Raw genomic sequence first — 52,813 nt, 5'->3', positions numbered from 1 at the left:
GTTTAGTTTTCAAAGTTCACCTTGTCGCTCTGAGGCGACTTAAACATCTTAACATTTTCTATTAAATGTTGTCAATGTTTTTTTAAAAGTTTTTTTCGTTGTTGTTTCGTATTAACGTGACAACGTTTAATAATATACCACCTATAAAAACAAAATACAATAGGTAAATTTAAATTCTTTTTATTCTGATATTTATAATCAGATTCCAATAAATAAATGATGTCCCTATTCTTCTAAAAAGATACATCAAAACATAAAAAAGCTGGCTTAAAAGTACTCTTTTAGCCAGCTTTTCAACTTATTTATTTATGTCTCATTAACGGGAATAATAGAACGTCACGAATTGAAGGAGAGTTAGTTAATAACATAACTAATCTGTCTATACCAATTCCTAGACCTCCAGTTGGTGGCATACCATGCTCTAATGCTTCGATGTAATCATCATCCATCATATGAGCTTCGTCATTACCAAGTTCACGTTCTTTAAGCTGTGCTTCAAAACGTTCTTTTTGATCAATTGGATCGTTTAACTCTGTAAATGCATTAGCATGTTCACGTGCTACGATAAATAATTCAAAACGATCAGTAAAACGTGGATCTTCTGCGTTCTTTTTCGCTAGCGGTGAAATTTCAACTGGGTGGCCGTAAATGAAAGTTGGTTGAATTAACGTTTCTTCAACTTTTTGCTCAAAGAATTCGTTAATAATATGACCTACAGACATATTCGCATTAATTTCTACATTTTGTTCTTTAGCATATGCTCTTGCTTGTTCAACTGACATTTCAGGCCAGAAATCTACTCCACAAGCTTCTTTAATCGCGTCTACCATATGAAGTCTAGTCCATTTTGGCTCTAAGTTTACAGTGTACTCGCCATATGGAATAGTAGTAGTACCTAAAACTTCTTTAGCTATATGTGCAATTAGATTTTCAGTTAGCTCCATAATATCAGCATAGTCAGCATAAGCTTCATATAGCTCAATCATCGTAAATTCAGGGTTATGACGAGTAGAAATACCTTCATTACGGAATACACGACCGATTTCATAAACCTTTTCTAATCCACCAACGATTAATCGTTTTAAGTGTAGCTCAATAGCAATACGCATATATAATTCCATATCAAGCGCGTTATGATGTGTGATAAACGGTCTTGCAGAAGCTCCACCTGCAATTGCATGTAGCATAGGTGTTTCTACTTCTAAATAACCTTGGTCATCTAAATAGCGTCTCATAGATTGGATAATCTTGCTACGTGCAATAAAAGTCTGACGGCTATCCATATTCATTAAGTCTAAGTATCTTTGGCGGTAGCGTTGTTCAACGTCTTGTAGACCATGGAATTTATCAGGAAGTGGTAATAACGCTTTCGATAGGAAAGTATATTCTTTAACTTTAATAGATAATTCTCCTACATTTGTTTTAAATACCACACCAGAAACCCCAACAATATCACCTAAGTCAGTAATATCAAAGATTTCATATTGCTCTTCGCCTACAGCATCTTTACGTACATAGATTTGAACTTGTCCATTTAAATCTTGAACATGTGCAAATCCAGCTTTACCTTTTCCACGTTTAGTCATTACTCGACCTGCAAAAGATACAACAATTGCTTTTTCTTCTAATTCTTCTTTAGAAAATTGATCAAATTGTGCTAATAAATCATTTGATGAATGTGTGCGCACAAATTTTTTACCGAATGGATCGATACCTTTTCCTTCAAGTGTTTTTAATTTCTCCCTACGTATTAGGGCCTGATCATTTAATTCTTCGTGACTCATTTTCTCAACTCCACGCTATTTTAAGTATTTAAATACAATATGAATTTAATAGAAAAACTGCCAGTAATTCGATCTGGCAGTTTTGTTTACTATAACTTATTATATTTTGTCAAGCGAAACCTGTCAAACTTACAAAGCTTGGGCAGCTTCCATTTTTGTTTCAACTTCATTTACGTACGCCATTAATAGTTCAACCATTTGAGCACGAGTGCTAGCCTCGTTAATTTGGTTGCGTACTAATGCAGTACCTTTCAAGCCTTTTAAATACCAAGCTGCATGTTTTCTCATTTCCAATACAGCTACATGTTCATTTTTCAAATCAATTAATCGGTCTAAATGTAATAGACATACATCAATTTTTTCACGCGCGGCTGGTTCTGGCATTAATATACCAGATTCCAAATACTTAACTGTACGGTAAATCATCCATGGGTTTCCTAATGCAGCGCGACCGATCATTACACCATCGCAGCCAGTTTCATCTAACATACGTTTAGCATCCTGAGGAGTCTCTACATCACCATTACCGATTACAGGAATCGAAACCTGACTTTTAACCTCTTTAATCCAGCTCCAATCAGATTTTCCTTCGTACATTTGATAGCGTGTGCGACCATGAATGGCTACAGCTTTACCGCCCGCTGCTTCTACTGCTTTTGCATTGTCTACAACGTAAATGTGGTCGTCGTCCCAACCAAGACGCATTTTAACCGTAACTGGCTTACTTACATTCTGTGCTACAGCATAGACCATCTCATGAATCTTATCTGGGTCTAATAGCCATTTAGCTCCAGCGTCTACTTTTGTAATCTTTGGGACGGGACACCCCATGTTAATATCTATAATATCTGCATTCGTGTTTTCATCAACATACTTAGCAGCTTCAACTAGCGAAGACTTTTCGCCACCAAAAATTTGTAAGCTTAATGGCTTTTCTCGTTCATCCATATAAAGCATCTCTAACGTCCTTTTGTTATTGTTAAGAATTGCTTTATCACTTACCATTTCTGCGCATACTAAACCTGCACCAAACTCTTTTACAGTTAGACGAAAGGCTGAATTACAAACTCCGGCCATCGGCGCTAATACGACGGGATTTTTCATCTCGATGTCACCAATTTTAAGCACATCCCATCCTCCTTCTTACAATACTTTAACCATCTATATTGATAATTCCTCAACACTTACTTTTAACTGTTTTGCGCAATCATGCAAAAACTGTTCAGTTGGCATACGATTTCCTCGCTCTACTTCACCTAGTACCGAAACAGAAACGCCAAGATCTTTCGCAAAGCCTTCTTGGGTGTAACCTTTTAATTTTCTAAAAGCCCTAATCCGTCTCCCCCACTTTTCAGCTTCCATAATCGAACTCCTTTATCCTCTAAAAATTTAGTTTCAATCTCCAATGATTGGTTTATTTCGTTTAAAGGGATTAATACAAAGCTTCTTTCAAACATTCTAGGGTGCGGTATTCTTAGGTTCTCAACTTCTATATTCTCGTGATTAAAGAGTAAAATGTCAAGGTCTATAGTCCTAGGACCCCAACGCAATTCCCTTTTTCTACCAAGACTATTTTCGATTACTTGAGTAACATCAAGTAATTGTAGTGGAGTCAAATTGGTAGAAATTTTAATGACTAGATTTAAAAACGGATCTTGGTCTACGTAACCAACCGGGTCCGTTTCGTATATAGAAGATATTTGTTCTACTTGAATATCGGAATGCTCCACTAATTCCTTAATGGCCTTTGTAAGAAATCCTTCTCGATCGCCTATATTCGTTCCTAAACTTAAATACGACTCATTTTTCATATGCGACCTCTTGTTATCTCAACTGCTACGAAATCATAATGTCCTGGTATTGGCGGGTCTGGTTTTATCACTTTTACAGTACATTGTTGGATTAATTCGTATGTATTTAATATTTGTTTAGCAATTTCTTCAGCTACAGATTCAACCAAATCATAAGACTTACCTTGAACAACTTCCTCACATGTTTTAAATAAGTCTGCGTAACTTACTGAATACGCCAAATCATCTGTTTCTCCTGCTTTTTTTGTATCTAATTCGACAATTAAATCAACATTAAATCGTTGCCCCAATGTTTTCTCTTCTTTAAAGACACCATGGTATCCATAAAATTTCATACCAGTTACATAAATTTTATCCATTATTTACTCCAATCTTTAACATTGCATCCATCATTTTAGTCATACGAGAAATTGCTAGTACATCATGAACTCGTACAATTTCACATCCTTTCGTAATGCCTAAACAAACTGTTGCACCGGTTCCTTCCATCCGCTCATGCACATCCGTACCAAGAACTTCTCCAATAAACCTTTTTCGTGACGTACCAAGTAACACTGGATAATCCAATGCTTTGATTTGTTCCATCTGATTTAAAACTTCTAAATTTTGCTCAGCAGATTTCGCGAAACCGACACCAGGATCCAATATAATCATTTCATCCTTTACACCTGCGCGCTTTGCAATTTGAATACTTTCAACTAGATCACAGACAACATCACTCATCAAACTATAATAATTTTCGTCAGTTCGATTATGCATTAAGCAAATTGGAACATTGTATGCTGCCGCAACTTCTGCGATTTTAGGGTCTTTCTTCGCACCCCAAACATCATTAATGATTGTAGCTCCTGCTTCAACAGCTTGTTTAGCTACTTCAGATTTATATGTATCTATTGAAATCGGAACATTAATTTCCGTCGACAAAGCTTTAATAATAGGAACTACCCTTTTTAATTCTTCTTCCTCATCAACTATGGCAGCTCCAGGTCTTGTTGATTCTCCGCCAACATCAATAATTTTTGCTCCATCTGCAATTAATTTCTTTGCACGCTTTATCGCTAATTCAATTTCATTATATCGACCACCATCAGAAAAAGAGTCTGGTGTCATATTTAAAATACCCATCACAATCGTCTCATTCTGAATTGGTAATGAATAGTCTCCACAAATCAACGGTTTTGTTGCTCTTCTCAAGTTAGTTCACTTCTTTCCATTTCATTCATACTGAATAAAGAATTACGATAAGATTGATAATCTTTCTGCAAATCTCTAATGATACTACTTTCACTAACATTATAGAAACGCTCGCCAATTACTGTAACAGGAATAATTTCTTGAATCGAGTTTGAGATGAATATTTCATCCGCTTCGTTCAACTCTTGCTCTGTAAAATACCCTTCCTCAACTGAAACACCTTTTAATTTTGCCCAATGGATTACAAATTGCCTCGTTATACCATTCAATATTCCTGTATCAACATGTGGCGTGTATAGTTTATTTTGTTTAATAAAGAACAAATTTGAGACAATTCCTTCTGAAAGATAACCATCTTTATTTAAGAAAATTCCTTCTATGCTTGGTGAATTGCCGATTTCTTTTTTCCCAATAATATTATTTAAATAATGATGCGACTTTAAACGTTCTCTGCCCTCGGGAGAGTTTCGAGGGGTATTTAAAATTACCCCTTCCTTCTCCTCAATATTACTTTCATGCATCGGTTTAATAAAAATAATCGTATTTGGGTTTGTATAATTCCCCGTATATAGACCGATTTCTCCTGCTCCCGCTGAAACATTCAAACGGATATAAGCATCTTTTAATTCATTTAAATCCATTAACTTACTTAAAACTGATTGTATTTCCTCATCCGATTGATTCCATTCAATGCTTAAATTCGTTAGCGACTTCCTTAAGCGGTTTAAATGGTCAAACAATAAGAATGGATGTCCATTATAGATTCGAAATGTTTCAAATACACCTAGGCCATATAAAAAACCATGGTCATATGGAGAAATCTTTACTTCGTTGTCATTTAAGAATTCTCCATTATAATAAATTTTCATATTGTACTCCTAGAAGGTTTGTATGCATTTAGGAAGTTTCTAAGCATTTCTTTACCGAACTGCGACATAATTGATTCTGGATGAAACTGTACGCCTTCTATTGGTAATGACTTATGTTTTAAAGCCATAATCTCTCCTTCATTTGTCCATGCAGTTACTTCAAGCTCTTTAGGGAATGTCTCTTTCTTAACAATTAAAGAGTGGTATCTCGTCACATCAATCGGTGATGGTAAGTCACTAAATAACCCTAGACCTTCATGCGTAATCGCCGATGTTTTTCCGTGCATTAAGCGTTCAGCACGTACTACATCTCCTCCAAATACTTGAGCGATTGATTGGTGACCTAAACAAACACCTAAAATTGGTATTTTCCCAGCAAAGTGTTCAATTGCTTTTAAACTGATTCCAGCTTCATTCGGTGTACAAGGACCAGGTGAAATCATTAAGTAAGAAGGATTTAGCTCTTCAATTTCATCCAATGTAATTTCATCATTTCGCTTTACAAGTAACTCTTCTCCTAATTCACCTAGATATTGAACAAGATTATAGGTAAATGAATCATAGTTATCAATCATTAATATCATTTTACATTACCACCCAACTTAGCTTTTTCTTCACTTACTTTCTTAGCTGTCCATAAAGCTTGAGCTTTTTTTAGGCTTTCTAAATACTCGTGTTTCGGATTAGAATCGATTACGATACCAGCGCCTGCTTGTACATACGCTTGCTCGTCTTTTGTAATCATCGTTCGAATCGTAATATTTAGTTCCATATCACCAGTAAAGCCAATCCATCCAACTGACCCTGTATAAATACCGCGTTTAGTTGGTTCTAGTTCCTCGATGATTTCCATTGTGCGAATTTTAGGCGCCCCAGTAATTGTTCCGCCAGGGAATACCGCTTTTAATAAATCAAATGAATCTTTGTCCTTTTGCAATTTCCCTCTTACATTTGAAACAAGATGCATTACGTGTGAATATTTTTCAATAACTAATAATTCGTCTACTTCAACTGTTCCGTATTCACATACTCTACCTAAGTCATTACGCTCTAAATCAACTAGCATAATATGCTCAGCTTGTTCTTTTTCATTTGAACGTAATTCTTCCATTAACTGTTGCTCTTCTTCAATTGTATTACCACGTGATCTAGTACCCGCAATCGGCCTTGTCCAAACTTCTTGATCACGCTTTGCGACTAATAACTCAGGTGAGCAACTTACGATTTGAAAATCCTCAAAGTCTAAATACGACATATATGGTGATGGGTTAATCTCTCTAAGCTGTTCATAAATATAAAGAGGATCTGTAACCAATGTCTCAGACTGCAGTACAGATAAATTCACTTGGAATACATCCCCTGCACTGATATATTCTTTTACATTTCCAACTGCATCTGTAAATTTTTGTTCGGACATGTAAATTGTTTTTTCCACTTCCGTTTTCGAAGTTTGTTTAGTTATATCTATATTTTCCACTTCATTTATGAAGAATTCTTCAAGTGACTCTAAACGTCCCTGTGCTTTTTGTGCATTTTCCGATTCATCTAATACGATAAAATATAGTTCATTTTTTTGATGGTCAAAAATAATTACTTCATGAAAAATTAAAAGATAAACATCTGGTATGTTATATACATCTTCGGCTAACGATGGTAATTCCTCAATATAGTGATTACAATCATATGTGAAATAACCAATTGCCCCGCCTTGAAATGGTGGTAGGTCATCTCTTTTTTCCACTGTGTAATTAGATAAATACTTTTTAGCTAAGTCGATTGGATTTCCTGTATATTCGACTTTCCCTTTTTCTTCTTCTATCATTAATTTATTATTCTTACCGTATAACTTCGCAACAGGATTTGATGCCATGATTGAATATTGCCCATCTCGACCGCTTTCAAGTAGTACGGCATTCTTTTTCTCTTTAGCCGTTTCTACAAAGTGTTTAAAGAAAGGTGTTGTATAATTGATTACTTTTGAAAAGATTTCATAATTCACGTAAATATCCCCCTCTGATAGCGCTTCTTTTTTCATTTTACACAAAAAATAAGAACTATACATCAAAGCATTTTATGGAAAAACAAAAAATCCCTTGCACAAAGCAAAGGGATTTTAAAAAATGATCGTATTATTTATTCAAATTGAAATAAAGCTGTACTTAAATAACGTTCCCCATTACTCGGAATAATCGCAAGTACCTTTTTACCTTTTCCAAGTTTTTTAGCAGCTTGCAGCGCAGCACTAATTGCAGCACCTGATGATATTCCTACAAGTAACCCTTCTGCTTTTGCTACATTTCTAGCTGTCTCCATTGCATCATCATTATTAATTTGAATAATTTCATCATAAATTTCAGTATCAAGAGTTTCAGGAATAAATCCTGCTCCGATACCTTGAATTTTATGAGGACCTGGTTTACCTCCAGATAGTACAGGAGAATCTACAGGCTCAACAGCAATAATTTTAATGCCAGGATAAGCTTCTTTTAAAACAGATCCTGCACCAGAGATCGTTCCTCCAGTACCAACACCTGAAATAAACGCATCAAGCTGATCGCCCATTTGTTCAACGATTTCTGGACCAGTTGTTAAACGGTGAACTTCTGGGTTTGCAGCATTATTAAATTGTTGTGGAACGAAGTAGCCATTTTCTTTTGCTAGTTCGTCTGCTTTACGAATCGCTCCACCCATTCCTTCAGGTCCGGGGGTTAACACTAGTTCGGCACCGTAAGCACGTAAAAGATTTCTTCTTTCAATACTCATTGTTTCAGGCATTACTAGTATTGATTTATATCCTTTTGCAGCTGCTACCATCGCTAAACCAATTCCAGTGTTTCCACTAGTTGGTTCGATAATTGTATCGCCAGGTTTAATTAAACCCTTTTTCTCAGAATCCTCAATCATAGCAAGAGCAATACGATCTTTAACACTACTACCAGGATTCATAAACTCTAATTTTAAGTAAACATCCGCGCTGTTTTCATCTACTAATCTGTTAAGTTTAACGATTGGAGTTCTACCGATTAATTCGTATACTGAATTTGCAACTTTCATTTCATCCACTCCTAATTCCTAGTATATTGACCTGTTTAATATACATTATGTTAAAAACAAAAGAATCTGTCAATTACTTTCTTCTATACATAACTTGTATGAATATCATCATTAATTATGAAAAGAAAGTTCGACAAATTCTTCGTTCTTCACCTACAATTGGTTAATTAATCCTTGTAGTTGCTCGCCAGTGAAGTGATAAGGCTCATTACAAAAATGACACTTAACTTCTGCCTCTCCGTCCTCTTCTAGCATTAATTGTAATTCATGTTTTCCTACACTTAAAAGAGCACCTTCAATTCTTTCTCTTGAACATTGGCATTGGAATTTAACATCCATTGTCTCCAATACTTTAACTTCTTCCTTCCCTAATACTTCATATAGTATTTCTTCCGGAGAAAGCCCCTCTTCAATTAGTGTAGACACTGGTTTAATTGATTTTAATCGGTTTTCTATCTTTGTGATACATTCATCACTAGCACCTGGTAGGATTTGAATAATAAACCCACCACTTGCTAAAATTGTATGATCTGGATTTACTAATACACCTACACTTACAGATGAAGGAGTTTGTTCAGATACAGCAAAATAATAAGTAAAGTCTTCACCAAGTTCACCTGACACAATCGGCACTGCCCCTGTAAATGGCTCTCTCATACCAATATCTTTAGCAACAGAGATTGTACCTACAGTACCAACAGCTTTAGCAACGTCAATTTTTCCGTGTTTGTTACGTTCGGATTGAACATGAGGATTCAATACGAATCCACGTACTTCACCTTTTGCATTACTGTCAGCAAGAATATAGCCAAGGGGGCCATTCCCCTCAACCTTTAATGTTAATTTTTCCTCACCCTTTAACATTGCACCCATCATCGCGGCAGCCGTTAGGGTACGACCTAGTGCAGCCGAAGCATCTTTCCACGTATCATGACGCTCCTGAGCTTCTCTTACGATATTAGTTGATCTCACACTATATGCACGGACTTCACCGTTAAAAGCTAATGCTTTTACTAAATAATCCTTCATGATATACCCCTTTTTAAGAATTTCGTTTATATATTAAATGCAGACCTTTTAACGTTAGATACGGGTCCATTATATCAATAATATCTGATTCCTTAGATATTAATGATGCTAGGCCACCTGTCGCTATAACAGTAGGTTCTACTTTCGCTTGAGCTTTCATTCGTTTTACTATACCTTCAACTTGTCCTACGTAACCATAAAGAATTCCTACTTGCATTGCCTCTACAGTTGTACGTCCTACAATATTAGACGGTCTCGAAAGTTCAATACGAGGTAATTTTGAAGCCTTTGTATAAAGTGCCTCTGTTGAAATATTAATCCCTGGTGCTATGGCACCGCCGATATAATTTTTATTTTCATCTATATAACAATATGTAGTAGCCGTTCCAAAGTCTACAATGATAAGCGGACTTCCGTATTGCGCTATACCAGCAACCGCATTAACAATTCGGTCAGCTCCTACTTCTTTCGGATTATCATACTTTATGTTTAAACCTGTTTTTATACCAGGACCTACGATTAGTGGTTTTTGTTTGAAATACTTCGTAGCCATTCTCTCCAATGAAAACATAATTGGTGGAACAACTGATGAAATAATGACTGCATGAAACTCATCGAATTCGATCCCTGCATATTCAAGTAAGGAACCAATCATCATACCATACTCATCTTCTGTTTTATATCGGTTCGTTTCAATTCTCCAGTGATGTATTAACTCATCTTCTTGGTAAACACCTAAAACGGTATTTGTATTACCTACATCGATTACAAATAACATAATCCATCGTCTCTCCATTTCGAAAATTAAACTTTTTATATTTTTAGTTTCAAGTACATTTTTTATCACTATAAAAATAATGATAACACAAGTTGTTCGTAGTTTAAAAATAGATGACTCCTATTTCAGAGCTGGATTAATGAAAGCCTGAAATGAAATCGAAAGAGCTTTTATAACGCTATTAATACCGATAAACAAAAGAAAGAGTGTCTTGGAAGACACTCTTTACTATTATTCAGTGATTTTCGGTTCAGCTGGTTGATCATCTTTTTTAGAGATGTTGACCTTAATCTCATCATTTGAAGTTGGAGATGGAGGAAGTGTACCTTGGTTCCAAAGACTATTAATTCCTTTTGCATCTAATGTTTCAACTTCTAATAATGTGTTTGCAAGCAGATCCAGTTTATCGCGGTTTTCCTTGATAATATCCGTCGCTTTTGCATAACACTCTTTAATAATTGTTTGGATTTCCACATCGATTTCATAAGCAATCTTATCACTGTAATTTTGCTCATTGTTAAAGTCTCTACCAAGGAATACATTTCCACCTTGAGATTGACCAAATTGAAGTGGACCTAATTTATCACTCATACCAAACTCTGTAACCATTCGGCGAGCAATACCTGTCGCACGTTGGAAGTCGTTATGAGCTCCAGTGCTTACTTCACCAAATACTACTTCTTCAGCTACACGTCCACCAAGTAGACCTGCAATTTTATCAAGTAATTCTGGTTTCGTCATAAAGTATCGATCTTCTTTTGGAAGCATAACAGCATATCCGCCAGCTTGACCACGAGGTACGATTGTAACTTTGTGCACCACTTCAGCATCGTCTAATACTTGGCCTATAACCACGTGGCCAGCTTCATGGAATGCAACAATTTTACGCTCTTTTTCAGATATAACTTTATTTTTCTTAGCAGGACCAGCAATTACACGATCCGTTGCTTCATCAATATCAAGCATATCGATTTTCTTTTTATCACGACGAGCAGCTACTAATGCCGCTTCGTTTAATAAATTCTCTAAGTCTGCACCAGAGAATCCAGGTGTTCTTTGAGCAATAGCCTTCAAGTCTACCTCTGGAGACAATGGTTTATTTCTTGAATGAACTTTTAATACCGCTTCACGTCCGATTACATCAGGGCGATCAACAGTGATTTGTCGGTCAAAACGACCTGGACGTAATAACGCTGGGTCTAATACATCAGCACGGTTTGTTGCTGCGATGATAATAATACCTTCGTTAGCACCGAAACCATCCATTTCAACAAGTAATTGGTTTAATGTTTGTTCACGCTCATCGTGACCTCCACCTAAACCAGCACCACGTTGACGACCTACAGCATCGATTTCATCTATAAATATGATACATGGAGCGTTTTTCTTCGCATTTTCGAATAAATCACGAACACGAGAAGCACCAACCCCAACAAACATTTCAACGAAATCAGAACCACTGATTGAGAAGAATGGAACTCCAGCTTCCCCAGCAACAGCTCTTGCTAATAATGTTTTACCTGTTCCAGGAGGTCCTACTAAAAGTACCCCTTTAGGTATTCTTGCACCTAACTCAGCAAATTTACGAGGATCTTTTAAGAACTCTACAACTTCAACAAGTTCTTGTTTCTCTTCATCTGCACCTGCAACATCTTTAAATCGTACTTTCTTTTTCTCATCATTATAAAGACGAGCTTTGCTCTTCCCAAAGTTCATAACACGGCTTCCGCCACCTTGTGCTTGATTCATTAAGAAGAAGAATAGAATGAAAATAATAACAAATGGAATGAGTGAAGTGAAGATTTGCACCCATGCACTTGTCGTTTCAGCTGGATCCCAATTAGCCTTGATTTTATAGTCAGCAACCGCTTTGTTAACTATTTTTGTCGTTTCGTCACTAATTGGTACTTGAGTTTGGAAAGATTCGCCTTTTTTTACATCTGTAAAGTGACCTCTTACTATGTACACTCCATTTTTAGGTTGGATAGATGTTAAGCTGCTAACATCTCCACTTTGTAACTTAGTATAAAATGTATCGTAACTTACTTTCTTAACTTGAGATTCTGGCCCATTGAAATATGTAACAACACCGATCACAACTAAGAAGATTAATATGTAAAAGACTGTATTACGGAAAATTCGATTCAATTCCAAACCTCCTCTCTTTCGATTTAATTACTTTATATAGTAGCATAGTTATACTATGTAAACAAACGAATAAAACTTGACTTATTTCGTGTATACCTCAGGCTTTAAAACGCCAACATACGGCAGATTTCGATAACGTTCAATATAATCTAAACCATATCCTACTACGAAAGCATCAGGTACTTCGAAGCCAACTAAATCAGCCTCAATATTTGCTTTACGTCCACTTGGCTTATCTAATAAAGTTACGATTTTAACTGTATTAGCTTTTCGATGTTTAAATAGTTCAACTAAATAGTTTAAAGTAAGACCGCTATCAATAATATCTTCTAGAATGATGACATCTCTTCCTTCTACAGAAGTATTTAAATCTTTCACAATTTTAACTTCACCAGAAGAAACTGTGCTATGTCCATAACTAGAAACATCCATAAAATCAATTTCGATATATGTATCAATATGCTTGATCAGATCAGACATGAACGGAAGAGCTCCTTTTAAAACACCTACTACTAATGGAAAGCGTTCTTTGTACTCTTCTGTTAGTACTGCGCCTAATTCTATTACCTTTTGTTGAATTGCCTCTTCACTTACTAATACTTGTTGAATGTCTTGTTTCATCTTTTCCTCCTAGAAACTCTTAGAAACCACCTGTATTGCAATGAGTGACTCATCTGTCGAAAAATTTCTTTCATATACAGATTTTTTTACGAAAGGTACCCATAATATATTATTTTGACTATCCGTAATTATTGGCCATTCATCACGTAATGATTGTTTCATTTTTTCATCAATAAATATATCTTTTAACTTTTTTGACCCATTCATACCCTTTAATGACATTCGATCACCATTCTTTCGATTCCGAACAACGAGTGGAAAAGAAACATCCTTGGCAGAACAAATAAACGTGTCGTTTTTTGGTTCAAGACATTGATTGTTTAATTCAACTTTTATCGAAAAACCATTTGGTAGTTCATATACACCTGGCTCATTAATAGAAATAGTATAATACTTCACATTCACTTGCTCGAATGTAAATGTGCATTCATTGTATGAGCGTTTGACAAAAAGTCCTTCAGGTAAATGCTGTTCCCATGTGGATTTCTCATTTTGTAATAAAGTCAGAATTGAATTAAGATGCCCTTGTGTCAAGCCTTCAGGTATAGATAGGTAGACATATTCTAATATTAGTTGAATACATCTTCTTTGTAAAGATATAGGCACATTTAAAAACTGTTTAACATCAATCGTGACTGCTTGTTTTTGTTTATGTTTTATAACTGTATTCATTGCATCTTCAGTTAATTCCATTAAATATAGTTCATCTTCTATCTGTTGTCTACTAAAGTGTTGGAATCGCTTATGTGCAGTTGGATTTTCTTCAAATATAAAAGGTAATAGATGATGTCTAAATCTGTTTCTAGTGTATACGTCTTTCTCGTTACTTGGATCTTGTCTTGGAATTATATTTTTTTCGTGACAATATGTAATTAAGTCGTGCTTCCTCAGTTCTAAAAATGGACGAATAATTTCACCAGTACTAAACGCCCGTTTTTCTCTAATTCCCGCGTAGCCCATCGGTGAGCTACCTCTTACTAATCGCATTAAAATTGTTTCGACTTGGTCCTCTCCATGATGTCCGAGTGCTAAATAGTCCGCTTCGTATTTCACCATAATCTCTTCAAAAAAACGATATCGACATTCCCTCGCTGCTAATTGGCTACTTAATCCCGTTTCTTCGATATACTGATTTACATTTATGCTCTTACCTTCAAAATGTACGTTATTCAAAATACACCAATTCTTGACGAATTCCATATCATCTAGAGACTCTTGTCCTCTAAACATATGATCTACATGTGTAAGAATAATTGTAAAATCGTATTCATCTCTGACTGATAAAAAAGCATGAGCCAACGCCATTGAGTCTGGGCCCCCGGAAACACCAATGACAATTTTACCGCTACTAATAATATTATTTTTCTTTATAAATTCCTTTAATTGATTAATTACCATTTACCCATACTCCTAAATGAAAGTATAATTCATATCTATATGTTAACATTCCCATCCATGGAGTACTATGATTTAAAGCTGATAATAAAAATATAAAACATATGCTAGTCCCATTAATAATAGAATTGTAGATGTTTCGAACCAATGACTTCTTTTTTTCTTTTTCTTCACGTACACACTGTTCGCCGATCTTGACTGAGTTGATTGGTTAGGCATTTGATTCTGATTTTTTGATTGCGTAGTTTGATTTGCTGCTTGGTTATGTTTTTTGGAGTGCCTTGATTGATTTGCTGCTTGGTTTTGCTGTTTTGACTGTCTCGTTTGGTTGACCGAGTTGTTTTGTGCTGCTGTAGCTTGTTGCGCTTTATTTTTCTTTTTTGTAGCATTTATCTTTTGTTCATACATCAGCAGCGCCTGTTTCATTGCGTTTGCACTGACATACTCGCCTTTTAACCCTCTCATCAGAAACTCTTTATATGGAGTAAGGGCCTGTGTTTGATCGATCACCTGTTCAATTTGCTTTATGCCTTGGCCGTTCTTTAGAAACTGTTTTTTACAATGCAGGTGAATAAAAATCATTGTCACAGCAAATAAGTCATAGGAGATTTCTGCTTTTCTAGTTCCTAACCCCCAGTAACCACGATCAAAGAACTCAGTAAACTCTTTAACCGCTCGTCCGATTTGGGTAACTCCTCCAAAGTCAATCCACTGGATTCTATTTGGTTCTTTCGTTACTAGAAGATTATCAGTTTTTAAATCCCCAAATATATACCCCTTATGGTGCAATTTATCTAATAGAGATAGCACTTGAATGATAAATATACTACTCCACTCAATTCCATTTCTCTCTATAAATTTTGGTAAACTAACTCCATTTACGTACTCCATTACATAAAAGTAGTAGCATTCTCTTGATACAGAATCTACATAATCGTCTACATCGATAAAAGAAGGCCCAAGGAAAGTATCCTGGACCTGTGTGATTTTTTTTAGTACATTCACTTCATTCGTAATATTAGTGGAATCCTTACTCAGCTTAAGGGCAACATTGCCATTTTTCCCAGAAGCAAGATAAACTGTACCATTAGCGCCATTTCCAAGTAAACTTTTAATTTCGTATTGGTTATTATTCCACTTTCCAGTAATGAGAGTCCCAGGTGCTAGACTAATCTGCCCATTCAATTGATTGTTCATCATCACCATTATTACCTCTATCATAATTTTGTTCGTTAAAATAATTCAATGCTTCGCGAATCGCAGGACCAGTTGGAGTCATACCACCCATTGTTAATTTAGGAAAGATCGTGTTGAGCTTTTCTAATTTAGGTGTCCAGTCTAACAACTTGTCAACATCGTCACGTTTCCCGGGAAATATAAATAACGAGTAGGCATTTTCGCCTGTTCTAGAGTTTAAACTAATTTGCAGATCAAATAATGATTCTTTAACAGTCTCTAGCTTATCTTTCATACTAGCACTCGTATCTACTAAAATAATAACTTCTAAACCTACAGTTTCTCCAATATCCTCTACAACCTCATAAACTTCTTCTCGCTTTGAAGGAGGTAGTGATTCAATTGAATTACTTGAGCCTAAAATTTGCTTTAATTCCTTATTAACAAACCCTTGAATTGTTTGTGTCATTGCTTTTCTAGTAACCATTTGAACAGTTTGTGAGAGTTGTTTCGTATAAACAACCTGACTAATTCCTCCACCTGCTCTAGCAATTTCTTCAATTTCCTTCAATCCATCGCCATTTTGGACATTTTCATCTAAAATTCCGATTACATTGACAGTGATACCATATTCTTGCGCCAAGCTTGAAACAGCTAGTGGATCTTCACCATGATTTGAATAACCATCTGTAATTAATAAAATTTGCTTTAATTTTCCCTTATACATACTAAAATCCCCTCCGCATAAAAGTTGTTACCATTTTGTCCAAATACGGGAGGGGATAAACCTTTATTTAATTTATTTTACTAAGCCATCGCACTATATGATGCAATTGATGACCACTCAGGCATATTTCGCTTTACAACAGCAACTACGACTGTCATATCATCATTAATATCGCCTGTATTTGATCGAATTACCTCTTCAAGTAATAACTCTGCTACTGCTTGCGGATCATCTGTTTCAAGTTCACTAATTTTACGTTTCATCCACATTTCATAGTTTTCGACGTGTCTAGGACCTTCAAAAATTCCATCACTCATCATAATCAATAAATCACCAGCTTTAAGTTGCTCACTTACAACTTCTACGTCAAATTCATCAATGATGCCGATTGGTAAATTACTGCCTTCTATTTTTATAACTTGCTTTCCTCGTTTAACAAAACTTGGCGAAGAGCCAATTTTTAAGAATTTCGCTGAGGCATCATGTAAATCTACCATTGCCAAATCTAGCGTAGCAAATACCTCTTCAGTAGTACGTAAGGAAAGGATCGAATTAATAGATTTAATTGCGACAGTTTCCTCTATGCCTGAATTTAATATCTTTTGAAGTAGTTTTAATGTCTCATTACTTTCAATATGAGCACGCTCACCATTACCCATTCCATCACTAATTGCGATGGCCTGTTTCCCTGCTCCTACATCCATTATTTTAAAAGCATCACCAGATATAAATCCTCCACCTTTAGCTGCTGTTGCTACTCCGGTCTCAATAACAAATGCCTTATCGGAACCAAATGTAACTAAGTAATTCCCTCCGTTCGGAATTGTTGCTGATTCTTCTTTTAAAACGACAATTGTCTCCTTTAAAATATCAGATAGTATTGGCGCAATTAACTTTTGACACTCTCCATATTCATTTTCAAAAGGAATTAAAATATCAATATCAATGTTTCCTTGTTCTAGGTTATAGATTTCAACTTGGCTAACATCAATACCAAAGTTTAATAAAGCCTGTAGAATTTGATCCTCTTGCAATTGATGATTCTCTTTTTCTCGTTGAATCTCTTTTGCAAAATCAACCATTACTTTCGATACCCCACGCAATTGCTCTGCTACTAATCTTCTGCTCTCCTGAACTTGTTTTTTTAGCCTTTGGTTTGCACGGAAATAGAAAACCTCTTGCTTCATTAAATCCGCCATTTTAGAGGAACGCTGGCAATATTTTTCCCATTCTCTCATAAATTGACCGTTCTTAATAAGCTGATCCTTTTCTACTAAATGCATCATATTCTCCATGTATTGATATGTTCGGTCTCCATTATTAGACCAACAATGATCTTTTTTCATACAACTACTACAGCATTTATTGGAAATGCTACAAATAAATAGTTCTTCATCAGTCAATTCGTCCTCAATTTGTGCAAATTGACTAGGCTGTGAAAAGCTCGCAGACAATGCTTCAAACACATTTGAGAATTGTGTAATACGATTAGCAGTCAAATCTCTGATTTTACGCAAATATTGCTGCTGATCTGTAGAATGCTCCTCTGTTCCCGGGACTAGTTTAGCTAATTGCTTTAATAGGAAAGATGGCGTTAGTAAGAATAATACAATCGCAATGACAGATTCAATAATTGAAAAGATAATATCAGACTGCTTTTCTGCATAGAAACTTATTAAGCATGTCCCAATTAATAGTCCAGCCGCTGCACCTAATCTCTTACCTTCTTTTAATAAGCCTCCTAGCAATCCAGAGAATGCTAATAAGCTCATTTGGTATAAGCTTGAAACACTCGCTAGACTTAATATTAGGCCCGTTACAACTCCTACTGTACACCCTACCGTTCCTCCCGCTACGAAGGCAAATAGTAAAACAATATATCTAGTAACGATATGCTGAATTGATAAATCTTGAATATACCAGTCAGTTGTCCCCGTCACAACTGAAGCTAAAAGAATAACTAAACACACGATTTCTTCAACACCTAAAAGCTGTTTTCTCTTAGGAATCGCTAGTAAAGGTACACTTTGGAAAAAAATCATTGTTAGGATAAAACTTAATCCTGCTTCCACAGAAGCCATTAATACATCATACATTAGTACTTCTTGTTGGAAAGCATATGCGATTAATAAGTGACTAATAAATACTGATAAAAATACTTGAAAAGGTACTAGACCTATATAATGTCGTTTAACTCTAGCAAAGAATATATTGAGGATAAAAAATAAGATAACAGTGGCAAAAGCATAACTAACCGTTTCAATCGACACCGTTAGTGAACCAACCATAAGAGCGACAAACGCTACTCCCGTCCGTTCTCTTTTCATCATATAAACAGAAGCAAAAAACGGTAAGACAAACGGAAGAATATGCGATAAGATCAACGCTCTCCCTAATAAAAATCCCGTTAAAAAGATTAGAAGACCCCAATCAAAAAATGCTTTTTCTAGTTTAGTCTTGATTGATTTAGAAGATTGCCGAAAAACTGATTGAAACCCGTTAGTAGGGACCAAGCTAGCCGAAGAATTTGAAGATCCTCTTTCCAGTTTCGTCATATTTCCACCTCATCCGATTTGGTTTATTGAACATATTTTAACTTGTCCATTTGAAGGAATATGTCAAAATGACAAAGGTAAAAAAAAGTTTTCTTCGACGGAAAAAGCTTTTACGTACAACTGTTTTACAAAATATGAGTAAAGCTAGCAGCATAATTTCTCTAATAGGGTAAAAGAAACGCAATTATTAAATTTTATGTCAATCGAAATGTGGGATAGAAAGGTTTAAGAGCGAAAGTGGCAGTTTTTAAGAACTAGTAAGGTCAGGATTAAAAATCAGGTTAAGGGCGGGAATAGATTTAAATAGTTTAGATCTGGAAAGATTAATTGATTTGAGATTCTTTTTTAGAAGTTAAGTGGGAGTGAAAAGAAAAAAACGCCTAGCCTCTTTTAAAGAGACCAGGCGTTTTTGATGATGACCCGTACGGGACTCGAACCCGTGTTACCGCCGTGAAAGGGCGGTGTCTTAACCGCTTGACCAACGGGCCGTCAAAGGGAATGGTAGCGGCGGAGGGAGTCGAACCCCCGACCTCACGGGTATGAACCGTACGCTCTAGCCAGCTGAGCTACACCGCCATTATCTTTAAACGACAAGATTTATCTTACCATGGTACCAATTGACCGTCAACAGTTTTTTCATATTTTATTTTATAGTTTTTTTCATACAAAAAACGCACCCATTAAGAGTGCGTGTTCTATATAAGCATTTATGTCCAAGCAAGGTAGTAAATTAACCTCGACGAGCTCCACGGCCACCACGCTTAGATTCTGTGTTGCGTTTTAAAGAAGCTAGACGATCTTCACTGTCTTTTAAAAATTTACTCATTTTTTGATCAAATGTTTCTTTGACTGGACGTTGATCTGAACGGTTTTGACTTCTACCACGATTTCCACCATTGTTTCCTCCATATGAAGGTCTGCTAGTGCGAGGTCTTTGCTCACGTTCTCCCTCTTTAACCGGTGGACGTTCTTTTGCTTTTTTAATTGAAAGGCCGATTTTACCGTCTTTCTCAACATTGATTACTTTTACTTCGACTTCATCGCCAACTTTTAAATGTTCGTTAATATCTTTAACATAGTTGTCAGCTACTTCACTAATGTGAACAAGTCCAGTTACTCCTTCTGGTAGCTCTACAAAAGCACCAAAATTTGTAATACCTGTAACTTTCCCACTAACTTTGCTGCCTACCTCAATTGACATAAAAAAAATGCTCCTCCTTAAAATGTTTAACTGGATTTACTATATTATATAAAATTATAAAAACAAGTGTCAATGAAACGATAATTACTTAATATTTGGGAAAATTATTTCTCCTTTTTTAGAAAAAAATAAGTTTTTCCTAGCAAGCTCAATAATATATTGATCATCGTTCAATTGGTCAATCATACGTTTTGAATCTTCTACCGTATCTTTTGTTTTCTTTAAATCAGCCTTTGCTAGTTTTAATTGCTTTACTTTAGAAGAATAAACGTGCTGCTGCGCTACGTAGTGAGATTGTAATAAAAAGTATACTGGCACTGTTAAAAAACAAAATAATGACATACGTATTAAAAACTTTTTAAAACTTCTTCTCTTAGGTTTCATCCCCTGTTCTTCAACTAAAGTAATATTTTGTTTATCCTGAACTTGTCTACTTAGGTCCAACTGTCTCGCATGTTCCACCTATCTCTTCCTCCTATCTAAAAAATCTTTTACTTTTTTAATAGTAGTAAGGAAGATATTCTTGAATTTTCCGAAAACTCCTTTAAATTGTATTAAATAGTTTTTGACTCGTTTTGGCACAAAAAACCAACATACTCTGCCGAAAAACAAAAGAATAGATAAGACAACGTTGTAAAGTAATCGGATCAGTCGAATAAGGAGACCATAAATAAACAAAAGTATCACGATTATTAACTGAATAATACCCTTTATAGGTTTAAAAATAAATATTATGATTAATTTTACTATAATGCGGTAGATTCTAATAACTAGTTGAATAATAAATTCTAAAACTTTTTTATAAATAGTTCGCAGTAGACTTTGGTATGCTGCATAACCGCATAGTAGAGCTAACAGGAGATAAAACCTTAGTGCACCTTCGTTAACTAAGTATAAAACATAAAAAACTAGTAGAGCCTGAAATACCCAAAATAAAATATCGGTAGCGAACACGATCAGTCGATTACGAGTACCTCGATATAAAAAACGATGGTATGTATCTAGTGCCATACCAAGATAAGCACCCATACCGACCATCGCTATCATTGAGTAGAACTGAACGTTTAAGCTCATTTAAATAGCTTGCTAAAGATCCCTTTAGCTTTCCCTGAGTTGTACTCGTCAATATAACAAAGTTCATTAATTTTTCCCTTTATAGCTACATGACCTTTTTCTACATCGAGGTTTTTCATTTGTAAATTATGACCTTTAATATGCAAAAAGCCTAAAGCTGTTTCTAAAAGGAATTCTTCACTATCAAAGCTCTCTACCTGCTTAACTCCAGTGATTTCAAGATATCTTCTACTTTTTAAGGACAAATCCTGCTCGATTATTTGGTTTGTATTTTTCGCATTTAAGTCATACGGATTATTCATACTAGTCCCTCCATTTACATAAACTGTATCGCTTTACAACAAGTTCTTAATACAGTGTTATTTGTAAAAGTATATGAAGGGACAACTTTTTTAGAACAAGCTATCTGACAGTTTTTCCTCGCTTATGATTGTATACATTGCATCTGCTTCTTCTTTTCGTACAGTTTCCTTAAGTAGATTGATCTTTGCCGTCACAATTTTCTGCCCGAAGCGAATTTTTAATTCATCATTTACTTTTACTTCTGTAGATGCTTTTGCTACCGTTCCATTTATTGTTATTCTTCCTTGATCAGCCACTTCTTTAGCAAGTGTTCGACGCTTAATAATTCTCGATACTTTTAAAAATTTATCAAGTCTCATATTTTATTCTCCTTAATCCTCATTGATCATTCGAATTTTTTAGCTTCATTCCATATCTCATCCATTTCTTCTAGAGATACGTCTGAAAAGGTTTTATTAATTTCATTAAGTCTTGTTTCAATATATTGAAAACGTTTAGTAAATTTCATATTCGTTTTTAAGATTGCTTCTTCAGGGTTTACATCAATAAAACGAGCTAAATTAACAATACTAAATAATAAATCACCTAGTTCTGCTTCAATTTTAGACTGGTCTTTTGATTCAATTGCATCAAGAACTTCAGTTAGTTCTTCTCTAACTTTATCCACCACCGGAGGTAATTCTTTCCAATCAAATCCCACTTTTGCCGCTTTTCTTTGAAGTTTTTCTGCTTTTAATAATCCAGAAAGTTCCTTTGGAATTCCTGAAAGAACAGATTCAACCACATGGCCCTTTTCAGCTTGCTTTAATTCCTGCCAATTTTTTAATACTTCCTCTTCATTATTAACATGAACAGTTGAAAAGACATGAGGGTGACGATAAATCAGCTTACTCACTAACACTTGGATAACATCTTGAATAGAGAAATAACCTTCATCTTCTCCTATTTGAGCGTGTAACATCACTTGAAGTAAAACATCACCAAGTTCTTCAATAATATGATCGTCATCCTCTTCGTCAATTGCTTCAATCAGCTCATACGCCTCTTCTAATAGGTATTTCTTTAATGATACATGTGTTTGCTTCTGATCCCATGGACAACCGTCAGGGCCTCTTAAAGTAGCAATAACAGAGCGAAGAGTCTCAAATTGGTGATATAGATCCTCTTCATTTTTAACAGGCGGTACATACACACTTGTCATGTTATTGATAGTCGTATTGCGATCCATCTCATATAAAGGCACTCTACTTATTAGCTCATCTGCGCTACCCGCTGCTGTCACAATTACCACTTCATAATCATCAGGAAGCTGCTCCATTAATTTTAATTTCGTATGTGAAGCAGTCATTTGGTCGTAAACTTGGCATATGATCAAATGCTGCCTAAATGTAATTTGCTCTTGCTCTAAATCTGTTGCATCCACAAACTGGAATCCTTCGATAGGATCAATTTTCAAGCTAGTAAACATCGCATCTAAAAAGCTCTGTCCACCTTTAATATCTAGCTGGATAGTGCCCTTATCCGCAAGTTCGATTAATAGCTGAACCGTTTTTTCCGCTACAAGGGGATGTCCTGGTACCGCGTATGTAATGGATTCCGCTTCAGAAGCTTTCACTAACGCCTGTACAATTTCTTGGTAGACTTCTTCAAAACGATCGTGTTTTTCATATATTTCGTCAAATGATTGAAAAGTTAGACCTTCTTTTTCTAATTCGCTTATAACAGGGTGGTCTTTTGTACGTAAATAAAGATTGTCAGTTTTTTGTAACACTTTATAAATTCCAAATGGAAGCTGATTAAGGTCTCCTGCTCCTAAACCTAAAACTGTAATCTTGTTCATTTTCCTCCTCCTGTTCTTTTAAGAGAGCCACTTTAATAATTTTTCACTTTTAACTAATGAGCTTAGCTCTTCTACTGTAAATAACTTAATTTTAATTAAAACAATTCCAAATGCCATTGCTCCTACAACCGCTGATGATAATGCCTCCACTAACATTCTTAAACGAAGTGGGTTGATAAACATTGCATACTTTTCAAAAACATGCTCATATCCATATACACAGCCATACATAACTGCTAGGGCAACTAGTAATTTCGCAATAAACGTAAAGCCAAAAAATGTTGTTTTCGACAATTTATAAATATAAGCCAAATTCAATATCGTAACGATAATTAGAGCAATCACCGTTGAATAGGCTGCCCCTTTTGATCCTATTTGCTCCATTAAAATAACATTACCAACAAATTTCACACAACCACCTGCTAACACATTTAAAGCAGGAATTAAACTTTTGCCTAACCCTTGTGCTATTGAAGATGTCGTAATGGATACCCCGGCGAAGAAAATCGATGCACATAAAACCGTTAGGACATCTGTGCCTAAATCATTTCGATAAAGCATGATATTCGTCGGATGGATAATCGAAATTAGACCGATTGTTGCAGCAGCTCCTACTACAATACTCACCCTAATGGCACCTGAAATACGATTATTTATAGAATTATGTTCTTTACGAACTAATTCACTAGATAAATAAGGAATTAAGGCAAGCGAAAAGGATGAAGCAATGACAGAACCTAATTGAATTAATGGAAATCCACGGTCATAAATACCCTTCACAAGTTTAGCACCTTCAACATGATACCCATATTGTACTAATAAAGGGTAAAAAGAGATTGAATCGATAAACTGAATAAATACAAGTACTAAGCTACTTAGACTGAGTAAGATCCCTTGATATAAAATCGTTTTTAATTCTAAACGATAGGTTTTAATTAAACCAAACGATGGGATTGTTAATCCGGAGCCGCGAAAAGAAACCCAATAAAAGAAGTAAAGTATCGCTGCTATACTACCTAGTATTGAACCTGAAACAGCACCCGCACCTACAATATAAAGATTATCAGTCGTTTCCATTAAATAAAGTGACAGTACTAAAATCGTGATCACTCGAATAAACTGTTCAATTACCTGGCTGACTGATGTAGGTCCCATATCTCCTAAACCTTGGTAATATCCACGAAACGCTGAAGTTATTGGAACAAATAAAAAGCCAACACTGACAACGCGAATTAACATCGCTAGATGATCATCCCGCATAAACTTTGCTATACTATTACTGCCTATGTATAAAGTTAAAAAACATAATATCCCAATGACTAACAACATCATAAATGTTGCATAAACTAAATCTTTAGCCCCCTTATCATCTTTTTTCGCCACTCTTTCAGCTACATAAGATGATAAAACTAAAGGAAAGCCGTATGTTGAAAAAGCTAAAGCAATTGCGTAAACAGGGTAAACCTGTTGGTAAATATAGTAACCTAAATCTCCAGCAATATTTTGATAGGGTATTTTATAAAATGCACTCAATACTTTTGATAATAATGATGCTATTGTTATGAATAATGCGCCTTGTAAGGCTGCTTTTTGTTTAGCATTTTGCAAAAGGATTACAACTCCTTTGATAGACGGTTCACCCTTTAATGTATTACATTATTAGGCCTTATGTAAAGAGTTGTCGAAAGAAAAAACTCCCCTTTTCCATTTTTGGTAAGATTTAACTTTACTGTTGAGTAAAAAAATAATAAAAACACAAAGACCAGTAAAGGTATAAATTAACCTTTACTGGCCTTTGCTTACTAAATGTATGATTATTGCTCCATTTGTCTAGCTAAGAAATTAGTAGCAGTGTCTATCGCTTTCTTTTCAACTTCAGAAATTGTTTTGTCTTTTGAAAAGATCACTACGGCTCCAATTGGATCCCCACTAGCTATGATTGCTCCTACCGCGTAGGAATGATATTTTTCAATAACACTTTCGATAAATGAAGCTTCTCCTGGCTCACTAACTACCTTTGAGTTACGCTCCACCATCGTTTTTTCGATAATATCACCAATATTTTTGTTTAAGTATTCTTTCTTCGAAGCACCTGCAACTGCCACTACTGAATCACGATCACTGATAATGACTGTGTGTCCAAGTGTGTCATATAGTGCATCTGCGTATTCCTTTGCGAAATCACTTAACTCGCTAATAGGTGAATATTTCTTTAAAATAACTTCTCCATCTCGGTCAACGAATATCTCTAATGGATCGCCTTCACGAATCCGTAAAGTTCTCCTAATTTCCTTTGGTATTACTACTCGACCTAAATCGTCAATTCGACGAACAATACCTGTTGCTTTCATACTTGTAAAGCGCCTCCTCACTTACTTGCATGTCTACGTTGATAAAGATACCCGAGTGACAATGAGGTAAGGTCACCCTTAATTAATGATAGTATCCTACACAACGAAAGTTCTATACAAAATAAGTGAGATTTTTTAACACCTTTACTAAAAATATAGTATTGTAAGCACTTTTTGGTAACTTTTATTTAAATCACAGAAGAATTTAGATTAAATTAACCCATATTCTCCTCTATTTTCTAGCTTCTACACCTTAAGCATTAACGCTCTCTTTTTTCACATTTTTTAATCCGTTAATTAAACCTTCTAGTGTAGTTAGCCATTCCGCTGGATTCTTTCCTTTTACGTCTAGCGTAACTTTTAATTTCGACCCATCCATTCCTAGGCCGATTCCTCTACCAAAGGAATTACATAATTGGAATAGCTTCCCGCCGTCAATATTTGTACTTGCCACCTCAGAGAAATAAACACTCACTTCAGACTTAGCTTGCTTGATCAGTTCAATCTTCTCAGCAATGGCTAAAAGCTTAATATGAGCCACTTGGCATAGGTAGCCTACTTCCACAGGGAAATCCCCAAAGCGGTCCATTAATTCCTCTTGCAGGTCATTTAACTCCTCAAACGTTTCAATTCTTCTAAATTGTTTGTACATCTCTATTTTTTGCTTACTATCTTGAATATACGTATCAGGTAAATAAGCATCTACTTCAATGTCAATTTCGATTGAAATTAAATCTTCTTTCTTAACTCCTCTACGCTGTTCGATTGCATCTTTTAACATTTGAGAATATAAATCGAATCCAACTGAATCAATAAATCCATGTTGCTGTGCACCAAGTAGATTCCCTGCACCTCGTATCGACAAGTCACGCATAGCAATTTTGAAGCCGGAACCTAGTTCTGTAAACTCCTTAATTGCCTGTAAACGCTTCTCGGCAACTTCAGTTAATACTTTATCCTGCTTATAGGTGAAATAGGCATAAGCTACTCGATTTGAGCGTCCTACACGCCCTCTTAATTGATAAAGTGTTGAAAGACCCATTCGGTCCGCATCATACACAATCAATGTATTAACATTTGGAATATCCACACCTGTTTCGATAATCGTTGTACTGACTAATACATCATATTGACCATCTAAGAAGGCATACATAACTGATTCCAGTTCTCCTTCATTCATTCGACCATGTGCGACGGCTACCTTCGCATCTGGTACAAGCATTGAAATCTGTTCAGCCATACGCTCGATATCTTCTACTCGATTGTATAAGAAGTAAATCTGTCCATCGCGAGCAAGCTCCCTTTCAATCGCCTCTCTCACTAATGCAGCGTTATACTCGACTACATATGTTTGAACTGGAAAACGATTTTCTGGAGGCGTTTCAATAACTGATAAGTCTCTTACTCCTAGCATTGACATATGCAATGTACGAGGAATCGGAGTTGCAGTTAGCGTTAAAACATCTATATTTGCTTTTAGCTGTTTAATTTTTTCTTTATGAGATACACCAAATCGTTGCTCTTCATCAATAACTAAAAGGCCCAAATCTTTATAAATAATATCCTTTGATAATAAACGATGAGTTCCAACTACTATATCAACAGAGCCTTCTTTTAATCCCTTCATCGTTTCAAGCTGCTGCTTACGAGATCGGAAACGATTTAACAGGCCGATATTAATTGCGTGATCCTGAAATCTTTCTCTTAATGTTTCGAAATGCTGTTGTGCTAAAATTGTAGTAGGAACTAAAATAGCAACCTGCTTACCTTCAACAATTGCTTTAAAGGCAGCACGAATAGCAACTTCAGTTTTCCCATATCCAACGTCTCCACAAAGCAGTCGATCCATTGGACGTTCTCTTTCCATATCCTTTTTAATCTCATGAATTGATCTAAGCTGATCGTCAGTTTCCTGGTATGGAAACGAAGACTCAAATTCTTGTTGCTCTAGCCCGTCAGGAGAAAATGCATAACCTTTTGATGCTTCACGCTCTGCGTAAAGTTTAATTAAATCATCAGCAATATCCTGTACTGAGCCTTCAACTTTCTTCTTAACCTTTTTCCAATCAGTCCCGCCAAGTTTATAGATCTTTGGTTCCTTACCCTCAGAACCCACATACTTCTGTACTTGGTCAATTTGTTCGATCGGTACGAATAATTTATCGTCACCATGATATCGAATATGTAAATAATCTTTATGGATTCCATTAATCTCTAATGTTTCAATTCCTAAAAATTTACCGATACCATGATTAACATGAACAACATAATCTCCGACTTTTAATTCCGAGTAATTTTTTATTCGTTCTGCATTCGATAGCTTTGTATTAATTCTCTTTTTCTTCTTAGCTTTTTTAGTAAATAGCTCTCGCTCCGTAATGAGAACAAATTTCTCTAACGGAAGTTCGAATCCAGAACGAAGATCACCCTTCATGATGTAAACTTCACCATTTTTGATTTGCTCAATAGAAGAGATAATTTTACCTTCAATTTTGTAATCTGCTAATATATTTTCAATTTTGTTTGTTCTATCATCACTTTCACCAAGCATAACGATCGTGTATTTATTTTTCTTCCAACGATCTAGTTCATTTTTTAATAGGCCCATTTGTCCATGAAACTCTTGCATCGATTTGCATTGCATCGACACTACCTGTTCAGGATGCGTATGAGGAACTCTTCTTGGAAAAAGACTCGTATGAATTTGTTGGCGCTTTCTTGATTGTAATAATTCGAAAAAATCATGAGAAAACGTTACGCCCTGTAAAGCATTTCCTTCTGCCAATAAAGATGTATACCACTCTGCTTCATCTTTTTTTAGCTGTTCAACAATTTCATGAACCCTGGAAATCTCATCGATTACAACAATAGCTTCTTTTGGAACATAATCTAGTAAACTAAATTGGTTTTCATAGATTAGGCCAAAATATTTATATATTTGATCAATCAACTGCCCTTGTTTTAACTGTTCAAGATCATAGGTGACCTTTTCAGCTAATGATTCTTTTAATTGTTGATCTTTTACTTTTGATAGAGTCGTTTTAAAAGCTTGCTCTATACGTTGAACACCTAATTGTAAATCAGTCTTAGAGATAATTCTTTCTGTTGCCGGACCAATATGCACAATTTCAAATTTTGTAATCGACCTTTGAGAATCAGGAGAAAACGAACGAATTGAATCGATTTCTGTATCAAAGAGCTCTATACGAATAGGGTCTTCATATGTAAGTGGATAAATATCAAGAATTCCACCACGTACACTAAATTCTCCCTTACTTTCTACCATTCCAACACGCTCATAGCCCATTTGGACAAATTTTGATATCAAATTCGGTAAATCGATCTCTTCGCCGATTTCAAAATTAATTTGATTGCTAGCCCATAATTCAGGAGATGGTAAATATCCGATTAATCCAGAGACTGGTGTAACTACAATCGCTGGTTTTTCTGACATCAAACTGTTTAGTGCGATTAGTCTTTGTGATCTGAGCTCTGGACTTGATACCGCAATCTCTGATGCAATTAATTCATTTGCAGGATATAGAAATACCTTTTCTTCACCTACAGCTGCTCTCAAATCTTCCGCTACCTTCTGAGCTTGAAGAAGATTATTCGTTACAATTAACTGTGTTTGTCCAGTTTCTTTAAAAACAGCACCCGCTAGCAATGTTTTTGCAGACCCAGTTAAGTTTGTAACCAACTGCTCTTTCAACCCGCTTTTAAGGCCCTGCATTATCTTTTTAATATCTTTATAATGGTTAAATTGTTCAATCAAACCAATCACGAAGTCAATCTCCCCTAACAGTCAATCTAAGTAAACAATACCCTTAGTTGAAGTTTATATTTATAGTTTTTTTAAAATTAGGCCTGTAGATGAAAAGTGCAAAAAATAATGAATACTTAAATCACATTTCACAAATGTTTTGTTTTACGTTTTAATCAAAACACCTTAACAGTGAGCCTAGAAAAAACAGAAAAACGCCTCAGTTATTAACCAAAGGCACTTTAGTTTATAAAATTTTTATATTCATGGTAATGCGGAAACTCTGATAGGGTCATTTCGCAATCCTCACACACGATATAAATTACTTGATTAGGAGATTGAATAAAATTTACAAAATCACTTAGCTCCTCGCCAAATGAATGACAATAAGAAGATGATACTTGTAAAAGTTGATCCTTTTCAATACTACCCATGCATTTACTGCAATATCGACACTGACATTCTAATAATTCCATTACTGCCTCCATACTACAAAAATTCATATATACAGTATGGTTTGTACTAACTATACTTATTCAATATGAAGGCGTAAATTCCTGTTTTTTATTTTTTATTATATTGATTCATCACGTCTACAAAAGAATGATTTAAAAAGTATTCACATGCATCCGCTGCTTTTTTTACACCATCAACAACTTCAGCAATTTCCTCTTCAAAAAAGTTTGAGAGTACATGATTTACAACGCTCATCCCATTAGAAGGGCGGTCCACTCCGATGCGAATACGTTGGAATTCTTGTGTCCCTAAATGCTGAATTAATGACTTAATCCCATTATGACCACCAGCACTTCCCTTAGTGCGCAAACGCAGCTTACCAGTTGGAATATCCATTTCATCATAAAGTACAACAAGGTCTTCTATATCAATATTAAAATAATCCATGAACGGCCTTACACTTTCACCTGATAAATTCATGTATGTTAAAGGTTTTAACAAAAAGACTTTTTCACCATTTACAATCCCAGAAGAATAAATACCATTAAATTTTTGTTGGTTTAATGAAATACCCCAACGGTGAGCCAATTCATCGATCGCAATGAAACCTATATTATGTCGCGTTCTCTCATATTCTCTACCCGGATTGCCTAATCCTACAAACAATTTCATTTTATTCCTCCATTCTTAATCTCTGGTTATATTGCGAAAAGACGTAACCACTTCTGGTTACGTCCTCTTATAAGTTTTAAAGCAAAGATGTAATTTTACTATTAATCAAATAATGTACTTACTGATTGCTCTTCATAAACACGAATAATCGCTTCACCTAACAAGCCTGCAACTGATAATTCAACAAGTTTATCAGTTCTTTTATCGTCAGTAAGACAAATTGAATTTGTTACAACTAATTCTTTAATACAAGAGTTTTCGATACGATCAATTGCCGGTCCAGACAATACAGGGTGTGTACAACATGCATATACTTCTTTTGCACCGTGCTCTACTAATGCATTAGCAGCAAGTGTAATTGTACCCGCTGTATCAATAATATCATCAATTAGAATAGCCGTTTTACCCTCAATATTACCGATGATGTTCATAACTTCGGAAACATTTGGTTTTGGACGACGTTTATCAATGATAGCAATTGGAGCTTTAAGACGATCAGCCATTTTACGAGCTCTTGTTACTCCACCATGGTCAGGAGAAACAATTACGATATCTTCAAGCTGTTTTTTTCTAAAATAATCTGAAAGGATAGGTACACCTAATAAGTGATCAATCGGGATATCAAAGAATCCTTGAATTTGTGGAGCATGTAAATCAAGTGTAATCACTCGAGTAGAACCAGCAGTCTCAAGAAGATTTGCAACTAACTTAGATGTAATTGGCTCACGTGAACGAGCTTTACGATCTTGACGAGCATAACCGTAGTAAGGAATTACGATGTTAATTGTTTTCGCTGATGCACGTTTTAAAGCATCAATCATGATTAACAATTCCATAATACTTTCGTTTACTGGGAAACTTGTTGATTGAATGATAAATACATCACAACCACGAATACTTTCCTCAATGTTAATTTGCACTTCTCCATCGCTAAAACGAGAAACCGAACATTTACCAAGCTCTACACCAATATGCTTTGCAATTTCTTCCGCCAATTTAGGATTTGAGTTTAGAGTAAATACTTTTAAATGCTTGTCTGGATAATGATTAGGCATGTTTCGTGTACCCTCCGCTTTTTTCTTTTCTTTTTATTTATCTATAATTAATTTTTATAGTAACCTTCTTTTGTCACTTGCCTTGCTCTCGCAATTGCCAGTGAGTCTTCTGGAACTTCATCAGTAATTGTTGAACCAGCTGCAATGTATGAACCTTTTTTCACAGTTACTGGTGCAATTAAGTTTGAATTACAACCAACAAAAACATTGTCCTCAATCGTTGTTTTAAACTTGTTTTTACCGTCGTAATTTACAGTGATTGAGCCACAACCAAGATTAACATCTTGACCTACTTCCGCATCACCAATATAGCTTAAATGAGAAGCTTTACTTCTATTACCAAAAGAAACTTTCTTAGTCTCAACAAAATTACCAATTCGAACTTCATCACCTAATGTTGACGCAGGACGAATATGAGCAAAAGGCCCAACTGATGTTGAATGACCAATCTTACTCTCATGTACAACCGATTGCTTAATGATCGTATCATTACCAATTACACTATCGATAATTTCTGTATTCGGGCCAATTGTACTATCAGACCCTATTATACTATTCCCATAGATCATTGTACCAGGGTAAATAATAGTATCCGAACCAATAATTGCATCTGCTGAAATATATGTGCTTGATGAATCGATAATCGTTACTCCATTCAACATATGCTTTTTATTTATATTTTTTTGCATTAATGATTCCGCAATCGATAAAGCATATCGATCATTTACACCTAATGTTTCATCAAAGTTCGCTGTTTTATATGCAGCTACGATTTCACCTTTTGCTTTTAGTATCTCAATAACATCCGGTAAATAGTACTCACCTTGAGAATTATCATTATTCACTTCGCTTAGTGCATCAAATAATGCCTTATTATCAAAACAATATGTACCTGTATTAATTTCTTTCACTGCAAGCTCTTCCGGATTTGCATCCTTATGCTCAACAATTTTTAATACAGATCCATTTTCGCCCCTAATTATTCTACCATAACCAGTTGAATCCTCAATATGAGCTGTTAAAATGGTAGCTTTTGCCTGTAATCGATCATGTTCAGCAAATAAAGCTTCAATTGTTTCTGGGGAGATTAATGGTGTGTCACCACAGATTACTAAAGTGGTTCCTTCTTTATCTTTTAAAGATGGCGCTGCTTGAATCACAGCATGTGCAGTACCTAATTGCTCAGCCTGAAGAGCATATTCGCTATCGTCACCTAATTGTGTTTTAACTAATTCTGCTCCGTGACCTACAACAGTTACAATATTTTGTACACCAACTGATTTTACGTGGTCTACAACATGCTGAACCATAGGTTTTCCACAGACAGGGTGAAGTACTTTATATAATTTTGATTTCATTCTAGTACCTTTTCCTGCAGCTAGAACAATCGCATATTTATTTGACATAGTCAACCTCCATCAATCTAAATACCAATACCTGTTAGGTCAATTTGCTAATTTTTATATTTTTTTACAAAATACATCCATTTTATTATACCATAAAAAAAGAACCCATTATACATTAATGGGTTCTTTTTGGTCATATTTTTAAGAAGCACCTGCTTCTTCAAAGTCTTCTTCCAGCTCACCTACACGGTGATATTCAGCTAATACAGAATCTTGTATTTTGCTACGAGTTGAAGAGTTAATCGGATGAGCGATATCACGGAACTCTCCATCCGGAGTACGTTTACTTGGCATTGCTACAAATAATCCGTTGTTACCATCGATTACACGAATATCATGAACGACAAATTCATGATCTAAAGTAATTGATGCAATAGCTCTCATACGACCCTCCGTGTTTACGCGGCGTAGTCTTACGTCTGTCACTTCCATCTTGTTCACCACCTTTTTCAACTTAAACCATAATTAGTAAGTTTCAACAATTATCAATAATTTCCTTCTTTTTGGAAAATTTTTTATGTAAATTATTTAATTTTTAAAAATGTTTACTAAATTTAAGGTTTCAACTAATTTATCGGAATTTTTTAATTAGTTTTTAATGAAAATAAAAAAAACCTGAAAAAATTTTCAGGTTTTTTATTATAAGTATATATAGTTAATTTTCAATCCAACCACAAACTTCATCGCAAATTCTTTAAATAACTGCGATGCACTCAATTTCCACTAGTACATCTTTAGGCAATCTTGCAACTTCAACGCAGCTTCTTGCAGGTTTATGTCCGTTGAAATATTCTTCATAAATAGCGTTAAAATCAACAAAAGTAGTTAAATCCTTCAAAAAGACTGTTGTTTTAATAACTTTAGATAAATCTGTACCAGCTTCTTCTAGAACGGCTTTAAGGTTCGCAAACACTTGTTTAGTTTGTTCCTCAATCCCACCTTCAACGAGATTCCCGTCTGCAGTTAATGGAATTTGTCCAGAAGTGTAAAGTAAGCCATTAGCGATTATTGCTTGAGAATATGGTCCAATTGCTTTTGGTGCATTATTCGTATGAATTAATTGCATTATGTATCTTCCCCTTCTTTATTATGACAAAATAGCTTATCTATATTATGATTATAAGCTTTCAGTTTTAATAAATGATTCTTCTTGGTAATTGCCTCGTTCAACTCTTATAAGTTGTTCTCTTTCATTTACCTCAGATAATTTTACAAGCGAAATATAATCTTCAACTAATCTTTCTTCAATATTAACTGCTTCAACTAATACACCAATACCTGCCACATTTGCCTGGAATTCTTTAAGCAAGTTTTTCATACCAGTAATCGTACCACCGGCTTTCATAAAATCATCGATAATTAATACATTTGAACCGGCCTCGATGCTTCTTTTTGCCAATGACATTGTCTGTATACGCTTTGAAGAACCAGAAACATAGTTAATACTCACAGTCGATCCTTCTGTAACTTTGTTATCCTGACGAACAATTACAACTGGTACATTTAAAAAGTTTGCAACTGCATATGCTAATGGAATCCCTTTTGTTGCAATTGTCATTACGATATCAACTTTTTGATTACCGAATATTGATGCAAACATACGACCTACACTATTAACATAGTTAGGATTACTTAAAATATCTGTCATATATAAATATCCACCAGGTAATACTCGATCTGGCTTTTGAAGTAAATCACAAAGCTCTTCAATCAATGTGTTTACTTCTTGGTTACTAATACTAGGAATATACTTTACACCACCAGCCGCTCCTGGTACAGTCATCAGAGTTCCAATTCCTTGCTGTTCAAATGTCTGTTTAATGATTCCTAAATCCTCACTAACTGATGATTTAGCAGAAGTATATAATTCAGCAAAAAATGTTAATGATACTAACTGTTGTGGATGATGCAACAAATAGTGTGTCATACCTACAAGACGAGAGCTTCTTCTAATTTTCATGCAGCACCTCAAATCACGAATGTTTTATAAAAATTTTATAATAATATTCGTTTTTAATCAAGTTTTTCCCTTTCACCTAACATCCGAACAGCGTATACTTGATCGCAGAAACCTTTTAATCCGTTATAAACACGATTCATTCTAGAATCATGACGAACTAATCCAAATACTGTAGGACCACTTCCGCTCATTAAAACAGCATCAGCACCAAAACGTTTCATTTGATCCTTAAGCATTGCAACTTCTGGATGTAAATGCAGCGTAACCGTTTCTAATACATTCCCTAAGGACATGCATATATCATCATAATTTTTATTTGAAATGGCACTGACCATACTGTCTACATCAGGATGTTGAACATTATCTAATTTAAGTTTTTGGTAAACAGTTGCAGTTGACACTCCTTGCGTTGGTTTCGCTAAAATTACCCAACAAGGCGGTGGTGTATCGATATGTTCGATTTTTTCTCCACGACCTGTCGCAATAGCTGTTCCGCCGTATACGCAAAATGATACGTCTGATCCAATTTTAGAACCTATCACCGCTAATTCATCTAAAGTACAATTTAAATTCCAAAGCTTATTTAGCCCTCTCAACACTGCAGCCGCATCTGAACTACCACCTGCTAAACCGGCAGCAACAGGTATATTTTTTGTAATAAAAATATGCGCTCCTAATTTAACTCCGAACATTTCCTTCAAAAGCATTGCAGCTTGATAGGCTAAATTGCGTTGATCATCTGGCACATAACGATTATGTGATGTAACAACAATCTTATCTTCTTGAATAAGCTCTAACTCAATTCGATCGGCTAAATCAATTGTTGTCATGATCATTTTTACATCATGATAACCGTCGCCTCTCTTTCCTACAACGTCTAATGAAAGATTAATTTTCGCAGGAGCCTTCACCATTAATTTCATATTCTCACCTTCTTATGAACACTTACTTTTTTGCTATTGTATCATAATTACCTCATAAGAAAAATGTACCCCATTGAAAGTGACCAATATATTAGAATTTCTTTATGATAATTCACAAAAACCGAAGCATTTTGCTTCGGTTTTTGTGAAGATAAATTTATTTGTCGAAGTGAAGATTGTTATTGTTGCTTATTAGATAATTGTAACTCAGCTAATTCGATTGCTCTTTTAACCATGTTGCCGGCATCCTTCGCTCGAATGCCTCCCCAGCCTTCTTTTTGAACAACGTCATAGAAACCTAGATCTTTTGCAAGTTCCTCTTTAAAGCTCTGTGACATCATACTTCTTCTTCTACCCAAATAAAGCAACCCCCTTTTACTACTTCGACATTTTTAGTATGTGTAAATTTTTTAATTTCATGAATACTAATATAAAGAAAAGGGACAGTAGATAATTCTACTGTCCATTCGCCATCAGTCCACTTGTATGGTCATCACAGAAAAACAATTCAACTGTTTCTGTTAAAATATCTGCATAACTAAAAGATAAGCGTTCAAATGCGTTCTCTTCTTGATCTAATTGTACTACGAATATGGATGGATATGTTTCTGCTAATACACCGGAACGTTCTACAGTCTTTCTGCGCCCGCTGTTTGCCTTCAATGTAAGTCGTTGTCCAACATGACTATCTAAAGTATCCTTTATTTCAGATAATTTTTTTGCCATTTCATACCACCTCACTATGACAAGTATACCATCTTATGTAAACTAAGTCAAAAAAGATAAAATTATACCAACGATATAGGATACCTGTCAACGTTTTTTTGCAATACCCGTCTATTATTTGTAGAAAATCGAAATTTATGTATCATAATAAAAAAAGATTTTCTACAAACGAAACAATTCATTTCGTTCATGTAGAAAATCTCTTTTCTATTCCTCATCCATTGATTGAAACGGAAGCCCAGTTCTTAGTATTCCTTTTGTTTCTACTCCTCCTAGACCTTTTTCACCCGTAATTGTATTACGTACCACTTCGTAAACATTTACCCTATCCATAAAGGATGTAAAGCTTATTTTTCCGACTACATAAACTGGATCTAAAGCATGTATATTGACCCTAGTTGGTGAGCTTGCAAAGTTTGCTCCAGCACGTATAATCGCTTCAAAATGCGATTGGCATGCACCAGCAAAAATAACGAGGTGATCTAAGGAAGGTACTTTTCTTCTTGCTTCTTTTACAGCATCAACAAAATATCTTGAATGTCGGTATGCTTCTAAATCAGTCACAACACCTTTTGCCTTTGTATATGCGTCATGACCAGTAATAACTAAAATATCAGGACGATAATGATCTATATAATGACCGATTTTCGTCGGTAATTCTGTTTCCTTACAATAGATCCCTTCAACTGGAACGCCCATCTTATTATACATTTCAAGACATTTTTTTAAGTAAACTGGATCTCCATCAATGTGAAGAACCCGACCTGGAATTTGAAAAAGATTTACATCTGTTCGAAATCCATTAGTTGCTTGAAACCGTCTTTTCTCGTTTTGTTCTTGGTTTTCTCTCTTAAACAATTTATAGTTTTCTTCAATTTGAACAGATGATCTTTTGCCTTTTTCTCGATATTCTGATTCAATAATTACTCGCAGGTCGGTTAAAGGCGCATCAGCTATTAAACGAAAATCGTCACCATATAAAACAGCAATGACTTCATCTCCGATTTGTTTTACCTCTACTACTCGAAAAACTAAGTCATATTTATAAGATGTTCGTTCTACAATATCTCCTATATTAATATTCACATGCCTTCCCCTCCAAAATTGCTTAAATACACACCACGAGTTAGCTTTCTTTTTTTAGATTATGTATGGACAAAAAAAAGGGTGAAAAGAAGCTTTATCGAACGAAACGAATTTAAACCATTACATAAAAAATAGGATTATAAACAATAAAAATAATTGTTCATAATCCTCATCTTTTTATTTTATATGTTTGTATAGAATATTACTTAAAGTACCAAATTCTTGAATTGATAATGTTTCCCCTCTTCTAGTTCCTTCGATACCGGCTTCTAAAAGGCAAGCTTCAAGAATTGATTTATCCTTCTTCAGTTTAGAGAAATTATTTAATAAATTATTATTTAATGTTTTTCTTCTTTGGGCAAAGCTCGCTCTGACTACCTCAAAAAAGAATGATTCATCTACTACCTCTGCTGCTGGTTTGTCACGTTTTATTAGCTTAATAACAGCGGAATCAACGTTTGGCTGTGGCATGAATACCGTTCTAGGTACAGTCATAACTGTTGAGGCTTGTGTATAGAACTGAATCGCAATTGATAATGAGCCATAATCTTTTGTTCCTGGTTTTGCAGCGATACGATCTGCTACTTCTTTTTGTAGCATACATACAATCCCTCTAATTGGTAAACCTTCTGTTAATAGCTTCATGATAATTGGCGTTGTTACATAATATGGCAAGTTTGCGACTACCATAATATCATTCTCATTTGGTAAATATTCATTGATTGCCTTTTCAACATCCGCCTTCAATACATCTTCGTTAATGATTTGTATATTATCGTACGGTGAAAGGGTATCTTCTAAGATCGGAATTAATCTATTATCTATTTCAAAGGCTAATACTTTTTTAGCACGTTTAGCAATCTGCTCAGTTAATGCTCCAATTCCCGGTCCAATTTCAATTGCACAACTTTCTTCTGTTAAATCTGCATAACTTACAATGTTCTCAAGTATATTTGTATCAATTAGGAAATTTTGTCCAAAACTCTTCTTAAAGAAGAAATCGTACTTTGCTAATATCTCTTTCGTACGACTAGGAGTTGCGATATCCTTCATTACTTTTCCTCCATTAAAACTTTTTTTACTGCTTGTCCAAATTCGTCTTTTGAAATTTGAAACATTTGCAGTCTTTTCTCTAGCTGTTTTCCGTTTGTATAGCCTATATTAAGAATTTTACCAAGTTTATCTCGTCTTATGCTTGATGAGGGATGTCCAATTAATCCTGCATCGATTAAATCTTCTTTCGTAATTTCAGACTCAACTTCGATAAATTCTTGCTTAACATGAATTAAGGCATTTCGAATAGATTCTCTAGTAGCGTGCTCGATTCCTAATCCCTTTTTACCTGAACGAACAGCTTCTTCCTTTGGTAAAAATGCATGCTTACATCCTGGTACATGTTCTTTTATAATCGAACGTATACGCTGGCCAGGATAATCGGGATCTGTAAATACGATTACTCCTCTAGTCTCCTGAGCATGCTTTATTAATTTTAAAGTATCCTTATTTATAGCAGAACCACTTGTTTCAATTGTATCTGCATCCACAGCTCTTTTAATAGCCGCTGTATCATCTTTACCTTCAACAACAATGATTTCTTTAATTTTCATTTGTTCCTCCAACCATTACAAGTATATGTAATCATACCATATGGATAAAAAAACTTCATACTCTGTTAAAAATAGTTTTAAAGTAAACTCCCCATTGGAGAAGACAGAGTTGTAGCTGCACCTAAATTTGGAATCTACCACAACTTCACCATTCCCAATCTATATTTTCTTAATATGAAAAAAAGCAGAAGGATTTATCCTTCCACTTTTCTTTTATCTTCTATATTATTTTTAAAATGATTAATGAATGATACGAATCTTTACAGTACGTCGACCAAAATTAAAACACTCATTTTTTGTAGGCATTAAAATATCAATTCTTTTCCCTTTAATTGCACCACCAGTATCACCAGCAATCGCAACTCCATATCCTTCAACCCAAACTTTAGATCCTAATGGAATAACGTTTGGATCGACAGCAATTAGCTTCGTATTAGGATTTTTGCGAACATTAATACCTAAAGCTGTTGTACCTGACATACCAGCATCATAAGGCGAATATGCAGTTGCTTCAACATACATTTCTTTTACCTTACTATTTGATTTTGGAGCACTAGATTTTACTAATGCACTAGATGACGGTACAGTCTTTGTTCCAACTGCAACTACACGATCAACTGGATCCTTTAATAGAGTTTCGTCAACAAGTGTTTTAGAAACTACTTTACCATTTTCCTTAATTAATTCGAAGTTACGTTTAACAAGACCTTTTACACCTTCTGAAATGACCGAAGATTCACCTTTATTCATAGAAGAATCCTCTTTTTGTTTTTCTTTAAAATCTACAGGCTCTTCCACCACATCGTTGACTTTTTCGACACGGATAACTCGAACTGTATCGTTTTGTTTGATCATTACTCCAGCACCTGGTTCAACTCGGTCAAATTCGTTTAAAGTAATGTTCTGCTTTTCTAAAAAGTCAGCGACAGTAGTCGAAGTTGCAAAAACTTTTTTAGAAACTCCTCCGTCATTTAAAACCATAGGGAATGCTTTCTCGTAAGATACCTTACCATTTTCCTCTAACGGTGTCGAAAGTGCAGGCATTATTACATCATCAGGCTTAATATTAATATTTTGTTCTTTTAATAATTCTTTTACCGTTTGAGCAGTTGTCATAATGACTTGTTCCTGCCCGTCGATCGTAAGTTTAACAGGTTTTGCTAGATGTACTGTAATATCCATATCATCTGATATTTTCGTTTTGGCTGACGGATATACTTCATCTTCATTTGTAATTTTAAAATTTTGTTCTTTCAATAATTCAGCCACAGTACTTGCATGTGTTTGAATAACCTGTTTATTCCCGTCTACCTCAAGAGTTACTTGTTCTTTAAGTCCCTCATATGCTCCTGTACCTACTGATCCAGTGAAAACTAAAGCTCCTGCAAGTTGTACTGCTAGTTTTTTACTACTCCCAAGTCTAGAAAGTAACCTATTCGCGTCTATCACGATTTTACTCCTCCTTTTTGCCTGAGAAAAAAGATTGACTAGCTCCAAACCTATTAACTAGTGCTTCTACTCTACTGAATGTATGTTTACTAGATTTAGAAGTAGAAGAGTTTTCTTTCGACAAATTCTTCAACTCTTCATACGCGAACTGTGACGAATAATATGTATTCGTACTAGTTCATGAAATCATTTGTTAATCTGAAAAATATTACACGCATTTTCAAAAGTTCTTTTTTGAACTTCCTCAACTGATATATTCTTTAAACGTGCAATTTCCTCAGCAACAAGTGATACATAGCTAGGTTCGTTTCTTTTTCCTCTATACGGATGTGGTGTTAAGTATGGACAATCCGTTTCGATTAATAGATTTTCTAACGGAATTTCTGTCGCAACTTCTTTAGGTTTTTTTGCATTTTTAAATGTAACTGGTCCTCCTAATGAAATATAGAAGTTCATATTAATACATTCTCTTGCTGTTTCCACACTTCCGCCGAAGCAGTGCATTATTCCGCCTACTTCAGATGCATTTTCTTCTTTTAAAATAGTTACAATGTCTTCTGTTGCGTCACGATTGTGAATAACAATCGGTAGTCCGCATTCTTTTGCTAATTGAATTTGTTTACGAAATACTTCTTTTTGAATTTCTTTTGGAGACTTATCCCAGTAATAATCTAATCCTGTTTCACCAATCGCTACTACTTTAGGATGCTTTGATAGTTCTTTAATCCAATTAAAATCTTCTTCAGTTGCATCAATCGCATCGACTGGATGCCAACCAATTGCCGCATAAAGAAAGTCATATTTCTCAATTAATTCCATAGCCTTCGTAATTGTCGGTCGATCAAAACCAACAACTACTTGATGAACAACTCCTGCTTCTAGAGCTCTACTAATTACTTCTTCAAGGTCTTCTTTGTATTGATCTGCATTTAAATGTACATGTGTATCAAAAAGCATTTTTACTTCCCCTTTGCTCATCTGAGATTTAGTCTAGCATACCGTAAAATTTCTTACCTAACGCGCAGTTAACAATTCCGTTACAAAAAGAAACAGGCAAATTTAAGTGATTTCTAATAAATTTTTAAAGGTCTTTTAAATAAATCCCATGCAATAACAGGACTTTCTGTCACTTTAAAATTAAAATCAGATAATTTTTTAAGTTTACCGTTGTAATCTATCTGTAATATTTTCTTCATATAATGACATTTTTTAACAATGTCTTGTTAATACATGCCATAATCCAACAAAATATTATCATATTTGTGATTTCTATGATATTTTTACAATTTTCAGCATCATCCAACAATTATTTCAGTAAAATAAAACAAAAAAAGAAAAGTACTTCATGCTAGTTTTTACACGAAGTACTTTTCTTAGTAACATTATTTAATAATCGTACCGTTCGGTAATGATTGATCAATTGTTGCAAGTGATAGTTTACCTTCAATACTTCCCGCAAGAATCATTCCTTCAGAAAGTTCGCCTCTTAGCTTTACAGGTTTTAAATTCGTTACACAAATCACTTTTCTACCAATTAAGTCTTCTGGTTTATAGTGTTCAGCTATACCTGAAACAACTTGTCTTGATTCATTTCCTAAATCTAACTGAAGTTTAAGAAGTTTTTTTGCCCCTTTTACTGAACCAGCTTCTTTCACTTCAGCAACCTTTAGTTGAACTTTGAAGAATTCATCAATTGTGATCTCAGGAATAGCTTCTTCTTCAACTTTCTCTTCTTCCACAGGTTTAACAGTGCCTTGCATTTGCTCTTTAATATATGCAACTTCAACTTCTGTTTCTAAACGAGGGAAAATTGGGTCACCCTTTTGGACTTTTGTACCTTCACTAATTGCTCCAAACTCATTTAGACTATCCCATGATAATATTCCTTCTTCAGTTAGTCCTAACTGAGTGAATATTTTTGTAGGTGTCTGAGTTAAGAAAGGCTTTAATAAAATTCCAACATGACGTAAAGATTCAGCTAAATGCGCCATTACAGAAGCTAGCTCTTGTACACGGCTTTCATCCTTTGCTAGCACCCATGGTTGCGTCTCATCAATATATTTATTCGTACGGCTAACAAACTGCCAAATATTTGTTAACGCAACTGAGAATTCCATGTTATCCATTGCTGCTTCCACAGATTCTCTTGTGCTCTTCGCCATTTGTTGAAGACTCTCATCAAATTCCGTAACTGTTCCATTTAATGAAGGAATCTTTCCATTAAAATACTTTTCAATCATTGCAATTGTTCTATTTAATAAGTTACCTAAGTCATTCGCTAAGTCAAAGTTAATTCTGTCAACGAAACCTTCCGGCGTAAATATTCCATCTGATCCAAAAGGAACTTCGCGTAATAAGTAATATCTTAAAGCATCTAATCCATATCGGTCGATTAGTACTACTGGGTCTACAACATTCCCTTTTGACTTACTCATCTTACCGTCTTTCATTAATAACCATCCATGAGCAAATACCTTTTTAGGTAATGGTAAATCTAATGCCATTAGCATAATTGGCCAATAAATCGTATGGAAACGAACAATCTCCTTACCAACTAAGTGTACATTCGCTGGCCAATACTTTTTATAGTTTTCTTCTTGGTCTGATCCATATCCTAGTGCTGTAATATAGTTAGATAACGCATCAATCCAAACATAAATAACATGTTTAGCATTACCAGGTACTTTTACACCCCAGTCAAATGACGTACGAGAAACAGCTAAATCCTCTAAACCTGGTTTAATGAAATTATTGATCATTTCATTTTTTCTTGATTCAGGTTGAATAAATTCTGGGTTCTCTTCATAATACTTCAATAATCGGTCGGCATATTTACTCATTTTAAAGAAGTATGACTCTTCCTTAACTAACTCTACAGGATGGCCACTATCAGGACTCTTTCCACCAACAATTTTTCCTTCTTCATTATGAATAGGATCAACTATTTGTGTCTCAGTATAGAATGTCTCATCTGGAACTGAATACCATCCTTCGTACTCGTCCAAATAAATATCACCTTGATCTAATAATTGTTTGAAAATCTTTTCAACAATTTCTTTATGTCTGTTTTCTGTTGTACGAATAAAATCATCGTATGAGATATCTAATTTAGTCCAAAGGTCTTTAATACCAACAACGATATTATCCAAGTATTCTTGAGGCGATACATTTAACTCCTCAGCTTTACGTTGAATTTTTTGACCATGTTCATCTGTACCCGTTAAATAAAAAACATCGAAGCCTTGAAGTCTTTTATATCTAGCCATTGCATCCCCAGCAACAGTTGTATACGCATGACCTATATGTAGTTTTCCGCTCGGATAATAAATTGGGGTTGTAATATAAAAAGTTTTATTACTCATTTACCAATACTCCTCCTTCAAAAATTTCTAAATATTGACACTAAATTATTCGCATGATTTTGCATTTCATTATAAAATGAAAAATGAGTTATCTGCATATTCCATCTACTATTACAACTTCACACTTATTTTACAAGTTAAATTTTACACAATAGTAACATCTATTTCTATTATTTCTCTTAAATATACATATATTTTCTCGTTTATTAGCTCATTTAGTTAGAGTAGATCCAAAACAATCTAACCATTTTATTTTTATAAACAATTAATAGGAGGATTAATGATGAAATCAACAGGAATTGTCCGTAAGGTAGACGAGCTTGGTCGCGTAGTAATCCCAATCGAACTTAGAAGAACACTAAACATCACTGAAAGAGACACACTTGAAATATTTGTTCAAGATGATCGAATTATCCTAAAAAAATATGAGCCTAATATGACTTGTATGATGACTGGAGAAATATCTAAAAATAATCTCGAGGTTGCTGATGGCAAAATTGTATTAAGTAAAAAAGGCGCAGAGCTTTTAAAATTCGAAATTGAACAATTTATAACTGATCATAATTAAATAGAAGAGGCTGCCCATTTAAATTGCATTCTTTAACTAATCAATTAATTAAAATCATGATTAGAGAATTTCACATTTAAATACGGCAGCCTAACTTTATATTTATTAAATTTCGTGATATTCTGCATAAACATCTCTTTTATTTAATGAGCGATCTTTTGCAACAAGTTTTATTGCATCTTTACTTTTTTCCTTTTTCTCATTTATGTACCAATCAACATGTTGGTTTATAGTCAGTTCTTCCCACCAACAGTCCTCACTATTTTTCACGTCTTCCTCGGAGGCACCTTCTAAAATAACAACAAACTCTCCACGTACTTCTTCATTAGTTGACCACTCAATTGCATCACTAACAGTTCCACGCAAAAATTCTTCAAATTTCTTTGTAAGCTCTCTGCAAAGTACAATTTTTCTGTCGCCTAGTATTTCGAGAATGACTTGTAATGTTTCTTTTAAACGATGTGGTGACTCATATAGAATAACTGTACTTCGTTGACCTTTTAGCGGTTCAAGTTGTTTTTTCTTATCTTTTTTTTGACGCGATAAGAATCCTATATATAAAAATGAGTCTGTAGGGAGTCCAGATGAAATTAAGGAAGTTAAAGCAGCGTTTGCACCTGGTAAAGGTATAACGGATATTCCTGCGTCTAAACAAAGCTGTACAAGCTCATAACCTGGATCGTTAATACATGGCATACCCGCGTCACTAACTAACCCAACTTTCAACCCTTGTTTTAGATCTTCAATGATTTTTAGTCCCGCTTTTTCTTTGTTATGTTCATGATAGCTTACTAATGGTGTAGAAATTTCAAAGTGATTACAGAGCTTTTTGGAGTTCCGAGTATCTTCCGCTGCAATATAATCTACTTCTTTTAGTATTCGTACTGCCCTAAAGGTCATATCTTCTAAATTACCAATAGGCGTTGGTATTAAATAAAGACAGCCTAATTCTTCATTTAAAAAGCTCTTTTGGCTTTTTATCATTGCACGTTCCTTCTCTCATATATCGTACTTTATTTTCTCTTGATAATTGCTTAAATGCATACTCAGCTTGCATTGCTTCTCGCTTAGTTGAATACTCCTTAAAGAATATGCATTTTACAGGTACTCTGCCTCTAGTATATTTTGCGCCTTTTCCATCATTATGTTGCTTAATTCTACGCTCAATATTAGTTGTATAGCCTGCATAAAAGGTCGCATCAGCGCATTCTAACACATATAAATAATGCTTATTTTCCATATAGAATTTCCTTTAGTGCCGGCGTGTACTCATTATTTTCCTCATATACATAAATCGGTGGCAAAATCTTTAGGTCTGCTTTGCCTCCTTTTATTCCTTCTATTAGAAGTGTATTTGCTTCCTTCCCTACTTTCGGAAAGACGAATTGAATTCTCTTCGGTTCAATGCCGTGCTTTCGCATCAAAGTAACAATATCCAGCATTCGACCCGGACGATGAACCATCGCTAATTTTCCTCCATGCTTCAAAAGCAGTTTGCTTGCAATGATTACTTCTTCTAAATTCGTTTTGATTTCATGTCTCGCGATTGCATAATGCTCATTAATATTCTGTTCAGATGTAGGAACATCTTGAAAATATGGTGGATTACATGTAACAACATCCACGAATTCTCTCCCGATTTTGTCTGGTGCATTTTTTAAATCGTCATGAATCATTGATATTTTTTCTTCTAGCTTGTTGTATTCAATACTTCTTTTAGCCATATCGTACAATCGCTCTTGTATTTCTACCCCAATAATATTTGCCTTTGATCTTCGATGTAGCATCAAAGGAATAACGCCATTTCCAGAGCACAAGTCAACAATCGTGCCTTTTTGAATTGGAACATATGTAAAGTTTGATAAAAGAACCGCATCTAATGAAAATGAAAAAACTGAAGGACTTTGAATAATCCTCATATCATCAGTTAATAAGTAATCTAAACGTTCGTCACCTTTAAGCATATTTTTTTCCTTTCAAATATCTTAGGCAATATGTATCTCTTATCATTGCCTAATTGCCTTTTAATTAACTATGAATGCATAAAAAGAAGCTATTCCCATTGAAATCACGTCATATTACCTTTCAAACCAGCTCACATAATAGCTGTTTCTAAGGTAATCGTTCGCTTCTTAGGGAATAGCCTACCGTTACTTTTTATCAAAGAAGGATAAACAAAACAGACAGTCTTCACCATGACGCACGCTTCCATAATGTAGATTACAAATATGGAAACCTTCTTGGTAAAGTCTCGCTAGGTTATCGTAGCCTTCACCAAGATCCTTATCCTTTTGTACCTTTTTCTTCTTTGAATCTTTTATTTGTTCTTTTTCTTCTACACGCTTTTCTAGACCTAATCGTTCACGTAAGTGGTCATTTTCAATTTTCGTATAGTGGTTTTCTTCTAGAAGCTCAGCAATATATTGTTTTAAGTCACTAAGCTGTGTTGATAAATCTTGAATTTGTTCTTCCATATTGGAAAGAGATAAGAATATATTCTTCTTGTCCAATCTTACCACCTCTTAATCTGTGGTTTGTATTGACACAACTCCCTCATGAATTAAATCATCCAGGGTATACTCCACAACGCGTTCTTTTTTGATCAATTCTACTTGAATAACTCGTTCTAGGATGTTCAATCCTACTACTTTTCCAGGACCTTCTGTTGTTTGAATGATATCCTCTAAGTCTGGAAGTTGTTCCTTTGCAGCCTCATATTCATCATTCTCATATTTTAAGCAGCACATTAGACGGCCACAAAGTCCTGAAATTTTTGCTGGGTTAAGGGAAAGATTTTGATCTTTAGCCATTTTTATAGATACAGGTTCAAAATCTCCTAAAAATGTAGAACAACACAACATTCTACCACAAGGGCCTATTCCACCGAGCATTTTTGCCTCATCTCGTACACCTATTTGTCTTAATTCAATTCGAGTACGAAATACTGCAGCTAAATCCTTAACTAATTCTCTAAAGTCTATTCTACCATCTGCAGTAAAATAAAAGATGACTTTATTTCGGTCAAACGTATATTCGACATCAACTAATTTCATATCTAGTTCATGTTGCATAACTTTACTAGAACAAACCTCATAAGCTTCTTTAGCTGAATGCTTATTCTCTTCAACAATCGTACGATCATGCTCATCAGCTAATCGCATAACTTTCTTTAATGGAAGGACTACGTCATTTTCTCCGACCTTTTTATTTGGAACAACTACCTTTCCAAATTCAATCCCTCTCACCGTTTCAACGATGACAAATGTATCTTTAGGGATTGCTAATCCATTTGGGTCGAAATAATAAATTTTACCAGCTTTTTTAAAACGTACTCCGACTACTTCGTACACAATCTACAATCCCTCCTGTAGCTCTATAGTCATTTGCTCTAAAACCATTAACATATTTGCGTTTGATGTTAGTCGTTTTTTAGCATCAAGGATGATCTCTAAACAAGTAGTTATTTTCTCTAATGAAATGCGGTTTATTGCTTGTCTCATTAATGTTTCTTCATTTTTAAAAACAACGTTTTGATCTTGTTCAGCATATATATATAGCATATCTTTAAAGGCTAATACAAGCATATCAAGCATCATTTGTAACTGTTCCTTCGTATTGAAATGACGAGTAACATTTTGCTGTATAATCAAAAGACTATCTTTTTTCGTCGTTAATAATGCTTCATATAATTCTATCACTAAATCTCTAGCTTGTGCAAACCATTCTTCTTCAACAATTTGAACTGCCTCAGTTTCACTATTTGTGATTCTTGCCAATAAAGGGATTAAATTTGATTGTAGTTCAATTTTTGTTAAATGTTCCTCAAAATACTTTGTTGGCAATGGATTAAAATGAATTGATTGGCATCTAGATTGTATTGTTGGCAAAATTTGTTGTACTTGCTCAGTTAATAAAAACGCGGTTGTAATTGAAACAGGCTCCTCCAAAAATTTTAATAATGAATTTGCTGCATTCGTAGTCATTCGATCAGCGTGGTCTATTATATAAATTTTCCGATTCGATTCAACAGCCGTTTTAGAGAATTCCTCTTGTAGTTGTTGAATTTGTTGCTTTTTTATAGAGGTTTCCTCAGGTTCGATTAAGTAAACATTTGGGTGATTACCGGAATCGACACGCTTACAATTACGACAAGTTCCACAAGGTGTAGCGTCACTTACATTCTCACATAGTAATACTTTTGTGTAATATAATGCAAGTTCTCGTTTACCGGTTCCTCTTGGGCCCTCAAATAAGTAAGCATGAGCCACCCTGTTCTTAATAACGGCATTTTTTAACATTTTTGTAGCAACTGGCTGACGCTCGGTTAATTCCTCCCAAGATGTGCTCATGTTTACACCTTCTCATATCTATAAATTGAATAAAAACGCTTCTTTGTTTCCGAATGTTTCGTGTTCTAAATTACTTAACCATAATCTTATAAATACAATTTATTAAGTTCATATGCAAGTTCCAGTAAATTTACAAAACTTATTCTCATTCTATTATACCAGTTCAGTAAATTTATTGGTCATGGAATCAACTCTTGTTAATAATTAAATTTTTTCAATCTTTTCTAAAACGACTTCTAATGTGTCTTTAAATACTTGATCGATTGAGTTCGATGCATCAATTTTTTTGAAACGTCCTGGTTCCCTTTTCATTATTTCAGCATATCCGCTTTGAACCTTTAAATGAAAATCTAGCTCTTCTAAATCGAGTCTATTAACTTCTCTCTCATCCGCTTGGTGAACTCTATTCAGCCCAACTTTAGGATCTAAATCAAAATAAATTGTTAAATCCGGCATTAACCCATCGATTGCAAACTGATTTATATTATAAATTTCATCTATACCGATCCCTCTACCGACTCCTTGATATGCAAGTGAGCTATCTACGAATCGATCACATAATACAATTTTTCCTTCTTCTAATGCCGGAATTACCTTTTCCGCCAAATGCTGTCTCCTCGCCGCTGCGTATAACAACGCCTCCGTACGCTTATCCATTTCTACATTTTCAGTGTTTAAAATAATATTTCTTATACTTTCAGCTATTCGGATACCACCAGGTTCACGAGTAGATATAAAATTTACGCCCTTATTTCGAAGTTCTTCTGATACCATATTAATAATCGTTGTTTTACCAGCACCCTCTGGTCCCTCAAATGTAATAAATAAAGATTTCAACCTATTTCCTCCTAAATCAATACTTCAATTTGTAAATTTTTATTTTCAATTAAGTTATGAATTGTCATTCCATATTGGTGTATATCGTAAATATAATCAACATGCTTAGTCGTGATCAGTTCACCTTTCAATAAAATTGGTACTCCTGGTGGATATGGAACAATATTTTCTGCCGAAATATCTCCAACAGAATCTGCTAAATCTTTTACCATCTTTCTTTTTTTCTTTAAACCGGAATAACTATAAGAAACTGTACTAGAAAAATTAGGTACGGTAAGCTTAGGCACTTTATTTTCAATAAAATCCATGTCATCAGTTACTTTTTTTATACGATAAATCAGGTCACTAAAATCATATTTTTCGTCTAGAGGTAAAATAAATAGAACATGTCCCCAATCAGAAAGCTCCGTATAGATCCCCTCAGTTTCAAATAGATCCTGTAATTGCTTACCGTTATGTCCTTTTTCGCTTTTTACGATTAATTTTAATAAATCCTGCTTATAGTTTAAATGATCTGTAGTAACAATTTTTAAACTAGCTAACTCATTTACATCTTCAATAAACTGTTCAATTTTCTTCTGAAGCTTTATCACTTTACTAGAAGAAAATGTTTCGACAAAGTTCCTTGCGTAGTCTAAAGAAGCCATGATCGGATAAGAAGGGCTACTGCTTTGTAGCATTCTCAGCATTTCTTTAATCTTTTCTTTACAAACAAGATTTGATTTTATGTGTAGATATGAGCCCATTGTCATTGCAGGTAAGGTTTTATGCGCTGACTGTATGACGATATCCGCACCCATAGAAAGCGCGTCTTCTGGAAATGGTGCTCCAATGATAAAATGTGCTCCATGGGCTTCATCAACTATCGTAGGGATTCCCATACTATGGGCGAATTCAATTATATTTCCTAAAGACTGAGACATTCCATAGTAGTTAGGATTCGTTAAAATCATTGCCTTTGCATTAGGATAGTCTTTTATTACTTCCAGTGATTGTTCAATGTTAATCCCAAGCGGTTGTCCTAACTCTTCATCAATATCTAAAGGCAAGAATATAGGCTTTGCTCCAGCAAGTAATAGACCATGAAAAATCGACTTATGACAATTACGTTGAACAAATACTTCCTCATTTTCACTACATAAAGCTAAAATAGCGGCTAAGTTACCTACAGTTGATCCATTCACTAAAAAGAAACTCTCTTCTGCATTATAAACTTCGGCTAAAATGTTTTGAGCCTCACTAATTGCCTCTGAAGGATAATGTAAGTCATCCAGTCCGTTTAATTCTGTCACATCATAACTTAATATATTTGGTAATTCTAAATCCTTTATGTATGTATGCTTTCCATTTTTATGTCCTGGTACATGTAGAGATATTGTTTCTTTAGTAACAAACTCTTTCAATGCATTTAGTAATGGCATTTTATTCATGATTAACGCTTCCTTTGATTACACAAGATATTTATATATCGTTATATTAATATATTTTTTTAGTGATAATTTAAAATAAAAATAATCAAAATGCTGTCCAACATTTAAAGACAATCAATTGATTCCAAACCACTTCTTAACAGCACTTAATCACTAAGTTTTAATAAATACGCAATATAAAAACCGATTACATTTACAAGCTCTCTCCATTACTTAAAAAGTCTAGTCACTTAAGAGTAACCAAACAGTAATTTATTATGGCAGAGGTCCTTGTATACAGTAATCGGTCCTTCATTTTATACTTTATTTTATCTTACAACAACTTATAAAACTACTATTAGTCTACTATGTTTATGTTAATCTTTAATTTGCAATTTCTTCTTTCACCGTAATAATACTTCTTAACTTCTCTACAAAGGAATTGTATAGAGGTGCATCTGTTTCTGTTGTTACGATTTTCTTTTCACATTCTTCACATACAAATGCCTCGATAATATGAATTCCTTGCTCTTTTTTCTCTTCACAAACTATACACTTTGAAGATTTCATTGTATTTCCTCCTCTAAATATAGTTACGACTTAATTTTCATATTGATTAAACAATTTCATTTATTATTTAGTTTTGCAAATTAAAAGCTTTTTATACAATTTAGGGCCTATTTTTTTGTAATATATGAAAATAGTTCTAATTTTGTGCTTTACTAAAAAAGATTTTTTCCCTAGATTTTAAGGTTTTCTCTTTAAACCACTAAAAAAGGACTACAAGTAAATGTAGTCTCAGTGTATAGACAAAGTCCATAAAGCTTGATTTTTCGGCGCTGGCGCTTGTATTTGAGTCGTAAAGCCTTATTAGAAGAAATATTACTCTGAACAGTAATGGGCAAAGCTAAAAAAAAAGCGATCCTTTAGCGAGCATTCTTGAATTTCGAATAAATGCAGTCATTTTAGTACATAAGTAACTCGTGAAAAAGTCGAAACTATAAAAGGTGTTATCATTCATAATTCATCAGCCACTCCTTTACTTGCTTAAACTATTTCAAATACATTTAGTATGGTGTGTTCTCTTGGTAGCGTGACCTGCCAAATTTAAACATCCATTATAATATGATTTACTTTCCTTTTACTCATCTTGATTTATGTCTTTGTTATCCGGCAAACAGAATTTGATAAGTCTTATTAAAGGAAAACTATTAAACTCTACAATTGAATCGAAATTAAGGATACATAATTACATACAAAAAAACATCAGCCTAA

Annotated in this window: 53 protein-coding genes and 2 tRNA genes; 1 reads left to right on the top strand and 54 read right to left on the bottom strand. The window is 34.7% G+C overall.

The window, feature by feature from the left end:
* Positions 1-302: 302 nt before the first annotated feature.
* The 45 genes from lysS to metG all read right to left on the bottom strand — a co-directional run bounded on the left by lysS (position 303) and on the right by metG (position 44,375).
* The gene (lysS, locus tag CN692_RS04390; RefSeq protein WP_098117927.1) at positions 303-1,784 is read right to left on the bottom strand and encodes a lysine--tRNA ligase; all 1,482 of its coding nucleotides are present in this window, start codon (positions 1,782-1,784) and stop codon (positions 303-305) included.
* A 129-nt stretch (positions 1,785-1,913) separates the two neighbouring features.
* A complete protein-coding gene (dusB, locus tag CN692_RS04385; protein ID WP_098117926.1) occupies positions 1,914-2,912 on the bottom strand; it encodes a tRNA dihydrouridine synthase DusB in 999 nt (332 codons plus the stop codon).
* Positions 2,913-2,945: 33 nt separating this feature from the next.
* Complete coding sequence (locus CN692_RS04380; RefSeq protein ID WP_098117925.1) at positions 2,946-3,146, bottom strand: helix-turn-helix domain-containing protein; 201 nt, start codon at positions 3,144-3,146, stop codon at positions 2,946-2,948.
* The gene (gene folK, locus CN692_RS04375; RefSeq protein ID WP_098117924.1) at positions 3,098-3,595 is read right to left on the bottom strand and encodes a 2-amino-4-hydroxy-6-hydroxymethyldihydropteridine diphosphokinase; all 498 of its coding nucleotides are present in this window, start codon (positions 3,593-3,595) and stop codon (positions 3,098-3,100) included. The genes CN692_RS04380 and folK overlap by 49 nt, the downstream gene beginning before the upstream one ends.
* Positions 3,592-3,954 (bottom strand): dihydroneopterin aldolase, encoded by a 363-nt coding sequence (folB, locus tag CN692_RS04370; RefSeq protein WP_098117923.1) that lies wholly within the window; start codon positions 3,952-3,954, stop codon positions 3,592-3,594. Before folB ends, folK begins: the two co-directional genes overlap by 4 nt.
* Positions 3,947-4,720 carry a dihydropteroate synthase gene (gene folP, locus CN692_RS04365; protein WP_098117932.1) on the bottom strand — a complete coding sequence of 258 codons (774 nt, stop codon included), beginning with the start codon at positions 4,718-4,720 and terminating at the stop codon, positions 3,947-3,949. The genes folB and folP overlap by 8 nt, the downstream gene beginning before the upstream one ends.
* A 65-nt stretch (positions 4,721-4,785) precedes the next feature.
* On the bottom strand, positions 4,786-5,658 hold the full coding sequence (gene pabC, locus CN692_RS04360; RefSeq protein ID WP_098117922.1) for an aminodeoxychorismate lyase: 873 nt from the start codon (positions 5,656-5,658) through the stop codon (positions 4,786-4,788).
* A complete protein-coding gene (pabA, locus tag CN692_RS04355; protein WP_098117921.1) occupies positions 5,655-6,242 on the bottom strand; it encodes an aminodeoxychorismate/anthranilate synthase component II in 588 nt (195 codons plus the stop codon). The genes pabC and pabA overlap by 4 nt, the downstream gene beginning before the upstream one ends.
* Positions 6,239-7,657, bottom strand: a complete 1,419-nt coding sequence (locus tag CN692_RS04350) for an anthranilate synthase component I family protein (protein ID WP_257143965.1) — start codon at positions 7,655-7,657, stop codon at positions 6,239-6,241. Before CN692_RS04350 ends, pabA begins: the two co-directional genes overlap by 4 nt.
* A 134-nt stretch (positions 7,658-7,791) precedes the next feature.
* Entirely contained in the window at positions 7,792-8,712 is a 921-nt protein-coding gene (gene cysK / locus CN692_RS04345; protein WP_098117920.1) for a cysteine synthase A, read from the bottom strand.
* A 153-nt stretch (positions 8,713-8,865) separates the two neighbouring features.
* Complete coding sequence (gene hslO, locus CN692_RS04340; RefSeq protein ID WP_098117919.1) at positions 8,866-9,741, bottom strand: Hsp33 family molecular chaperone HslO; 876 nt, start codon at positions 9,739-9,741, stop codon at positions 8,866-8,868.
* Between the two features lie 13 nt (positions 9,742-9,754).
* The gene (locus CN692_RS04335; RefSeq protein WP_098117918.1) at positions 9,755-10,519 is read right to left on the bottom strand and encodes a type III pantothenate kinase; all 765 of its coding nucleotides are present in this window, start codon (positions 10,517-10,519) and stop codon (positions 9,755-9,757) included.
* 231 nt (positions 10,520-10,750) lie between these two features.
* Positions 10,751-12,667, bottom strand: coding sequence for an ATP-dependent zinc metalloprotease FtsH (gene ftsH / locus CN692_RS04330; protein WP_098117917.1), 1,917 nt, complete (start codon positions 12,665-12,667; stop codon positions 10,751-10,753).
* Between the two features lie 81 nt (positions 12,668-12,748).
* Positions 12,749-13,288: a hypoxanthine phosphoribosyltransferase gene (hpt, locus tag CN692_RS04325; RefSeq protein WP_098117916.1), complete on the bottom strand. Its 540-nt coding sequence runs from the start codon at positions 13,286-13,288 to the stop codon at positions 12,749-12,751.
* A 9-nt stretch (positions 13,289-13,297) separates the two neighbouring features.
* A complete protein-coding gene (gene tilS, locus CN692_RS04320; RefSeq protein WP_098117915.1) occupies positions 13,298-14,686 on the bottom strand; it encodes a tRNA lysidine(34) synthetase TilS in 1,389 nt (462 codons plus the stop codon).
* Positions 14,687-14,758: 72 nt separating this feature from the next.
* On the bottom strand, positions 14,759-15,883 hold the full coding sequence (locus tag CN692_RS04315) for a protein kinase domain-containing protein (RefSeq protein ID WP_098117930.1): 1,125 nt from the start codon (positions 15,881-15,883) through the stop codon (positions 14,759-14,761).
* Positions 15,852-16,586 carry a VWA domain-containing protein gene (locus tag CN692_RS04310; RefSeq protein ID WP_098117914.1) on the bottom strand — a complete coding sequence of 245 codons (735 nt, stop codon included), beginning with the start codon at positions 16,584-16,586 and terminating at the stop codon, positions 15,852-15,854. Before CN692_RS04310 ends, CN692_RS04315 begins: the two co-directional genes overlap by 32 nt.
* 80 nt (positions 16,587-16,666) lie before the next feature.
* Positions 16,667-19,141 carry a stage II sporulation protein E gene (gene spoIIE, locus CN692_RS04305; protein WP_098117913.1) on the bottom strand — a complete coding sequence of 825 codons (2,475 nt, stop codon included), beginning with the start codon at positions 19,139-19,141 and terminating at the stop codon, positions 16,667-16,669.
* A 416-nt stretch (positions 19,142-19,557) separates the two neighbouring features.
* Positions 19,558-19,629, bottom strand: a tRNA-Glu gene (locus tag CN692_RS04300).
* 11 nt (positions 19,630-19,640) lie between these two features.
* Positions 19,641-19,717: transfer RNA gene (locus CN692_RS04295), tRNA-Met, on the bottom strand.
* Between the two features lie 154 nt (positions 19,718-19,871).
* The gene (locus tag CN692_RS04290) at positions 19,872-20,342 is read right to left on the bottom strand and encodes a S1 domain-containing RNA-binding protein (RefSeq protein WP_098117912.1); all 471 of its coding nucleotides are present in this window, start codon (positions 20,340-20,342) and stop codon (positions 19,872-19,874) included.
* 84 nt (positions 20,343-20,426) lie between these two features.
* Complete coding sequence (locus tag CN692_RS04285) at positions 20,427-20,804, bottom strand: FtsB family cell division protein (RefSeq protein ID WP_098117911.1); 378 nt, start codon at positions 20,802-20,804, stop codon at positions 20,427-20,429.
* Positions 20,805-21,416 (bottom strand): spore cortex biosynthesis protein YabQ, encoded by a 612-nt coding sequence (gene yabQ / locus CN692_RS27110; RefSeq protein WP_098117910.1) that lies wholly within the window; start codon positions 21,414-21,416, stop codon positions 20,805-20,807. It abuts the gene before it with no gap.
* Positions 21,413-21,718 carry a sporulation protein YabP gene (gene yabP, locus CN692_RS04275; RefSeq protein WP_098117909.1) on the bottom strand — a complete coding sequence of 102 codons (306 nt, stop codon included), beginning with the start codon at positions 21,716-21,718 and terminating at the stop codon, positions 21,413-21,415. Before yabP ends, yabQ begins: the two co-directional genes overlap by 4 nt.
* 90 nt (positions 21,719-21,808) lie before the next feature.
* On the bottom strand, positions 21,809-22,078 hold the full coding sequence (locus CN692_RS04270) for an RNA-binding S4 domain-containing protein (protein ID WP_056474461.1): 270 nt from the start codon (positions 22,076-22,078) through the stop codon (positions 21,809-21,811).
* 26 nt (positions 22,079-22,104) lie between these two features.
* Positions 22,105-23,559 (bottom strand): nucleoside triphosphate pyrophosphohydrolase, encoded by a 1,455-nt coding sequence (gene mazG / locus CN692_RS04265; RefSeq protein WP_098117908.1) that lies wholly within the window; start codon positions 23,557-23,559, stop codon positions 22,105-22,107.
* Between the two features lie 18 nt (positions 23,560-23,577).
* Positions 23,578-25,167: a putative polysaccharide biosynthesis protein gene (locus CN692_RS04260; protein WP_098117907.1), complete on the bottom strand. Its 1,590-nt coding sequence runs from the start codon at positions 25,165-25,167 to the stop codon at positions 23,578-23,580.
* A 206-nt stretch (positions 25,168-25,373) separates the two neighbouring features.
* On the bottom strand, positions 25,374-25,910 hold the full coding sequence (gene spoVT, locus CN692_RS04255) for a stage V sporulation protein T (RefSeq protein ID WP_098117906.1): 537 nt from the start codon (positions 25,908-25,910) through the stop codon (positions 25,374-25,376).
* A gap of 253 nt (positions 25,911-26,163) precedes the next feature.
* Positions 26,164-29,694 (bottom strand): transcription-repair coupling factor, encoded by a 3,531-nt coding sequence (mfd, locus tag CN692_RS04250; RefSeq protein ID WP_098117905.1) that lies wholly within the window; start codon positions 29,692-29,694, stop codon positions 26,164-26,166.
* A gap of 221 nt (positions 29,695-29,915) precedes the next feature.
* Positions 29,916-30,149, bottom strand: coding sequence for an anti-sigma-F factor Fin (locus tag CN692_RS27105; RefSeq protein WP_179874368.1), 234 nt, complete (start codon positions 30,147-30,149; stop codon positions 29,916-29,918).
* A gap of 88 nt (positions 30,150-30,237) precedes the next feature.
* Positions 30,238-30,801 (bottom strand): aminoacyl-tRNA hydrolase, encoded by a 564-nt coding sequence (gene pth / locus CN692_RS04240; RefSeq protein ID WP_098117903.1) that lies wholly within the window; start codon positions 30,799-30,801, stop codon positions 30,238-30,240.
* Positions 30,802-30,902: 101 nt separating this feature from the next.
* Positions 30,903-31,856 (bottom strand): ribose-phosphate diphosphokinase, encoded by a 954-nt coding sequence (locus tag CN692_RS04235; protein WP_098117902.1) that lies wholly within the window; start codon positions 31,854-31,856, stop codon positions 30,903-30,905.
* Positions 31,857-31,903: 47 nt separating this feature from the next.
* The gene (glmU, locus tag CN692_RS04230; protein ID WP_098117901.1) at positions 31,904-33,262 is read right to left on the bottom strand and encodes a bifunctional UDP-N-acetylglucosamine diphosphorylase/glucosamine-1-phosphate N-acetyltransferase GlmU; all 1,359 of its coding nucleotides are present in this window, start codon (positions 33,260-33,262) and stop codon (positions 31,904-31,906) included.
* A 141-nt stretch (positions 33,263-33,403) separates the two neighbouring features.
* Entirely contained in the window at positions 33,404-33,694 is a 291-nt protein-coding gene (spoVG, locus tag CN692_RS04225; RefSeq protein ID WP_056474486.1) for a septation regulator SpoVG, read from the bottom strand.
* A gap of 262 nt (positions 33,695-33,956) precedes the next feature.
* On the bottom strand, positions 33,957-34,328 hold the full coding sequence (locus CN692_RS04220) for a RidA family protein (RefSeq protein WP_098117900.1): 372 nt from the start codon (positions 34,326-34,328) through the stop codon (positions 33,957-33,959).
* A 51-nt stretch (positions 34,329-34,379) separates the two neighbouring features.
* The gene (gene purR / locus CN692_RS04215) at positions 34,380-35,222 is read right to left on the bottom strand and encodes a pur operon repressor (RefSeq protein ID WP_098117899.1); all 843 of its coding nucleotides are present in this window, start codon (positions 35,220-35,222) and stop codon (positions 34,380-34,382) included.
* 53 nt (positions 35,223-35,275) lie between these two features.
* Entirely contained in the window at positions 35,276-36,145 is an 870-nt protein-coding gene (gene ispE / locus CN692_RS04210) for a 4-(cytidine 5'-diphospho)-2-C-methyl-D-erythritol kinase (RefSeq protein ID WP_098117898.1), read from the bottom strand.
* A gap of 179 nt (positions 36,146-36,324) precedes the next feature.
* Positions 36,325-36,504 carry a small, acid-soluble spore protein, alpha/beta type gene (locus tag CN692_RS04205; protein WP_098117897.1) on the bottom strand — a complete coding sequence of 60 codons (180 nt, stop codon included), beginning with the start codon at positions 36,502-36,504 and terminating at the stop codon, positions 36,325-36,327.
* 97 nt (positions 36,505-36,601) lie between these two features.
* On the bottom strand, positions 36,602-36,871 hold the full coding sequence (veg, locus tag CN692_RS04200) for a biofilm formation stimulator Veg (protein ID WP_069033953.1): 270 nt from the start codon (positions 36,869-36,871) through the stop codon (positions 36,602-36,604).
* 207 nt (positions 36,872-37,078) lie between these two features.
* Positions 37,079-37,957, bottom strand: a complete 879-nt coding sequence (gene yabG, locus CN692_RS04195) for a sporulation peptidase YabG (RefSeq protein WP_098117896.1) — start codon at positions 37,955-37,957, stop codon at positions 37,079-37,081.
* Between the two features lie 177 nt (positions 37,958-38,134).
* Entirely contained in the window at positions 38,135-39,010 is an 876-nt protein-coding gene (gene rsmA, locus CN692_RS04190) for a 16S rRNA (adenine(1518)-N(6)/adenine(1519)-N(6))-dimethyltransferase RsmA (protein WP_098117895.1), read from the bottom strand.
* Entirely contained in the window at positions 39,010-39,564 is a 555-nt protein-coding gene (rnmV, locus tag CN692_RS04185; RefSeq protein WP_098117894.1) for a ribonuclease M5, read from the bottom strand. Before rnmV ends, rsmA begins: the two co-directional genes overlap by 1 nt.
* Before the next feature lie 240 nt (positions 39,565-39,804).
* Positions 39,805-41,013, bottom strand: a complete 1,209-nt coding sequence (locus CN692_RS04180) for a G5 and 3D domain-containing protein (RefSeq protein WP_142317490.1) — start codon at positions 41,011-41,013, stop codon at positions 39,805-39,807.
* 186 nt (positions 41,014-41,199) lie between these two features.
* Positions 41,200-41,970 (bottom strand): TatD family hydrolase, encoded by a 771-nt coding sequence (locus tag CN692_RS04175; RefSeq protein ID WP_098117892.1) that lies wholly within the window; start codon positions 41,968-41,970, stop codon positions 41,200-41,202.
* Between the two features lie 425 nt (positions 41,971-42,395).
* Positions 42,396-44,375 carry a methionine--tRNA ligase gene (gene metG, locus CN692_RS04170; protein WP_098117891.1) on the bottom strand — a complete coding sequence of 660 codons (1,980 nt, stop codon included), beginning with the start codon at positions 44,373-44,375 and terminating at the stop codon, positions 42,396-42,398.
* Positions 44,376-44,658: 283 nt separating this feature from the next.
* Here metG and CN692_RS04165 point away from each other — a divergent pair, with 283 nt between their 5' ends.
* Positions 44,659-44,943, top strand: coding sequence for an AbrB/MazE/SpoVT family DNA-binding domain-containing protein (locus tag CN692_RS04165; RefSeq protein ID WP_098117890.1), 285 nt, complete (start codon positions 44,659-44,661; stop codon positions 44,941-44,943).
* 105 nt (positions 44,944-45,048) lie between these two features.
* Here CN692_RS04165 and rsmI read toward each other — a convergent pair whose 3' ends face one another.
* The 9 genes from rsmI to CN692_RS04120 all read right to left on the bottom strand — a co-directional run bounded on the left by rsmI (position 45,049) and on the right by CN692_RS04120 (position 52,108).
* A complete protein-coding gene (rsmI, locus tag CN692_RS04160) occupies positions 45,049-45,924 on the bottom strand; it encodes a 16S rRNA (cytidine(1402)-2'-O)-methyltransferase (RefSeq protein ID WP_098117929.1) in 876 nt (291 codons plus the stop codon).
* The gene (locus CN692_RS04155) at positions 45,896-46,183 is read right to left on the bottom strand and encodes a GIY-YIG nuclease family protein (protein WP_098117889.1); all 288 of its coding nucleotides are present in this window, start codon (positions 46,181-46,183) and stop codon (positions 45,896-45,898) included. Before CN692_RS04155 ends, rsmI begins: the two co-directional genes overlap by 29 nt.
* Positions 46,173-46,907 carry a tRNA1(Val) (adenine(37)-N6)-methyltransferase gene (locus CN692_RS04150; RefSeq protein WP_098117888.1) on the bottom strand — a complete coding sequence of 245 codons (735 nt, stop codon included), beginning with the start codon at positions 46,905-46,907 and terminating at the stop codon, positions 46,173-46,175. The genes CN692_RS04155 and CN692_RS04150 overlap by 11 nt, the downstream gene beginning before the upstream one ends.
* 186 nt (positions 46,908-47,093) lie before the next feature.
* The gene (gene yabA / locus CN692_RS04145) at positions 47,094-47,453 is read right to left on the bottom strand and encodes a DNA replication initiation control protein YabA (RefSeq protein ID WP_142317352.1); all 360 of its coding nucleotides are present in this window, start codon (positions 47,451-47,453) and stop codon (positions 47,094-47,096) included.
* A 12-nt stretch (positions 47,454-47,465) separates the two neighbouring features.
* Complete coding sequence (locus tag CN692_RS04140) at positions 47,466-48,293, bottom strand: PSP1 domain-containing protein (protein WP_098117887.1); 828 nt, start codon at positions 48,291-48,293, stop codon at positions 47,466-47,468.
* A 3-nt stretch (positions 48,294-48,296) separates the two neighbouring features.
* Positions 48,297-49,292 carry a DNA polymerase III subunit delta' gene (gene holB / locus CN692_RS04135; RefSeq protein WP_098117886.1) on the bottom strand — a complete coding sequence of 332 codons (996 nt, stop codon included), beginning with the start codon at positions 49,290-49,292 and terminating at the stop codon, positions 48,297-48,299.
* A gap of 204 nt (positions 49,293-49,496) precedes the next feature.
* Positions 49,497-50,129, bottom strand: a complete 633-nt coding sequence (gene tmk, locus CN692_RS04130; RefSeq protein ID WP_098117885.1) for a dTMP kinase — start codon at positions 50,127-50,129, stop codon at positions 49,497-49,499.
* 11 nt (positions 50,130-50,140) lie between these two features.
* Complete coding sequence (locus CN692_RS04125) at positions 50,141-51,559, bottom strand: aminotransferase class I/II-fold pyridoxal phosphate-dependent enzyme (RefSeq protein ID WP_098117884.1); 1,419 nt, start codon at positions 51,557-51,559, stop codon at positions 50,141-50,143.
* Between the two features lie 363 nt (positions 51,560-51,922).
* Positions 51,923-52,108: a sigma factor G inhibitor Gin gene (locus tag CN692_RS04120; protein ID WP_098117883.1), complete on the bottom strand. Its 186-nt coding sequence runs from the start codon at positions 52,106-52,108 to the stop codon at positions 51,923-51,925.
* Between the last annotated feature and the right edge of the window lie 705 nt (positions 52,109-52,813).

This window comes from Bacillus sp. AFS002410, from assembly GCF_002556365.1.
In the GTDB taxonomy this organism is placed as follows: domain Bacteria; phylum Bacillota; class Bacilli; order Bacillales; family Bacillaceae_G; genus Gottfriedia.
Note: the sequence above shows the minus strand (reverse complement) of the source record. Positions and strands in the feature narration are given on the sequence as shown.

Bases quoted from the DNA above. Each gene is read 5' to 3' on its own strand.
- mazG (WP_098117908.1), bottom strand. From the start codon at position 23,559: ATGAACAAGATTACAGTTTTAGGTTTAGGAGCAGGAGACCTTAATCAG.
- yabP (WP_098117909.1), bottom strand. From the start codon at position 21,718: ATGAATAATCCGTATGACTTAAATGCGAAAAATACAAACCAAATAATC.
- CN692_RS04220 (WP_098117900.1), bottom strand. From the start codon at position 34,328: ATGCAATTAATTCATACGAATAATGCACCAAAAGCAATTGGACCATAT.
- CN692_RS04175 (WP_098117892.1), bottom strand. From the start codon at position 41,970: ATGCTTTTTGATACACATGTACATTTAAATGCAGATCAATACAAAGAA.
- tilS (WP_098117915.1), bottom strand. From the start codon at position 14,686: ATGGTAATTAATCAATTAAAGGAATTTATAAAGAAAAATAATATTATT.
- folP (WP_098117932.1), bottom strand. From the start codon at position 4,720: ATGGGTATTTTAAATATGACACCAGACTCTTTTTCTGATGGTGGTCGA.
- pabA (WP_098117921.1), bottom strand. From the start codon at position 6,242: ATGATATTAATGATTGATAACTATGATTCATTTACCTATAATCTTGTT.
- rsmA (WP_098117895.1), bottom strand. From the start codon at position 39,010: ATGAAGGATATCGCAACTCCTAGTCGTACGAAAGAGATATTAGCAAAG.
- glmU (WP_098117901.1), bottom strand. From the start codon at position 33,262: ATGTCAAATAAATATGCGATTGTTCTAGCTGCAGGAAAAGGTACTAGA.
- CN692_RS04150 (WP_098117888.1), bottom strand. From the start codon at position 46,907: ATGCTTAAAGGTGACGAACGTTTAGATTACTTATTAACTGATGATATG.
- metG (WP_098117891.1), bottom strand. From the start codon at position 44,375: ATGAGTAATAAAACTTTTTATATTACAACCCCAATTTATTATCCGAGC.
- CN692_RS04315 (WP_098117930.1), bottom strand. From the start codon at position 15,883: ATGATGAACAATCAATTGAATGGGCAGATTAGTCTAGCACCTGGGACT.
- yabQ (WP_098117910.1), bottom strand. From the start codon at position 21,416: ATGAGCTTAAACGTTCAGTTCTACTCAATGATAGCGATGGTCGGTATG.
- CN692_RS04335 (WP_098117918.1), bottom strand. From the start codon at position 10,519: ATGTTATTTGTAATCGATGTAGGTAATACAAATACCGTTTTAGGTGTT.
- folB (WP_098117923.1), bottom strand. From the start codon at position 3,954: ATGGATAAAATTTATGTAACTGGTATGAAATTTTATGGATACCATGGT.
- pth (WP_098117903.1), bottom strand. From the start codon at position 30,801: ATGAAATTGTTTGTAGGATTAGGCAATCCGGGTAGAGAATATGAGAGA.
- hslO (WP_098117919.1), bottom strand. From the start codon at position 9,741: ATGAAGGATTATTTAGTAAAAGCATTAGCTTTTAACGGTGAAGTCCGT.
- folK (WP_098117924.1), bottom strand. From the start codon at position 3,595: ATGAAAAATGAGTCGTATTTAAGTTTAGGAACGAATATAGGCGATCGA.
- holB (WP_098117886.1), bottom strand. From the start codon at position 49,292: ATGAGCACATCTTGGGAGGAATTAACCGAGCGTCAGCCAGTTGCTACA.
- CN692_RS04165 (WP_098117890.1), top strand. From the start codon at position 44,659: ATGAAATCAACAGGAATTGTCCGTAAGGTAGACGAGCTTGGTCGCGTA.
- spoVG (WP_056474486.1), bottom strand. From the start codon at position 33,694: ATGGAAGTGACAGACGTAAGACTACGCCGCGTAAACACGGAGGGTCGT.
- veg (WP_069033953.1), bottom strand. From the start codon at position 36,871: ATGGCAAAAAAATTATCTGAAATAAAGGATACTTTAGATAGTCATGTT.
- CN692_RS04235 (WP_098117902.1), bottom strand. From the start codon at position 31,856: ATGCCTAATCATTATCCAGACAAGCATTTAAAAGTATTTACTCTAAAC.
- CN692_RS04290 (WP_098117912.1), bottom strand. From the start codon at position 20,342: ATGTCAATTGAGGTAGGCAGCAAAGTTAGTGGGAAAGTTACAGGTATT.
- CN692_RS04270 (WP_056474461.1), bottom strand. From the start codon at position 22,078: ATGAGACTTGATAAATTTTTAAAAGTATCGAGAATTATTAAGCGTCGA.
- spoVT (WP_098117906.1), bottom strand. From the start codon at position 25,910: ATGAAAGCAACAGGTATTGTTCGTCGAATTGACGATTTAGGTCGAGTA.
- purR (WP_098117899.1), bottom strand. From the start codon at position 35,222: ATGAAAATTAGAAGAAGCTCTCGTCTTGTAGGTATGACACACTATTTG.
- hpt (WP_098117916.1), bottom strand. From the start codon at position 13,288: ATGAAACAAGACATTCAACAAGTATTAGTAAGTGAAGAGGCAATTCAA.
- cysK (WP_098117920.1), bottom strand. From the start codon at position 8,712: ATGAAAGTTGCAAATTCAGTATACGAATTAATCGGTAGAACTCCAATC.
- CN692_RS04380 (WP_098117925.1), bottom strand. From the start codon at position 3,146: ATGGAAGCTGAAAAGTGGGGGAGACGGATTAGGGCTTTTAGAAAATTA.
- CN692_RS04155 (WP_098117889.1), bottom strand. From the start codon at position 46,183: ATGGAAAATAAGCATTATTTATATGTGTTAGAATGCGCTGATGCGACC.
- rnmV (WP_098117894.1), bottom strand. From the start codon at position 39,564: ATGAAAATTAAAGAAATCATTGTTGTTGAAGGTAAAGATGATACAGCG.
- spoIIE (WP_098117913.1), bottom strand. From the start codon at position 19,141: ATGACGAAACTGGAAAGAGGATCTTCAAATTCTTCGGCTAGCTTGGTC.
- CN692_RS27105 (WP_179874368.1), bottom strand. From the start codon at position 30,149: ATGGAATTATTAGAATGTCAGTGTCGATATTGCAGTAAATGCATGGGT.
- CN692_RS04125 (WP_098117884.1), bottom strand. From the start codon at position 51,559: ATGAATAAAATGCCATTACTAAATGCATTGAAAGAGTTTGTTACTAAA.
- CN692_RS04120 (WP_098117883.1), bottom strand. From the start codon at position 52,108: ATGAAATCTTCAAAGTGTATAGTTTGTGAAGAGAAAAAAGAGCAAGGA.
- ispE (WP_098117898.1), bottom strand. From the start codon at position 36,145: ATGAAATTAATGGTGAAGGCTCCTGCGAAAATTAATCTTTCATTAGAC.
- lysS (WP_098117927.1), bottom strand. From the start codon at position 1,784: ATGAGTCACGAAGAATTAAATGATCAGGCCCTAATACGTAGGGAGAAA.
- CN692_RS04310 (WP_098117914.1), bottom strand. From the start codon at position 16,586: ATGTATAAGGGAAAATTAAAGCAAATTTTATTAATTACAGATGGTTAT.
- pabC (WP_098117922.1), bottom strand. From the start codon at position 5,658: ATGAAAATTTATTATAATGGAGAATTCTTAAATGACAACGAAGTAAAG.